At 55.9% G+C, this 56479-nt stretch carries 58 protein-coding genes, 1 tRNA gene and 1 pseudogene (2 of these 60 cut by a window edge); 34 read left to right on the forward strand and 26 right to left on the reverse strand.

Features of this window, described 5'->3' with window-relative positions; translation table 11 throughout:
- Together CU100_RS08690 and CU100_RS08695 are read left to right on the forward strand one after the other, a co-directional pair.
- Window positions 1–205 carry the end of an SDR family NAD(P)-dependent oxidoreductase gene (locus CU100_RS08690; protein ID WP_106716204.1) on the forward strand. It extends 563 nt beyond the left edge of the window, so 205 of the gene's 768 nt are visible here — the last part of the coding sequence; the start codon falls outside the window, past its left edge; the stop codon is at window positions 203–205.
- Between the two features lie 100 nt (window positions 206–305).
- A complete protein-coding gene (locus CU100_RS08695; RefSeq protein ID WP_106716205.1) occupies window positions 306–632 on the forward strand; it encodes a DUF1330 domain-containing protein in 327 nt (108 codons plus the stop codon).
- Window positions 633–738: 106 nt separating this feature from the next.
- Here the strand turns inward: CU100_RS08695 and CU100_RS08700 are convergent, their stop codons facing one another.
- Window positions 739–2154: an aminotransferase-like domain-containing protein gene (locus CU100_RS08700; RefSeq protein ID WP_106716206.1), complete on the reverse strand. Its 1416-nt coding sequence runs from the start codon at window positions 2152–2154 to the stop codon at window positions 739–741.
- A 94-nt stretch (window positions 2155–2248) separates the two neighbouring features.
- On the opposite strand from CU100_RS08700, the gene CU100_RS27065 reads away from it, so the two are divergent.
- A complete protein-coding gene (locus CU100_RS27065) occupies window positions 2249–2482 on the forward strand; it encodes a DUF1127 domain-containing protein (protein ID WP_210204082.1) in 234 nt (77 codons plus the stop codon).
- A 28-nt stretch (window positions 2483–2510) separates the two neighbouring features.
- Here the strand turns inward: CU100_RS27065 and CU100_RS08710 are convergent, their stop codons facing one another.
- The 4 genes from CU100_RS08710 to CU100_RS08725 form a co-directional block, all read right to left on the reverse strand.
- The gene (locus CU100_RS08710; RefSeq protein WP_106716207.1) at window positions 2511–2927 is read right to left on the reverse strand and encodes a hypothetical protein; all 417 of its coding nucleotides are present in this window, start codon (window positions 2925–2927) and stop codon (window positions 2511–2513) included.
- Between the two features lie 67 nt (window positions 2928–2994).
- Window positions 2995–3654, reverse strand: a complete 660-nt coding sequence (locus CU100_RS08715; RefSeq protein ID WP_106716208.1) for a glutathione S-transferase family protein — start codon at window positions 3652–3654, stop codon at window positions 2995–2997.
- Window positions 3655–3874: 220 nt separating this feature from the next.
- Window positions 3875–4423 carry an RBBP9/YdeN family alpha/beta hydrolase gene (locus tag CU100_RS08720; RefSeq protein WP_106716209.1) on the reverse strand — a complete coding sequence of 183 codons (549 nt, stop codon included), beginning with the start codon at window positions 4421–4423 and terminating at the stop codon, window positions 3875–3877.
- Between the two features lie 180 nt (window positions 4424–4603).
- Window positions 4604–4954 carry a CAP-Gly domain protein gene (locus CU100_RS08725; protein WP_106716210.1) on the reverse strand — a complete coding sequence of 117 codons (351 nt, stop codon included), beginning with the start codon at window positions 4952–4954 and terminating at the stop codon, window positions 4604–4606.
- Between the two features lie 307 nt (window positions 4955–5261).
- Between CU100_RS08725 and CU100_RS08730 the strand changes: the two genes are divergently transcribed.
- Window positions 5262–6152, forward strand: a complete 891-nt coding sequence (locus CU100_RS08730; protein ID WP_106717179.1) for a VOC family protein — start codon at window positions 5262–5264, stop codon at window positions 6150–6152.
- Between the two features lie 411 nt (window positions 6153–6563).
- Here the strand turns inward: CU100_RS08730 and purB are convergent, their stop codons facing one another.
- The 5 genes from purB to CU100_RS08755 form a co-directional block, all read right to left on the reverse strand.
- Window positions 6564–7880: an adenylosuccinate lyase gene (purB, locus tag CU100_RS08735; protein WP_106716211.1), complete on the reverse strand. Its 1317-nt coding sequence runs from the start codon at window positions 7878–7880 to the stop codon at window positions 6564–6566.
- Between the two features lie 94 nt (window positions 7881–7974).
- A complete protein-coding gene (locus CU100_RS08740) occupies window positions 7975–8706 on the reverse strand; it encodes a DUF2259 domain-containing protein (protein WP_245418972.1) in 732 nt (243 codons plus the stop codon).
- Entirely contained in the window at window positions 8703–9377 is a 675-nt protein-coding gene (gene rpe / locus CU100_RS08745) for a ribulose-phosphate 3-epimerase (protein WP_106716212.1), read from the reverse strand. Before rpe ends, CU100_RS08740 begins: the two co-directional genes overlap by 4 nt.
- 69 nt (window positions 9378–9446) lie before the next feature.
- On the reverse strand, window positions 9447–10451 hold the full coding sequence (locus CU100_RS08750) for a P1 family peptidase (protein ID WP_106716213.1): 1005 nt from the start codon (window positions 10449–10451) through the stop codon (window positions 9447–9449).
- Window positions 10451–11527 carry a branched-chain amino acid ABC transporter substrate-binding protein gene (locus tag CU100_RS08755; RefSeq protein ID WP_106717181.1) on the reverse strand — a complete coding sequence of 359 codons (1077 nt, stop codon included), beginning with the start codon at window positions 11525–11527 and terminating at the stop codon, window positions 10451–10453. The genes CU100_RS08750 and CU100_RS08755 overlap by 1 nt, the downstream gene beginning before the upstream one ends.
- Window positions 11528–11749: 222 nt before the next feature.
- Here CU100_RS08755 and CU100_RS08760 point away from each other — a divergent pair, with 222 nt between their 5' ends.
- The 7 genes from CU100_RS08760 to CU100_RS08790 are packed head-to-tail and all read left to right on the forward strand — an operon-like array spanning window position 11750 to window position 17935.
- Complete coding sequence (locus CU100_RS08760; protein WP_106717182.1) at window positions 11750–12205, forward strand: flavin reductase; 456 nt, start codon at window positions 11750–11752, stop codon at window positions 12203–12205.
- A 16-nt stretch (window positions 12206–12221) separates the two neighbouring features.
- Window positions 12222–13133 (forward strand): AAA family ATPase, encoded by a 912-nt coding sequence (locus CU100_RS08765; protein WP_106716214.1) that lies wholly within the window; start codon window positions 12222–12224, stop codon window positions 13131–13133.
- A 1-nt stretch (window position 13134) separates the two neighbouring features.
- Window positions 13135–14364, forward strand: a complete 1230-nt coding sequence (locus CU100_RS08770) for a vWA domain-containing protein (protein WP_106716215.1) — start codon at window positions 13135–13137, stop codon at window positions 14362–14364.
- Window positions 14365–14385: 21 nt separating this feature from the next.
- Window positions 14386–14718 (forward strand): XdhC family protein, encoded by a 333-nt coding sequence (locus tag CU100_RS08775; protein ID WP_106716216.1) that lies wholly within the window; start codon window positions 14386–14388, stop codon window positions 14716–14718.
- A gap of 2 nt (window positions 14719–14720) precedes the next feature.
- Entirely contained in the window at window positions 14721–15434 is a 714-nt protein-coding gene (locus tag CU100_RS08780; protein ID WP_106716217.1) for an XdhC family protein, read from the forward strand.
- On the forward strand, window positions 15431–17050 hold the full coding sequence (locus tag CU100_RS08785; protein WP_106716218.1) for an NTP transferase domain-containing protein: 1620 nt from the start codon (window positions 15431–15433) through the stop codon (window positions 17048–17050). Before CU100_RS08780 ends, CU100_RS08785 begins: the two co-directional genes overlap by 4 nt.
- A gap of 9 nt (window positions 17051–17059) precedes the next feature.
- Window positions 17060–17935 (forward strand): alpha/beta hydrolase family protein, encoded by an 876-nt coding sequence (locus tag CU100_RS08790; RefSeq protein ID WP_106716219.1) that lies wholly within the window; start codon window positions 17060–17062, stop codon window positions 17933–17935.
- Here CU100_RS08790 and CU100_RS27185 read toward each other — a convergent pair.
- On the reverse strand, window positions 17921–18217 hold the full coding sequence (locus CU100_RS27185; RefSeq protein WP_245418973.1) for a hypothetical protein: 297 nt from the start codon (window positions 18215–18217) through the stop codon (window positions 17921–17923). The two genes, CU100_RS08790 and CU100_RS27185, sit on opposite strands and share 15 nt — an antisense overlap.
- Here CU100_RS27185 and CU100_RS27190 point away from each other — a divergent pair.
- Window positions 18150–18482: a hypothetical protein gene (locus CU100_RS27190; protein WP_407070324.1), complete on the forward strand. Its 333-nt coding sequence runs from the start codon at window positions 18150–18152 to the stop codon at window positions 18480–18482. The genes CU100_RS27185 and CU100_RS27190 overlap by 68 nt on opposite strands.
- Before the next feature lie 49 nt (window positions 18483–18531).
- On the opposite strand, the gene CU100_RS08800 is transcribed toward CU100_RS27190, so the two are convergent.
- On the reverse strand, window positions 18532–19437 hold the full coding sequence (locus CU100_RS08800) for a diacylglycerol/lipid kinase family protein (RefSeq protein ID WP_106717183.1): 906 nt from the start codon (window positions 19435–19437) through the stop codon (window positions 18532–18534).
- A gap of 66 nt (window positions 19438–19503) precedes the next feature.
- Window positions 19504–20772, reverse strand: coding sequence for a glucoamylase family protein (locus CU100_RS08805; protein ID WP_245418975.1), 1269 nt, complete (start codon window positions 20770–20772; stop codon window positions 19504–19506).
- 548 nt (window positions 20773–21320) lie between these two features.
- Here CU100_RS08805 and CU100_RS08815 point away from each other — a divergent pair.
- From CU100_RS08815 to CU100_RS08850, 7 genes are all read left to right on the forward strand, one after another.
- Entirely contained in the window at window positions 21321–21800 is a 480-nt protein-coding gene (locus tag CU100_RS08815; RefSeq protein ID WP_106716223.1) for a hypothetical protein, read from the forward strand.
- 171 nt (window positions 21801–21971) lie between these two features.
- Window positions 21972–24593, forward strand: a complete 2622-nt coding sequence (mprF, locus tag CU100_RS08820) for a bifunctional lysylphosphatidylglycerol flippase/synthetase MprF (protein WP_106716224.1) — start codon at window positions 21972–21974, stop codon at window positions 24591–24593.
- Window positions 24590–25972, forward strand: a complete 1383-nt coding sequence (locus CU100_RS08825; protein ID WP_106716225.1) for a virulence factor family protein — start codon at window positions 24590–24592, stop codon at window positions 25970–25972. The genes mprF and CU100_RS08825 overlap by 4 nt, the downstream gene beginning before the upstream one ends.
- A 410-nt stretch (window positions 25973–26382) precedes the next feature.
- The gene (locus tag CU100_RS08835; protein ID WP_106716227.1) at window positions 26383–27402 is read left to right on the forward strand and encodes an iron ABC transporter substrate-binding protein; all 1020 of its coding nucleotides are present in this window, start codon (window positions 26383–26385) and stop codon (window positions 27400–27402) included.
- A gap of 193 nt (window positions 27403–27595) precedes the next feature.
- Window positions 27596–29125: an ABC transporter permease gene (locus CU100_RS08840; protein ID WP_245419010.1), complete on the forward strand. Its 1530-nt coding sequence runs from the start codon at window positions 27596–27598 to the stop codon at window positions 29123–29125.
- Window positions 29122–30192, forward strand: a complete 1071-nt coding sequence (locus CU100_RS08845; RefSeq protein WP_106716228.1) for an ABC transporter ATP-binding protein — start codon at window positions 29122–29124, stop codon at window positions 30190–30192. The genes CU100_RS08840 and CU100_RS08845 overlap by 4 nt, the downstream gene beginning before the upstream one ends.
- A gap of 15 nt (window positions 30193–30207) precedes the next feature.
- Window positions 30208–30780 (forward strand): DUF1349 domain-containing protein, encoded by a 573-nt coding sequence (locus CU100_RS08850; protein WP_106716229.1) that lies wholly within the window; start codon window positions 30208–30210, stop codon window positions 30778–30780.
- Here CU100_RS08850 and CU100_RS08855 read toward each other — a convergent pair.
- Window positions 30777–31481 (reverse strand): GntR family transcriptional regulator, encoded by a 705-nt coding sequence (locus CU100_RS08855; protein WP_170113780.1) that lies wholly within the window; start codon window positions 31479–31481, stop codon window positions 30777–30779. The two genes, CU100_RS08850 and CU100_RS08855, sit on opposite strands and share 4 nt — an antisense overlap.
- Window positions 31482–31563: 82 nt before the next feature.
- On the opposite strand from CU100_RS08855, the gene CU100_RS08860 reads away from it, so the two are divergent.
- The 4 genes from CU100_RS08860 (at window position 31564) to CU100_RS08875 (ending at window position 36050) form a co-directional block, all read left to right on the forward strand.
- Window positions 31564–33162 carry a sugar ABC transporter ATP-binding protein gene (locus tag CU100_RS08860; RefSeq protein WP_170113781.1) on the forward strand — a complete coding sequence of 533 codons (1599 nt, stop codon included), beginning with the start codon at window positions 31564–31566 and terminating at the stop codon, window positions 33160–33162.
- On the forward strand, window positions 33159–34481 hold the full coding sequence (locus CU100_RS08865; RefSeq protein WP_106716232.1) for an ABC transporter permease: 1323 nt from the start codon (window positions 33159–33161) through the stop codon (window positions 34479–34481). Before CU100_RS08860 ends, CU100_RS08865 begins: the two co-directional genes overlap by 4 nt.
- Before the next feature lie 76 nt (window positions 34482–34557).
- Complete coding sequence (locus CU100_RS08870; RefSeq protein ID WP_245419011.1) at window positions 34558–35478, forward strand: substrate-binding domain-containing protein; 921 nt, start codon at window positions 34558–34560, stop codon at window positions 35476–35478.
- A 182-nt stretch (window positions 35479–35660) separates the two neighbouring features.
- Window positions 35661–36050: a hypothetical protein gene (locus CU100_RS08875; protein WP_106716234.1), complete on the forward strand. Its 390-nt coding sequence runs from the start codon at window positions 35661–35663 to the stop codon at window positions 36048–36050.
- A 246-nt stretch (window positions 36051–36296) separates the two neighbouring features.
- Here the strand turns inward: CU100_RS08875 and CU100_RS08880 are convergent, their stop codons facing one another.
- On the reverse strand, window positions 36297–36476 hold the full coding sequence (locus tag CU100_RS08880; protein ID WP_106716235.1) for a hypothetical protein: 180 nt from the start codon (window positions 36474–36476) through the stop codon (window positions 36297–36299).
- A gap of 104 nt (window positions 36477–36580) precedes the next feature.
- The gene (locus CU100_RS08885; protein ID WP_106716236.1) at window positions 36581–36907 is read right to left on the reverse strand and encodes a hypothetical protein; all 327 of its coding nucleotides are present in this window, start codon (window positions 36905–36907) and stop codon (window positions 36581–36583) included.
- Between the two features lie 305 nt (window positions 36908–37212).
- On the opposite strand from CU100_RS08885, the gene CU100_RS27640 reads away from it, so the two are divergent.
- The 4 genes from CU100_RS27640 (at window position 37213) to modC (ending at window position 40188) form a co-directional block, all read left to right on the forward strand.
- On the forward strand, window positions 37213–37413 hold the full coding sequence (locus CU100_RS27640; protein WP_407070325.1) for a DUF982 domain-containing protein: 201 nt from the start codon (window positions 37213–37215) through the stop codon (window positions 37411–37413).
- Window positions 37414–37554: 141 nt separating this feature from the next.
- On the forward strand, window positions 37555–38346 hold the full coding sequence (gene modA / locus CU100_RS08895) for a molybdate ABC transporter substrate-binding protein (RefSeq protein ID WP_106716238.1): 792 nt from the start codon (window positions 37555–37557) through the stop codon (window positions 38344–38346).
- A gap of 67 nt (window positions 38347–38413) precedes the next feature.
- The gene (gene modB, locus CU100_RS08900) at window positions 38414–39115 is read left to right on the forward strand and encodes a molybdate ABC transporter permease subunit (RefSeq protein ID WP_106716239.1); all 702 of its coding nucleotides are present in this window, start codon (window positions 38414–38416) and stop codon (window positions 39113–39115) included.
- Window positions 39112–40188 carry a molybdenum ABC transporter ATP-binding protein gene (gene modC, locus CU100_RS08905; protein WP_106716240.1) on the forward strand — a complete coding sequence of 359 codons (1077 nt, stop codon included), beginning with the start codon at window positions 39112–39114 and terminating at the stop codon, window positions 40186–40188. The genes modB and modC overlap by 4 nt, the downstream gene beginning before the upstream one ends.
- 14 nt (window positions 40189–40202) lie before the next feature.
- Here the strand turns inward: modC and CU100_RS08910 are convergent, their stop codons facing one another.
- The gene (locus CU100_RS08910) at window positions 40203–40574 is read right to left on the reverse strand and encodes a winged helix-turn-helix domain-containing protein (RefSeq protein WP_106717185.1); all 372 of its coding nucleotides are present in this window, start codon (window positions 40572–40574) and stop codon (window positions 40203–40205) included.
- Window positions 40575–40711: 137 nt separating this feature from the next.
- Here CU100_RS08910 and CU100_RS08915 point away from each other — a divergent pair, with 137 nt between their 5' ends.
- Genes CU100_RS08915 through arsH form a run of 5 tightly spaced genes read left to right on the forward strand, consistent with a single transcriptional unit; the run spans window position 40712 to window position 43440 of the window.
- Window positions 40712–41146: a DUF1810 domain-containing protein gene (locus CU100_RS08915; protein WP_106716241.1), complete on the forward strand. Its 435-nt coding sequence runs from the start codon at window positions 40712–40714 to the stop codon at window positions 41144–41146.
- Between the two features lie 60 nt (window positions 41147–41206).
- Window positions 41207–41617, forward strand: coding sequence for an ArsR/SmtB family transcription factor (locus CU100_RS08920; RefSeq protein ID WP_106717186.1), 411 nt, complete (start codon window positions 41207–41209; stop codon window positions 41615–41617).
- Complete coding sequence (locus tag CU100_RS08925) at window positions 41614–42312, forward strand: aquaporin (protein ID WP_106716242.1); 699 nt, start codon at window positions 41614–41616, stop codon at window positions 42310–42312. Before CU100_RS08920 ends, CU100_RS08925 begins: the two co-directional genes overlap by 4 nt.
- 2 nt (window positions 42313–42314) lie before the next feature.
- On the forward strand, window positions 42315–42737 hold the full coding sequence (arsC, locus tag CU100_RS08930; protein ID WP_106717187.1) for an arsenate reductase (glutaredoxin): 423 nt from the start codon (window positions 42315–42317) through the stop codon (window positions 42735–42737).
- The gene (arsH, locus tag CU100_RS08935; RefSeq protein WP_106716243.1) at window positions 42712–43440 is read left to right on the forward strand and encodes an arsenical resistance protein ArsH; all 729 of its coding nucleotides are present in this window, start codon (window positions 42712–42714) and stop codon (window positions 43438–43440) included. The genes arsC and arsH overlap by 26 nt, the downstream gene beginning before the upstream one ends.
- 132 nt (window positions 43441–43572) lie before the next feature.
- Here the strand turns inward: arsH and CU100_RS08940 are convergent, their stop codons facing one another.
- The 6 genes from CU100_RS08940 to CU100_RS08965 all read right to left on the reverse strand — a co-directional run bounded on the left by CU100_RS08940 (window position 43573) and on the right by CU100_RS08965 (window position 51161).
- Window positions 43573–47370, reverse strand: coding sequence for a vitamin B12-dependent ribonucleotide reductase (locus CU100_RS08940; protein ID WP_106716244.1), 3798 nt, complete (start codon window positions 47368–47370; stop codon window positions 43573–43575).
- Between the two features lie 548 nt (window positions 47371–47918).
- On the reverse strand, window positions 47919–48353 hold the full coding sequence (locus CU100_RS08945; protein WP_106717188.1) for an NUDIX hydrolase: 435 nt from the start codon (window positions 48351–48353) through the stop codon (window positions 47919–47921).
- A 233-nt stretch (window positions 48354–48586) separates the two neighbouring features.
- Window positions 48587–49084 carry a xanthine phosphoribosyltransferase gene (gpt, locus tag CU100_RS08950; protein ID WP_106716245.1) on the reverse strand — a complete coding sequence of 166 codons (498 nt, stop codon included), beginning with the start codon at window positions 49082–49084 and terminating at the stop codon, window positions 48587–48589.
- Between the two features lie 144 nt (window positions 49085–49228).
- On the reverse strand, window positions 49229–50071 hold the full coding sequence (locus tag CU100_RS08955; protein ID WP_146141818.1) for a universal stress protein: 843 nt from the start codon (window positions 50069–50071) through the stop codon (window positions 49229–49231).
- A gap of 98 nt (window positions 50072–50169) precedes the next feature.
- Window positions 50170–50919: a competence/damage-inducible protein A gene (locus CU100_RS08960; protein ID WP_106716247.1), complete on the reverse strand. Its 750-nt coding sequence runs from the start codon at window positions 50917–50919 to the stop codon at window positions 50170–50172.
- Between the two features lie 156 nt (window positions 50920–51075).
- A tRNA-Leu gene (locus tag CU100_RS08965) sits at window positions 51076–51161 on the reverse strand.
- A 199-nt stretch (window positions 51162–51360) separates the two neighbouring features.
- Between CU100_RS08965 and CU100_RS08970 the strand changes: the two genes are divergently transcribed.
- A complete protein-coding gene (locus CU100_RS08970) occupies window positions 51361–52857 on the forward strand; it encodes an ArnT family glycosyltransferase (RefSeq protein WP_106716248.1) in 1497 nt (498 codons plus the stop codon).
- Between the two features lie 8 nt (window positions 52858–52865).
- On the opposite strand, the pseudogene CU100_RS08975 reads toward CU100_RS08970, so the two are convergent.
- From CU100_RS08975 to CU100_RS08985, 3 genes and pseudogenes are all read right to left on the reverse strand, one after another.
- Window positions 52866–54367 (reverse strand): annotated as a pseudogene (locus CU100_RS08975) (tripartite tricarboxylate transporter permease).
- A 10-nt stretch (window positions 54368–54377) separates the two neighbouring features.
- On the reverse strand, window positions 54378–54839 hold the full coding sequence (locus CU100_RS08980; protein ID WP_106716249.1) for a tripartite tricarboxylate transporter TctB family protein: 462 nt from the start codon (window positions 54837–54839) through the stop codon (window positions 54378–54380).
- A 63-nt stretch (window positions 54840–54902) separates the two neighbouring features.
- A complete protein-coding gene (locus CU100_RS08985; protein WP_106716250.1) occupies window positions 54903–55880 on the reverse strand; it encodes a tripartite tricarboxylate transporter substrate binding protein BugD in 978 nt (325 codons plus the stop codon).
- 245 nt (window positions 55881–56125) lie between these two features.
- Between CU100_RS08985 and ade the strand changes: the two genes are divergently transcribed.
- A protein-coding gene (ade, locus tag CU100_RS08990; protein WP_106717189.1) for an adenine deaminase crosses the window boundary here: on the forward strand, window positions 56126–56479 show its beginning. Its footprint extends 1461 nt past the window's final position; the window shows 354 of its 1815 coding nt (coding positions 1–354); its start codon is at window positions 56126–56128; its stop codon lies beyond the right edge, outside the window.

Genomic DNA, 56479 nt, shown 5'->3' on the forward strand with positions numbered 1-56479 from the left:
CATCCGCACGCCGCACGGCGTGCGTGAGGTGGATGAATTGCAAAAGCAAGGCGTGGATGTTTCGGATGAGGCGATAAGCGCGACGCAGGGGCGCATCGGCGAGCCGGAAGAGGTGGCGCGTGCCGCGCTTTTCCTTGCCAGCGACGAGGCGAGCTTCATCACCGGCACGCACCTGTTTGTCGATAATGGATTTACAGCGATCTAGGTTCAATAGAGTTCACTGGAACTTGCAATTTTCCCGTGCAAGACTGGTCTCGGGTCACCGGACGCTATGGGCTTTGAAAGCCCGGCATAGGAGGAATGCAATGACGGTTTTCCTGATCGCGGAAGTTAAAATCACCGATGACAAATGGGTGCCGGAATATGCAGCTGTCGTGCATGATATCGCGGCGAAACATGGCGGCAAATATCTTTCACGCAGCGGCAATATCCAGGTGATCGAAGGCCAGCCGCTGGAGACGACGCTCATCGCTCTTTTGCAGTTTCCCGATGAACGTGCGGCGATGGCTTTCGTGAACGATCCGGAATACGCCCCCTATGGCAAGTCGCGACAGGAGGGTAGCGAGAGCCGTTTTCAGCTCATCGACGATACCGATATCGCCGGAACGATCCCGTATTTGGGCAAGGGGTAAAGGATAGAACGCCGGCGTAGTTCGAGCCGTCAGCGCAAGCAATGTGACCACGCACATGACATTGACCTCAAGTGCGGGTTCAACCTCGTTTGCCAATTAACCTATCTCAAGAATAAGTGTCATAACTCGCGTTGTCGGTTTCCATCAGCCTGCGCAAGATGCTGAATCCCTGTATTACCTCGTCGCGCGTTTCCGGCACGGTCAAGCCGAATCGCACCCGGTGAAACACCTTTTCCGTGCGGCCGGGCTTGAACTCGTCCTCATCGTCCACCAGGACGCCTTCGTTCAGCGCAGCGCTCTTGAACGTGCCGGAGAGCCATGGATCAGGCAGTTTCATCCACAGGAAGGGCGAAAGCGGCTGTGAGGAGAATTCCATGCCGGTGAAAATCGAGCGGGCAATCGCCTCGCGCGCTTTTATTTCGGTGCGCACCCTGGCGCGAATGGCATCGGCCTCACCTGAGTTTACCAATCGCGCACCAAGCTCCGCCATGATGAATGGCATCCCGCCGGTGACCATCTTGTGCGCCGTGTGAACTCGCGCTGCGAGATGCTGGGGGCAGGCGACCCAGCCGCCGCGTACGCCCGCAGCCACGGATTTCGACAGGCCGCCAATATTGAAGGTCCGTTCCGGCGCGAGTTCGGCGATCTTGACGTGATCATGCCCCATCACGGAGCCGTAGATCTCGTCCTCGATGATCCAGACATTGTGCCGACGAGCAATCTCGACGATCGCCCGGCGATGTTCTTCCGGCATGGTCGTTGCGGTCGGGTTGTGCAGCGAGGGCATGAGAAATACCAGTTTTGGATGCTGCTGGGCGCAGAGCCGTTCGAAATCATCCGGCGTCGCACTGCCATTGTCCGTGTGAAGGATAATGCTGCGCCGCCCCATCAGATTGACGCTGCGGGCGGCAGAACAATAGGTCAGGTCTTCAAAGGCGACCCTGTCGCCGGGAACCGTGATGGCTGCAATGACAGCAAGGATGGCCGAATGGGCGCCGAGTGTCGGCACGACGCATGCGGGTTCGGGTGTCCAGCCTGCGCCGGACAACCATCTGCTGCCTGCTTGCTGCCAGGATGCGGGCAGGGTGCGCGAATAACTCGACATCTCTCGCGGAAATTGACTGGTGATCTCCGCCAGCAACTTTTCCATTGCCACCGATTGGCCGACCTCGACCGCCGCCGTGGAATCCATGCGGATGCGACCGGGCTGGACGACGGCGCTGCGCGTGCCGCCAAATGGCTCCGTATGCAGCGGCGCCTGAACCAGCGAAGCGTCCTTGTGATCGGTCACATATGTTCCACGTCCGACTTCGCCGCTGACCAGCCCGCGCTCGCGGATGAGATTGTAAGCGCGGCCGACCGTGCCAATTGTCACGCCGATATCGAAAGCCAGATTGCGCTGCGGCGGCAGTTTGGTGCCGGGCGTCAGTATGCCCTCGGCGATATCGTTCTCGATGCGCTCGGCCAGCCGCAGGTAAAGCGGACCCTTGCCCTGTTCAAGATTTGGCAACCAATTTGTCATGGTTACAATTATAGTATTGCGGTTTCAATTGAGTCAATACATGAACAATCCTATGCAAATTTGAGCCGATCAGAACTGCATGAGGACCAATTAAATGGGTACAATTGATACAATCGAAGTGGAATGCCCAGCTGACGGCCGGGAGCTTGGTGCAGGACAAGGCAGGTTGTTACGAAAAATTTCCGCTGCGTTCATGTGGTTTGGCAAGGCGATGTTGAAGCGCCGGACGCGCATGCATCTGAGCGAACTCAGCAATGATTTGCTGGACGATATCGGGGTTGACCCGTCCGCTGCGCGCCGTGAGGTCAAGCGCTTCTTCTGGGACTAGCCAAGAACGCGCTTTCTTCTGGCTGAATTTAACCGCTGGCGCCACAGGACGTTTGGCCGTCGGCCCACCTGCGCACGTCGCTGGCGATCCGGTTGCCGGACGAATTGCTCATAAGCGGGCCAAATGCCTCTACCTTCGCCGGGGTGCCTTCTGCGTGGACGACCAGAAGCGGGCGTCCGCCAGGATTGCTTGCCGGAACGACCAGGATGCGCGGGCGTCCCGAAAAGGAATTGAGCTCAGGCGCGAGACGATATGGCTTGAAGCTCTTGTCTCCCGATTTGAACCAGCAATTATTGGCGGCGATCGCCACGCGTTCCATTGTCGGCAGGGCTGCCTTCTCCGATGCGAAAGCCAGCGATCCGGGACCGGGTTTACTCTTCGTCTGACAACCGGCAAGGACGCCGAGCGAAATTATTACGGCGATTGCGATCGTCGACGTCTTCATGCGTATTTCTCCGGTTTGACAGCGGTGTCGATATCCACGCCGTGGCGTGAATATCGACCCTTGGGGTTCAGGCGGACTCTAGTTCACCCTGGAATATTTTGAGGCCGTCGGTCATTTCGTACCAGACCAGCGATAGCACCGGATCCTGAACAATAAGTTGCTGGAGGGCATCGAATTTCGGATATGCATCGAGCAGGTCTTCCCGGCCAGACACAATCCGGAAATTATTGAAGACAAAGCGTGTAGGCGTCAGCCATGCGTCAGCCAGCGTCATCTGCTCGCCCAACGCGTAGGGACCATTGCCGATGCGCTTTTCGATTTCGGTCAGGCCGATCTCCATCTGCTTGAACAACTTGCTGATACGCGCATCGTCCTTCGATTTGAGGTAAAACAACTCAAACAATTCCATCACCGGCGCCAGCACCTCCAGTTCGGCGGTGCGAGCCGTCATGCGCACGATGGCGCGGTCTCGGGAATCCGCCGGGAGCAGCGATGGTTCAGGGAAATGCTCTTCGAGATATTCAGCGATGACCGACGCTTCGATAATGGTGAGGCCCGAACCGGTGATCAGCACGGGAATGCGATTGAAAGGCGAAACAGCGCGAAATTCTTCAGGGATCGGAAAACCCGGCGGCGGCGCGACGATCTTGATGGGAGCCTGCTTGTAGTAGGCTATGCAGCGGATGATGGAGGAATAGGGGGAGAGCGGCCGCGAGTAGAGTTTCATATCTTCTTCCTCCATTAAGCGCAGTTTTCTGTCCGCAGACACTGCTTCGGTCGAGCCTATAGCAATGCCCGCAGAGATCAAGGAAGCATCTCTTCGGGTTCGATGCGGCAATCTTGACGCTGTTTAAATTCACGTTGCGACGAGCGAAGATGGCGCGTTTCGCGCAACGGAGCGAAACGTATCTCAAGCTGCTTGAGTACTGTGGTGGTCGGATAATTCGCTAGAGTCTCGACAGGAACTGCGCGAAGACCATCGAGCCTTCCGGCCATGGCCCATGACCGGATTCCGAATTCAGATGGCCGCTGTCCCCGGCGTCCACGATCATCGAGCCCCATGATGCGGCGAGTTCATCGGCGACGTCGTAGGAACAATAGTGATCGTTGCGGCTCGCGACGACGATGGACGGGAAGGTAAAGGGATCCAGCGGGTAGGGTCCAAAGGTCATCAGGTGCTTGGGCCGAATCTTCGGGTTGGAAACATCCGGCGGCGTCACCAGGAAGGCGCCTTTGACCTTGGCCCCAACCTCGGGGATCGCGTGAATGAACGTCGGCACCCCAAGCGAATGCGCCACCACGACAACAGGGCGCGTTGCCGCGTCGATGGATTTGACAACCTCGGCCACCCAGTCCTCGCGCACGGGTTTGGTCCATTCCGCCTGTTCCACGCGGCGGGCGGTGGAAAGCTTGCTTTCCCAACGGCTTTGCCAATGGTCGGGGCCGGAATTCGTATAGCCGGGGATGATGAGAATATCGGCGTCTTTGACTTTCATGGGCCGTACTTAGGAAAATTGGAGCCGGTTCGCAATATGGCGAAGCCCGGAAGCAACAGCGCCATCCAAAACGTCTCCAGTTTGGTCAAGGCTTCAATCCGTCGTTGACGCATCCGCTGAATTTTCGACCGGGCGCGAACAATGATCAAATTCGCAACGTGCCTCGACCGATCCGGGACCTCAGACGTTCTCCTTCTTTTTTACCGGAGTTTTCTTCGCCGGTTCGTCGCCATCGTCCGGTTTGGGTGTCAAAAGCTTTCGCAGTTCGCCGATCTTGTCTTTTACCAGTGGACGAAAGCGCGAGGCACGATATGGCATGTCGGCGGCGCCGTAACCCTCGGGTCCGTCATCATTGCCGCGATGAATCTCCTCGACTTTGATGCCGACGAATTCGCCATCGACATAGTGCTGGTACATGCCGACCCAGCGCACGGTATAGATTTGGCCTTTTCGGATGATTTGATCGATGCTGACATTCTTGAATTTGTCGTCGATACAAACGACCTTCTGACCGACATGGAAGTCGTTCATAGCATTATCCTCGCCGCATGAGACTGGCACACATTCAGGGCCCAAGTGAGCCCGCAATTGCCGGGGAGTCAACGACAATTGCCGATGCTACCATTCGATATCAGATCGTAAACCCACAAATCTGGGGAAAATGAGTCGAACTCTGGCGCGCACGTTCGCAACTCATCCAGCCGGAAGAAGTAAACAATTTCGCTCGGCGGGTTCACTTTTTGTGAACAAGCTGTTCGCTGCTACCGGACTTGCGCCGCGTGTGGATAAGGCCGACCTTATGCACCAACGAAGCTGATGTTTTGCGAGAGGTATGCGCATGAAACTTACACGCCGTGATGTGGTAGGTGGCGCAGCGGCCTTGGCTGTAACGGCGGGAGCGGCCCGCTCGGAGATCAAGATGGACAAGATATCTTTTGCTGCGACGGCGCCGACCCACGTTTCAAAGGTTGGGATCAAGGCCAGGGACGCCGACAGCTTGTCAAAATATTATGAAACTGTCGTCGGCCTCCGCGAGATTTCCCGCAAGGGCCAAACGATCGTCCTCGGTGCGGGTGAAACGCCGCTGCTCGAGATCGAACAGGCGCCGGCCGTCCGCGCGGACGATCCGCATAGTGCCGGTCTTTACCATACGGCTTTTCTGCTGCCGGCGCGTGCCGATCTTGCCCGATGGGCCAGACGCGCGATCGACAATCGCACGCCTATAGTTGGCGCTTCTGACCATCTGGTCAGCGAGGCGATCTATCTGACCGACCCGGAAGGCAATGGTGTCGAGATCTATGCCGACCGCCCGCACGAGAACTGGAAATGGAACGGCTCCTCCGTGCAGATGGGTACCGAGGCGCTGGATGTCGCCAGCCTTCTTTCCGAGGCCGGCAATGAGCTGCCTTTCGACATGGCGCCGGATGGCGCGATGGTAGGCCACCTCCACTTGCGTGTCGGTAGTGCCAAGGAAGCCGAGAGCTGGTGGCAGAACGAGCTTGGGTTGCAGACTGTTGCAGGCTTCGGCGGCAGCGCGGTGTTCATGTCAACCGGTGGTTACCACCATCACGTTGCTGCCAATTCCTGGCAGAGCCGTGGAGCGGGCCGCCGCGACAATGACCGGTCGGGACTAGCTTGGGCGGAGTTCAGTTCGGCAGACACGAAGCACGAGCGCGAGATCGTCGACCCGTGGGGCAATGTCATTCGTATCGTGCCCTTGAAGGGTTAGTACCCGCTTACCCAAGCCGGTTTACCATCCCTCCGCCACCCTCGGGCTTGACCCGAGGAGCCACGGCCGAGCATAGCTCGTTAGGCTGCCTCGCCACCTGGATAACGGGATCAAAGTTCCTCGGGTCAATCCCGACGATGACGGAGAGGTAGGTAAGCGGAGGAGAAAACGAGTGCTCCGTACCCGCTGTTACTTCATCGAAGCCAGGTGCAAAATCGCCCGAAAATTTATCGAACGTTCGCTCGATCTGGGGAACAGATTTACGCGAGCAGCCTGTTTGCCGTTTCACATGGGTTGATGGCTCCCGGGATCACGAACCACGCCGCTTTGGATGCCTCTCACGCAAGAATTTGTAGTTCTTGCGCGAGAATCCCGAAATTTGGCGGCGGAAAATCAACCCCAAGCTTCAATTCAGTTGTTGCCAGTTGAGCCGAACACGCGTTTGAAGATCGTATCGACATGTTTGGTGTGATAGCCAAGGTCGAACTTCTCACGGATCGTCGCTTCGGGCAGGGCGGCGCGCACATCGGCGTCGGCGAGCAGTTCTTCGAGGAAATCTGCCCCGTGTTCCCAAACCTTCATCGCATTGCGTTGGACCAGGCGGTAGGAGTCCTCTCGGGAGACGCCAGCTTGTGTCAGCGCCAAAAGGACGCGCTGCGAATGAATCAGCCCGCGAAACTTGTTCATGTTTTTCAACATGTTATCCGGGTATACCAACAACTTTTCGATGACGCCGACCATGCGAGCCAAGGCAAAATCGAGCGTAATCGTTGCGTCAGGACCGATCATGCGCTCGACTGACGAGTGTGAAATATCGCGTTCATGCCACAGTGCGACGTTTTCCATCGCCGGCAGCGCGAAGGCGCGAACCATGCGTGCGAGGCCAGTCATGTTCTCCGTCAGCACCGGGTTGCGCTTGTGCGGCATGGCGGACGAGCCTTTCTGGCCCGGCGAAAAATACTCTTCCACCTCCAGAACCTCGGTGCGCTGCAAGTGACGGATCTCGACAGAGAGCCGCTCCACTGACGAAGCAATAACGCCCAAGGTTGCAAAATACATGGCGTGACGATCGCGCGGGATCACCTGCGTCGACACTGGTTCTGCCTGCATTCCCAATGCTTTGGCGACATGTTCTTCCACGCGTGGATCGATATTGGCGAAGGTGCCAACGGCGCCGGATATGGCGCACGTTGCAATCTCCGCGCGTGCTGCGACGAGGCGATTGCGGCAGCGTTCGAACTCCGCATAGGCTTGGGCCAGCTTGACGCCGAACGTGGTCGGCTCGGCGTGAATGCCATGGCTGCGGCCGATCGTGACCGTCTCCTTGTGCTCGAAAGCCCGCTTCTTCAGGGCTTTCAGGAGCCTTTCGAGATCGGCGAGAAGGATATCGCTCGCCCTCATCAATTGCACATTGAAGCAGGTGTCTAGCACGTCCGACGAGGTCATCCCCTGATGGACAAAACGTGCATCCGGACCGACGATTTCGGCTAAATGTGTAAGAAAAGCAATGACATCGTGCTTTGTCTCGCGCTCGATCTCATCGATGCGATCAATATCGAAAGTGGCGGCGGCGCCCTTTTCCCATATGGTTTTGGCCGCTTCCTTCGGAATGACACCGAGTTCCGCCAAGGCGTCGCAGGCATGCGCCTCGATTTCGAACCAAATGCGGAATTTCGTCTCCGGAGACCAGATAGCGACCATTTCTGGGCGCGAATAGCGCGGGATCATGTGTTTTCCTGTCCTTTTAGGCTTCAGTGGCGGTCTATCAGAGCAAAGCCATTCACTCAACGCACCTTTTGGCTCTCTTTCTCCGCGGGTATGGCTATCTTTGCTTTGTAACCGCCAGCCAGCGATAGTCGGGGCCTTCAAAACCTTGGCCGCGTACAGCAATCAACACTGCTATTACTGGCTTTCCTGCCTCCGGATAAAGGGTCTGGACAGCACCGATACTATAGCCCAAAGGACAGCCGCGACTTGTCGGGACGGTCGTGTCTTCATGGAGAAGTACAGGCTGGGCGTCCGGCTTTGCTTCGACGAGGGTCAGCCGGAAGCCTTTGATTTCACCGATGTTTTTGCAGCTTTCGCTTGGCGGGACCGCAATCTCTTCAAGCTGAAGGTTCACTGGCGGATCAATCGCGGGAAAGACGAATCGCGGGTTGACCGTCACCTTGAACGGGTCGGCGGATTGTTCCGTGACCGGGTTTGACGCGACCATATCGCCGGCATTTGCCCGCAGCTCCTCGTCTGCGAGTGATGTCACGCCTTGAGCATCGCGCCCCGCTTTGTCGCGGGCGTCTTCCACTGAAGCGTTTTCATCATCGAGCCTGATCCTGACAGGAGTTTTGGCCAGATATTTGTCGGTTGCCGTGTCGATATAAAACCGGTTGGCATATGGGAAGCCGGAGCCGTCCTGGACTCCATACTCCTCGAACGCGAACACGCTGCCATCCTTGGAAAAGCCAATGATATCAAGTCTGGCGGCGTCTCCAGCGGACGCAACCGCCGGAAAAAACGCGATGAACGTGGCAAGAAGGGTGCGGCGTATTTTCATCATGATCCCTTCTGGATTGAACTGCGGATCAAGTCGATATTGGCTTTGTAGGCAGCTTCCGTCCCGCCCTTGTAAACGGCCGAACCGGCTACCAGGGCATTCGCCCCGGCGGCTACGGCCAATGGCGCCGTTTCTGCCGTGATACCTCCATCGACCTCGAGATCGATCGGTCTGTCGCCGATCATGGCCTTGATATTCTTTATCTTTTTCAAGCTTTCTTCGATGAATTTCTGTCCGCCGAAACCAGGGTTAACGGTCATGACGAGCACGAGGTCAACGTCGTTCAACACATATTCGATAGCCGATTCCGGCGTGGCGGGATTGATGGCGACGCCGGACTTCTTGCCGAGTGTCCGAATGGCCTGGAGCGAGCGGTGCAGGTGCGGTCCGGCTTCTGCGTGGATCGTAATGATGTCCGCACCTGCCTTGGCGAAAGCCTCAAGATAGGGATCGCACGGCGAAATCATCAAATGCGTGTCGAAAACCGCGTCCGTCAGCGGCCGGATGGATCTTACAACTTCCGGACCAAACGTGATGTTGGGGACAAAATGCCCGTCCATCACATCGATGTGGATCCAGTCTGCTCCTGCCTGCAACACCGCGTTTACTTCCGAGCCAAGCTTTGAGAAGTCGGAGGCCAGGATGGAAGGGGAAATGACGAGCGGTCTGCTCATATACTGTCTCCGGTAGAAAGTTGTAGGCGCCGGTTATCATGCGCGCCAGTATCGCACAATGGAAACTGTTCAGCGGAGCGAACTCCAGACCGGGACAGCATCATTGTCAGCGGGCGCGGCGGCATGGACACCTCGTGCAACGGCGCGCGCCATCGTGGAGGCAGCCGTGGCGCAAAGGTCAATAAATTCAGTCAGTTCAGGGACTTTGCCGCTAGAGCCAGTCGCGATAGCGAAAACGAGGTCGCCGTCAAAGGGCGTGTGCGCGGGCCAGATCGCCCGGGCGTAACCATCGTGAGCGGCGATCGCGAGGCGCTTCGTCTGAGCCTTGGTGAGTATCAGGTCAGTCGCGATAACCCCGATGGTCGTGTTGGCGTCACGCTCTGGATCGCTGAATTTCGTCTTCACCTTAACGGCATCGTGGGGGAGAGGCTGCGGTAGACCAAGCCCGCCGAACTCATCGCCGATTTCAAAGGGTGCAGCCCAGAAATGCCGGCTTTGTCCAACCGTTACCATGCCGAGAGCATTAACTGCGACGAGTGCGCCGATGATCGCTCCACTTTGCAGCAAGGCCGAAGCGGAGCCGAGCCCTCCCTTCAGTCCATTGACAGTCGCGCCTGTACCAGCACCCGCCGTTCCAAGGCTGAAATCGCTCGATGCCGAATGCGCGGCTTCATAGCCAAGCTCACGATAGGGCGGATAGCGGCCCCAATTCTTGTCGCCGCCGTTCAGCATGTCGAAGAGAACGGCCCCTGGAACGATCGGTATCCGCTGTGTTCCAACCGCAAAACCGACGCCCATTTCCCGAAGTGCGGCCTGGACGCCAGACCCTGAATCCAGGCCGAACGCCGATCCACCCGACAATACCAGCGCGTTGATCGCTTCGACCGTGTTGTGGGGCTCAAGAAGGTCCGTTTCGCGCGTACCTGGCGCGCCGCCCAGAACCTGGACTGCTGCGGTTGCCGGATTTTCGCATAAAATGACGGTACAGCCGGACTTGAGTTTGCTGTCGGAAGCGTTTCCTATGCTGACTCCCGGGACATCGGTTATGAGATTGCGCGGGCCCGCCTTCACCATCAGTTGGTCTCCAGAACGAACTGCTTTCCGTCAAATTTCTGCAAGCGATAGGTATCGGCGATGCGCTGGCCTCTAGCATCGAACTGGATCGTGCCGAGTGCGCTTTCGAAGACATTCTTGCGAAGAACATCTTCCAGGGTTCCGGCTTGCGATTGCGCGCTTGCCAGCGCTTGCATGGCTACTTCGATCGCAGCATAAGCCGGTATCGTATAGCCTTCAGGAACCTTTCCGGCCAATTCGATTGCATTACGGGCATTGCGTGCGCTTTCTAGCGTCTGCGGCTCGCGTGGCGCTATCATCAATGTGCCCACGACAAGCTCGTCTCCTGCGGCGGCAAGAGCCTCGCCGCTGGCAATGACAAGGGGATAGTTTAGCGCGATGGCGCTGCGGCCGATGGCTGCAACATCGTCCCGCTCGCCGCCGACAAAGACCTGTGTGGCGCCTGCACGCCTCAGACGACCGACCAAAGCATTTTGATTGTCGAGCCCGGGACGATAAGTGTCGGCGAAGACCGGCTTCAGGCCTTTTTCCTCGAGACGTGCCCGCACGCCTGCCGCAAGCTCACGTCCGAAAATTGTGCCATCATCGATGATGGCGAAAGGCTGCGTACGCCAGAGCCCCGCGAGGATATCGCCGGTTTCATTGGCTTCGTTGCGATCAGACGGCGCGATCCTGAAGACAGCATAAGCTTGATCGGCGCGCAGTTCTGCCAGTGTTTGCGACCGTATCGCAGGCGTGATGACCGGGATGCCCTTCTGGTTGAGGATGGGCAGAGCTGCCTCAAGGGATTCAGCACAGAGAAAGCCAACGACAAGCAGGACGTTCGCCTGGACCAACTGCTTGGCCGCCGCCTCGCCGCCTGCAGCATTGCATTGATCATCAGCTGATGTGATCGACACCTGGCCATTGGCGTTGTTCGTAGCAGCCGCGATCGTGGCGCCGTCGACCACCTGGTTTCCCAGGCGCGCAAAGGGACCTGAAAGCGGCGCGATAACACCGATGCCGTCGTTGGCATGTGCGACACTTGCAACAGCGATGCAAAGGACAGATGTGGCGGCGTGGAGGATGGGGTTCATTGCGATGCTGCCGTTTCCTTCTAATCGTGCGAGTTGCACGTTTTCGGTAGCCGTTTCCTTCATTCTGCGCAATCTCGCGCTATATAAAGGAAGTTACCGGAAATTGTCATCTGCCCCTATGGTTGAGACTAATGTTGCGATAGTGATGGTTCGGACAATGGAAATAGAATTGTGCTAATTGCCAAAGATCAGAAGATAGAGCCGCTCGCATTTCGCAATGCCATGAGTCATTTTGCAGAGGCGGTTCATATCCTTACCACCGATGGTCCCGCAGGCCGCCGCGGCGTCACAATTTCGGCAGTATGTTCAGTTTCGGACAACCCGGCCACCATGCTCGTGTGCCTCAATCGCAACCATGAGTTCAATCATCTGTTCATCGAAAACGGGGTTTTTGCTCTCAATACGCTATCTTTCCAGCAGCAGGCGCTTTCGGAGGCCTTTTCCGGCAAGGGAGAACTGGCACAGGAGGACAGGTTTGCGCTTGGCGACTGGCATACACTACAAACCGGCGCCCCTGTGCTCACCAACGCGCTGGCCAGCTTCGATTGTCGCATCATCGCATCACACGAGGTGGCTACGCACTACGTAATTTATGGCAAAGTGAGCGCTATAAACTTCGGTGATCGGGGCCGCTCATTGATCTACCTCAACCGCTCCTATCATGGTGCAGGGGATTAGCCCAACGGGAGACAGCATGGCCGAAGTGCCGCAATCGATCGAAGAAACCCTGGCCTTGCTCGAAGCGGGGGATTACGTCGCGGATCGGGCGCTGGCGACGGTCCTTTTTCTCAGTTTGCGAATGAAGAAACCGCTGTTTCTGGAAGGCGAGGCGGGTGTCGGCAAGACCGAAATCGCAAAAGTCCTTGCGGCAACGCTGGATCGGCCGATGATACGCTTGCAATGCTACGAGGGGCTCGACGTTTCCTCGGCCGTCTACGAATGGAACTATGCAGCGCAGATGATCGAGATACGTCTGGACGAGGCGAGCGGCAAGGTTGATAAAAAAGCCATCGAACGCAATGTTTTTTCGGAGAAATTTCTTATTCGCAGGCCTGTCTTGCAAGCGTTGTCGGGCACGCAAGGCAAAGCACCGGTATTTCTGATCGATGAACTCGACCGGACCGATGAAGCCTTCGAGGCGTTCCTGCTTGAAGTTCTGTCAGATTATCAGGTGACGATCCCGGAACTTGGCACTATTCGAGCGGCCGAACCGCCCGTTGTTATCATAACGGCTAATCGTACGCGTGAGATTCACGACGCTTTGAAGCGCCGGTGTCTCTACCACTGGGTGGACTACCCCTCTGCTGAGCGGGAGCTTGAGATCGTCCGCCGCAAAGTTCCGGCAGCCAATGAAAGGCTATCGGACGAAATCGTCCGATATGTGCAGAAATTGCGGGATATGGATCTGTTCAAGCTGCCGGGAGTGGCTGAAACGATAGATTGGGCCGCAGCTTTGACCGAGATGGACAAGCTGGCGCTCGATCCGGAGACGGTTTCCGATACGATCGGCGTTCTGCTCAAATATCAGGACGACATCGCCAGGATTTCCAGCGGGGAAGGGCGGCGTATACTTGATGAAGTCAAGTCGGAACTGAATATGGCGTGAGATGGAAACGTTTGCCTCATCACACGAAATCGCCCGAACGGAAAGCCGCCTCGCCGACAATATCGTCTACTTTGCCCGGACTTTGCGCAAGGCGGGTTTGCGGGTTGGCCCCTCTTCTGTCCGCGACGCGATCGAGGCGGTTTTGGCAGGCGGTATCGGCTCCCGCGACGACTTCTATTGGACCCTGCACAGCGTTCTGGTCAACCGCCACGAGGACCATGCGACGTTCGACGAGGCATTTCGGCTTTACTGGCGCTCGCGCGAATTGATCGAGAGAATGCTCGCGATGTTTTCACCCGTTGCGATGGCTCGCGAACGATCGAAGCCGAAAGCTGCCGAAGCTCGCGTTGCCGAAGCTTTTTTGAAGAGTGGTTCCCAGAGTCGGCCAGGAGAACCACCGCCCGAGATCGACGTGGACGCACGTTTCACATTCTCCGGGCAGGAGGTTTTGCGAACGAAGGACTTCGCCCAGATGTCGGCCGAAGAATTGTTTCAGGCGCGCCGCGCGATGGATGGTCTGACCCTGCCCGTCGATGAGGTCCACACGAGGCGGTTTCGAAGCGATCCCAAGGGTGCTCGCATTGATCCAAGAGCGATGATGCGCGCAAGCTTGAGGACAGGAGGCGATCTCATCTTGCCGAAATTCCGCTTGCGGCGCGATGTTCACCCGCCACTGGTCGTGCTTGCTGATATTTCCGGATCCATGAGTCAATATACCCGGATTTTCCTGCACTTCATGCATTCGATGTCGAGACGCCACCGGGTCCATTGTTTCGTCTTTGGAACCCGCCTGAGTAATATCACCAGGTCGCTTCGTTATCGCGATCCAGACGATGCGATTGCCCGTTGCGCCGGTGCTGTCCGAGACTGGTCAGGTGGCACACGTATTGGCGAAACATTGCGAGAATTCAACCGAAACTGGTCTCGCCGTGTGCTTGGACAAGGAGCGGTGGTGCTGCTCATCACTGACGGACTCGAACGCGAGGACACGACGGGCCTTGAAGCGGAGATGGAGCGACTTTCAAAATCCTGCCGCCGGCTGATCTGGCTCAATCCTCTGCTCCGGTTCGAAGGATTTGAGCCGCGTGCTCGCGGCGTAAAGGCTATGCTACCCTACGTCGACGACTTCCGTCCGGTGCACAATATGGATGCTCTGGAGGATCTATGCCTGGCGCTCGGCCGACCGCGAGTCAATGGCGACGATCCTAAGCGTTGGTTGCACCGATATTGATGTTTCTGGTATTGTTACACGATGCAAAATCCAATTGAACGAATACAGGATCCGCTACTCGTTGCCGAAAGCTGGATGGCCGAAGGTCGCGATGTGGCGATTGCCACCGTCGTGGAAACCTGGGGCTCCGCCCCGCGCCCGGTTGGTAGCCACCTTGTGATCGACGAGGCAGGTAATTTCGAGGGCTCGGTTTCGGGCGGATGCGTCGAAGGCTCTGTTATTGCCGAAGCCCTGGATGTGATCAGCCACGGCTCGCCTCGCATGCTTGAGTTTGGTGTGGCCGACGAAACGGCCTGGCAGGTAGGTCTGTCCTGTGGCGGGCGTATCAAAGTCTATGTCGAACGGCTGGGCTGAATATGGATCCCTACAGTCTGAAGAAACTCAATAAGGAGCGGCAAGCGCGTCGGGCAGCCGTGCTCTTGACCGATATCGGAGACGGGCGGGATCGGGTCATCAAAGAGGGCGATCCCGTCGCCGGCGCCCTCGGCGAAGCGGTAAAACGGGCATTCTTGTCGGGAAAATCGACGATCATCGAAGTTGATGGCCGCTCGTTCTTTCTGAATGTGCACGTCCCGCCGCCGCGACTGGTGGTGATTGGCGCTGTGCACATCAGCCAGGCTCTTGCTCCGATGGCAAGGCTATCTGGATACGATGTGGAGATTATCGATCCGCGAACGGCGTTTGCCACACCGGGCCGATTCCCGGACGTCAAGCTCTTTGCGGAATGGCCGCAGGATGCACTCGAAAAGCGGCCGCTCGACCCCTATACGGCGGTTGCCGTCGTCACGCATGACCCGAAAATCGATGACCAGGCGCTCGAGCGCGCCCTGAAGGCTGGATGCTTCTATATCGGTGCGTTGGGTAGTCGCAAGACCCACGCAAAGCGCGTCGAGCGCCTTGCAGCGATGGGATTTGGTACCGATGAGATCGCGCTGATCCATTCTCCAATCGGGCTCGATATCGGTGCAGCAAGTCCCGCCGAAATTGCCGTTGCGGTTATGGCTGACGTGATCAAGACATTCCGCACAAGAGGTCTGCAAGCTACCCGGCACTTGGAAAAAACAGCATGATTTTCGGTGAGGTCCCGCTTGAAGATGCGCTCGGGGCAATCCTTGCCCATTCAACTCACGCGGGTGACCTGAAGCTGAAAAAGGGCCACGTGCTTACTGAAAACGATATCGAGCGATTGGGTGCAGCCGACGTAACGCACGTCATTGCGGCGCGCTTGCAAGAGTCCGATGTTGAAGAAAACGAAGCGGCTGCGCGATTAACTGCAGCATTGCGATGGTTCGGCGTGCGGGCAGGGCCGGCAATGACCGGCCGGGTCAACTGCTATGCCGAGACCGCTGGTCTTTTCACAGTCGACGCTGACTTGATCAATGCCATCAATGCGGTCGACCCCTCGGTGACGATCGCAACACTGAAAGCCTTCGACAGGGTTGCGCATCGGCAGATGGTTGCTACCATCAAGATCATCCCTTTCGCCGTTGCGTCGTCAGTAATTGACAGGATCACGGAATTGGCGGCTGGTCGCACAGCATTCGAGGTTCACGGTTTTGCTGGCTCGCGCATCGGGTTGATCCAGACGACATTGCCGTCGGTCAAGACAAGTGTCCTCGACAAGACGCGGCGCGTCATCGAAACGCGCATCGCGGCCAACCATGGTGTCATGACATCCGAACTGCGGCCGCCGCACGCCAGGAAGCCGCTTGCCGAAGCCATACGCGAATTGCAAAAGTCGAACGACTTCGTGGTCGTGTTCGGAGCCTCCGCGGTAGTTGATCAGGACGATATCGTACCCGCGGCAATCAAGGAGGCAGGCGGAGCGATCCATCACATCGGCATGCCTGTGGACCCAGGTAATCTGCTGATTCTTGGCGAACTTGACGGAAAACCGGTAGTTGGTGCTCCGGGATGCGCGAGGAGCCCCAAGGAGAACGGCTTCGATTGGGTGCTCGACCGGCTGATGACGAACTTGCCCGTAACGAGGGCAGACATAGTCGGCATGGGCGTCGGAGGTCTGTTGATGGAAATACCATCCCGTCCGCAGCCACGCGACCCACGCCCGGCCACTGCGCGTGCCAATGTTGCCATTGCGCTGCTCGCCGCCGGTCAATCGACGCGTATGATGGGAGCGAACAAATTGCTTGCCACCTTCGATAATGTCCCGCTGATAAGGCGCTCGGCATTGACAGCAATCGAGGCGGGTGGGCGTCCCGTTATTGCCGTGCTCGGTCATATGGCCGAGCAATGCAGCGCGTCCCTGGACGGGCTCAATGTCGTGATCGCGCTAAACAAGCATTATGCCAGCGGGCTCGCATCCTCGCTGCAGACAGCAATCAGCAACGTACCGGCGTCGGCTGCTGGTGTGATGATGCTCCTGGCCGACATGCCAGCACTCTCCGCCATTGACTTGCAGATGATGATCAGGCGTTTTCAGGATTCCGGCGGTCAATCGGTTGTGAGGGCGACTTTCGAGGGCAAGCGTGGCAATCCCGTGATCCTGCCGAGAGTCATATTCGACGAAGTGTTCACGCTGTCAGGCGATGTCGGTGCACGCCATTTGATCGAGAGCGGCGATATCCCGGTGATCGACGTGGAGCTTGGCGATGCGGCCGCGCTTGACGTCGATACGCCTGACATGCTGCATCGAGCCGGTGGCACAATCGCAGAGCCCATCCAATAGGAACGTCGCTTGATCAGATCGTTTATCTTCGCAGTGCTGGCTCTCGCATTTCTCGGCGCACCCGCGTCAGCATTGCAGCTGGAACCTTACAAGGACGATCTCTTTGCTTATCCAGGGATCCTGAAGACTAGCGACGGAGGTGATTACGTCGTCCTCGACTACAATGAGATGCGGGATATCAATGGTCGCGACCAAGTACCGGAACGGCGCGTCAAACAGAATTACATTTCGCTGCAGCCAAAACGTTCCCAGAAGGACCTTGTCGTCAGGACGGATGGAGGTTCGACAAAGCTGATTGCGGCTGGCAAACTATCGGGCGCCTCTGTGATCACAATCTATCTGCACGGGCAAGGTGGCAATCGTCAGCAAGGCATGAACGATTTCACCTTCGGAGGTAACTTCAACCGCTTGAAAAATCTCATGGTTCGCAGTGGAGGGCTCTATATCACGCCAGAGTTCACTGACTTCGGCGACAAGGGTGAGAACGAAGTTGCGGGTGTGATAGATTATTTCAAGGCGCAGTCGCCGCAAGCCAAGCTGTTTGTTGCCTGTGGCTCGATGGGAGGAGCGCTGTGTTGGAAGCTGGCACAGGATGCCGAAACGTCGCGTAAAATCTCTGGCCTGATAATTCTCGGGTCCCTGTGGGACGAACACTTCATTGGATCTCCGACGTTCAAGCGCCGTGTACCGGTCTTTTTCGGCCATGGCAGCCGTGATCCGGTTTTTTCCGTCGACAAACAGCATGCATTCTATGAAAATATCCGCACTTCAGCGCCGGGTTATCCGGTGCGGTTTCACCGCTTCGAGGGCGGCAATCATGGTACTCCGATCCGAATGACCGACTGGCGGGAAGTGCTGAACTGGATGCTGTCAGTCGCGCCCTGACAGCTTGCTCGCACTTGTGGCAATAAAGTCCCATTGTGGCAGTTGTGCCACTAGACAAATGGTGAAAACCGAATAGTTTCCGGCCCATATCCCTTCATGCGATGAGAACTTTTCGGAGAGAACGATGCGCTTGCCAATTCTAATGAGTCGGATTGCTCCCTTGGTAGTCCTTGTTCCGCTAGCCGCATGTTCTACGACCGGCGCGCCAAGCCTGATGCCGACCATGCCGACATTTGCGCCCATACGGCCTCCCGTGAACGCTGCCTTGGCGGAACCCTGCATTGCGGCCGCTTCCTCCAAATATTTCATGGGTGAAAGTAACATCAAGGCTGTGGATTCTGAGGCTGTTGGCGGCGGAATCAATCACGTTCGCCTCAAGGTCGACATCCGCGACGCTATGTGCACGGTCACCGACAAAGGAAAAGTCCGTTCGGTCGTCGATACGATGCCGAAAAGTGCGGACCAGCTTGCTGCCGAAGAGGCCGCGGCCAAAAAAGCCGCTGGCCAAACGGCACCCGCACCCAAGAAAGCCAAGAAAAGCAGCTGATTGCACGACAGAGTTCATCCGAACGGCGCGATGAACATTGCGCCGTTTTTTATGGCTGATCTGGTGGAACGAGTACTTTCAGTTCGCCGGCATGTATCGCAATCTTCACGTCCTTGGGCAAAGGCACCAATTCGCCATCGATGGTCGCTTTTGCGCTTCGCCGGAGGTGCGGAAAATGCAGCTCGACTTCTTTTGCAAGAAATTCCTCGACGTCGGGATTGCGCCGCCATGATCCAGTCAGAACATTGAAGGCCAGCTTTATAAGCCCGATCGGTGTCAGGCGGCCGGCGATATAAATGCCCAATTCACCATGATCGACAGAGTCCGGTATCGGCAGCATACCCTGCCCATACGGATTATTCGCAACCGAGACAGCCGAGACCGTTCGCTCGGTTGCCGTCCCGTCGACTACCATGCGTACGGCAAAACGCGGCGGGTTGCTCACCGCTTTCGCAAATGCACGCAGGCTCGCAAGCTGCTTGCCCCAACGCGAGCTGTACTCCAGAGTATTGCGGAATTTAATCATCTGCGGCTGAAAGCCGATCGAAAACTGGTGAACGAAGCTCTCGGCATTTGCGGTGGAAATGTCTACGGATTTTATTTCCCCAGCCGCGAGGCTCTCCAGTGCTAAGTTCAAATCCAGAGGGATTTTCAAAGCGCGTGCGAACAGGTTCATCGTTCCGGCAGGCAAGATAGCTAGCGGCACGTTGGCTTTCCACGCCACGTCAGCGGCGGCGGAGATGGTGCCATCTCCACCCCCCGCCATCAGAACGTGTTCTCCGGTCTCGCCCGCAACCTTCTGAAGCGCCTTGACGATACTCTTCCCGGCTACGATCTCGCTTTCAAAAGTATGGCCATGCTTTTCGAAAATCTCTTTGGCGGTCTCCGCGAACAATTTCATGTCCATGGTTCGAAACGTACCGCCATCGCGATTGAAAACGGCATGGACTTTCATATCAGATCCTTGGTTGGAGGCTTCAGTAGACCAGACATGATTCATCGCCCCGTGAGGCGCAATGCCTCAGGTGCAATTTTGTTCCTGTAGTACCCGGATGTGAGGACTGGTGAAACCAAGGATTCGCAGCGCATGCTGTAGTTCAGGCGCGCTCATGAATAGCTGCCACAACAAGCCGCTTCGATAGTTTTCAATCATGGCGACGACCGGGCCCTGATTGATGGCGAGATAGGTCCTCGCGAACCAGTTACGCGCCGATGAAAAGGCATCGATGAAGCCAAACCTGCCATACATCTTGCTTTGTGGAAGCGTCGCGAAGTAGCGCAAGGCGCGCAATGTCTCCTCAGGCAGATAGGGAAGGCTGCTGAGCGCGGCTGTGGGCGCAATGAGACCAAAATCTGAAATGGGCGAACTTACCTTGTAGCCTCCAGGGCCGTGACTGGAAGTCAGGCCCCAGCAATGTTCATTGTAGCCGACCTGGTCATGGGGATTGTGGACGCTGTGCAGGTAGTTGATTCGGGCATGGCTGCAGTTTTGCAGCCAGTAGTCGGCATACTGATCCTTGAGGCCGCGTGGATCCAAACCACAGAATGAATAGTGGGCGAAGAACAAGGGACCGCCGTAGTCCGGACCGAGAGGCAGCGTTACGCCGTAATATGTCCGACCATTAAGAAAAGCACCATTCCCCGCAAAGCCTTGATGATAAATCTCGGCATCGATAGCGTGGTCGGGGGATGCGGCAGCCAATATGTAGGTTATCAACGCCTCATTCCAGCCCCGAATGGGTACATTGCGCAGCCAGTCATGTTTCGGACTGCGGTGCCAGTAGAGAACTTTTTCACTGGCTTTCACATGGGAATTCCACTGGACAGAACGCCAGATCTGATCGATCCGCGTCCGAAGGGCAGCTTCGACAGTACTCGAGGGCAAAAGATACTGCCGGACGCAAATCAGTCCCTGAACAAGGAGTGACGTTTCTACCAGATCTCCGCCATCGTCGACACGGTTGAACGGCACGGTCCTGCCATCTACTCCATTTATGAAGTGCGGGAAGACGCCGCGGTAGCGTGTCGTACGTTCAAGCGTCGACAGCATCCTGTCAAAGCGATCCAAGGCATCATTGCGTGTGATCCAGCCGCGCTCGATCGCCACGAGGATCGCCATGAATCCGAAACCGGACCCTCCAATGGCGACAAGATCGTTACTTGGATCAGAGGTTCGGCCAGACCGGTCGCGCGAGAGCCCACTTGGCGGATGCGCGCCATCCCAGAAGTAGCGAAAGCTGGCCTTTTGCACATGATCCAGGAGCAACTCGTCGCTGTCACAGACGGTCAATGAGCTTTGCCAGGCAAGCCTCTGGTGCATGGTTGGGCGGGATTCTCTCTATGGCTTTGTGCCGCTACAAATATAAGCCGCATCGGCAGAGCGACTGATCCTTAAAACTATCTAACCTGTAAGACGCAGATTGAGAAGATGGACATTGAATTTACCAGGGCGAATCTAAAAACGCATAGGGGATGAGCCTGTTTCAAGCCTTCATTGCGGGGTGCGGGATCGCTGAAATACGTGATGGGCTTATCAATACAGGTGCTTCGCCGACGAACTAGGACCAGGACACCCGCTATTTTCATGATCTCGAAAATAAATATTGAGCGTGCTTCCGACGTGATCAGGCGGTCGTATTTGCCATTGATGAAACAAATGAACCAAGCGCCCGCTTTTTCGGGCGATATTATTAGTGCATCGAACCTCTTCGACCGGCTAACGCCGGCTAAATATAATTTCCCGGCATTATTGATGTGAATCCGGCTGTTGCCTTTGACAATAAATGTTTTATCTAGGACAGCAGATAGTCATAATCTTGTCATCCAAGTTAGCGTCTCATGAGACATCGCATCCTTTTCGGCTCTTACCCGATCCCGCGTTTCGCGGGTATTGCCAGTCACAACTTTGTCGTCTGGACCGACGAAAAAGGTCGGCCTCTATATGAGATCAATGGTGGTGCGGCGAATGCCGACGGCAGTTTCAATTATTGTGCGATCCTGGGACCGCTGACCGCGGTGGTTACCGACTATGCCGATCGCGACCTGATTTATCGGCCCGAGTTCTATACCCGCCCAACTTCGCGTACGACCCTGCTGCTCGAAGGCAATTATGCCTCCATTGCCGATCGCTGGCGCGCTGCGGTCGACGTTGCCGAACAGATCCGGCATTCAGGGCTGCGTTATTCGTTTCTCGTCCAGAATAGCAATTCGGTGGCAACGGCAATCGCGAACAGCATCGGCGTAGCACCGCCGCGCACCGCGATAGGGCGCGTCAGAGCGCCGGGCAGCTATCGCCGATTGGCGCTCGATCGGCCCTGACAGGAAACGTTTTCCACCGAACCATGTCAGGAAACGGATTTTCGTTTCCTTATCTTGATTTTGCCATTGCGCTTGGCGCAATCCCGCCACTATCACAGGGCTAGTGACGCGATCCCGATTCCATGGTGAAGTCGGGATTGTTTCTATCCGTCTCTGGATCCGGAATACCTCATGGCGTCTTCCCCTGGCAATGACAAACAGGTCCAAAGGATCGAAGCTCGCGCGCGATCGAGATTGCCTTGGGGCAAGAAGACACGATCGGCCTTGTTTGCAGCTTTTGGTATTGCCGTCGCGATCCTCGGTCTACTGGTTCTTGACCACCTTTCCAGCGGCATTTCGATCCACGATGTAAAGCGATCGATTCATGCGATCCCAAGCAGTGTTCTGCTGATCGCATTGTTCTTTACATTCGTAAGCTTCGCGGCCGTTGCGCTCTATGATGTGGTTGCCGTGGAAACAATCGCCCCCGGACGGGTTCCGTATCATATCTCCGCCATGGCGGGCGGCGCCGGGTACGCGATTTCCAATGCGCTGGGGTTCTCCCTTTTGACCGGTGGCGCGCTGCGATACCGCGTCTACGCTGCCGAAGGCATCGATATTGCCGATATTGGCCGTATCATCGGCACATCCTGGATGGCGATCTGGTTTGCGTTCACCATCCTGATCGCGATCGCGCTCGTCATCGATCCCTCGAGAATCCCCTGGGTGGTGTCATTCGGACCGGTTGTAGACCAGGTGATCGGGATAATGGTTCTGGTTGCTGTGGCCGGACTCCTGTTGTGGCTTTCCCGGCGCGAACGGACACTCCGGATCGGCAAACTGTCTGTTCGCTTGCCTTCTTCCCAAGGTGCATTTCTGCAAATCCTGGCTGGACTGGTCGACGTAGCGGCCGCTGCTGCAACACTCTACGTCCTGCTTCCAGCTGGATCTGTGAATAGTATTCCAGCGTTTGCCCTCGTTTACGTCGTCGCGGTCGCTCTTGGTATCATCAGCCACGCGCCCGGCGGGATTGGTGCTTTCGAAGCAACCATTGTCGCGGGTCTGGGGCTTGGGCAAAATCCGGACGCCATAGCGGCGCTTGTTGCATACCGCGTCATCTACACCCTCATCCCATTCTTGATGGCGATAGCAGGTTTCGTGATATCCGAAGTCCTTCGACGCCGCCATCTCATCGCTGGTCCAACCATATCTGCGGTGCGCATGTTCGAGCCGCTTATTCCGCCGCTCGCGGCCGGCATTGCCTTCCTTGGCGGTATCGTTCTGCTGATTTCCGCAGTTGTCCCGGATCTGCACCATCGACTGGAGTTGCTTGCCGATATTCTGCCGATGCCTTTTCTGGAGATGTCCCATCTTGGCGCTAGCTTCGTCGGATTAGCCTTGCTGATCGTCGCGCGGGGCCTGGCGCGCCGTCTCTGGCGTGCTTGGTTCGTTGCCCTGATCCTCTTCAGCCTTGGCGCCATCTTCGCGTTGACCAAAGCCTTTGCCTGGGAAGAGGCACTGATGCTCGCCTTGATGGCCGGCACGCTTTTGCTGTTCCGCGACTCGTTTTATCGTAAACCGCTGGGCGAACATTTCAGTCTGTCCTGGGGCTGGCTGGCGAGCGTCGGTACAACCGCATTCGCAATCCTATGGCTCGGTCTTTTTGCCTACCGCCACGTCGAGTACGCGAATGAACTGTGGTGGGAATTCGCTTGGGACGCACAGGCGTCGCGCTTCCTGCGCGTATCCGTACTTATCCTGACGTTTCTCGCCGCGATAACGATCAATACGATCATCAATGGAGTTGGCCGAGGCAGACTGCGTGCACAACCCATTCCTGAATTGGTACCGGACATCGTTGCCGCATCCCCGAGAGCCTCAGACGCACTTGCTCTATTGGGAGACAAGCGCTTTCTGCTGGATCCCAAGGGAACGGGCTTTGTCATGTATGCCCGTTCGGGTGGAAGCCTGGTTTCAATGGGGGAACCGGTCGGTAGCGATGACGTGATCGCTGATTTGGCCTGGGCCTTTCGCGGCCTTGCAGACCGTACCGGGACAAGAACGGTTTTTTATGGAGTCGGACCAGAAAGACTGCCGCTTTTCCTCGACATGGGGCTGACCGCGTTGAAGCTCGGAGAAGTCGCGCGAGTCGATCTAAGCGACTTCTCGCTCGAGGGCTCCAAACGGCAACCTTTGCGCTATGCTGCGAGGCGCCTGGAAAAAGAGGGGATCAGTTTTGAAATCATCTCCAGGGGTGAAACTCCCGAGATTATGGAGGAGCTTCGTGCCGTCTCCGATGCCTGGCTGGAAATGAAATCCGGTTCCGAAAAGCGCTTCTCGCTTGGCTCCTTCGAAAATGCGTACCTTTCGCACTTCGATATTGCGGTGTTGCGAAAGGAAGGCGTGATCGTAGCCTTTGCGAATGTGTGGCGCGGAGCGGACAAGCACGAGATTGCGGTCGATCTGATGCGGTATGTGCCTGATGCGTCCAGCGTTGTCATGGATGGACTATTCGCCAATCTCCTGATGGCTGCAAAGAATGAAGGCTATCACTGGTTCAATTTGGGCGCTGCCCCGCTTTCTGGCCTCTCCGATAGTCATCTTGCCTCTCGATGGAACCGGATCGGTTCATTCATCTATCGCCGGGGCGCTGAGTTTTACCGGTTTGACGGACTGCGCGCATTCAAGGATAAGTTCGGCCCGAATTGGACGCCCTACTATCTGATTTGCCCCCCGGGGCTCGCTACGCCCCGTTCGCTGATCGATGCAACGAACCTGGTGAGCGGTAGCCCCTTCGAGGTTTTCAAACGATGAAATTTTTACGCCAGCCCTACGTTATCGCGATCCTTGCACTTGTCGTCGTCAGCGCCGGGCTCACCATTGCGCTTAACTATTTCCCACAGCTTGGTTTTGGGTCGTCTGGCGGCCGAGTACTAATCTCGTCCGAGCGCCTGAGCGACATCCCGTTGTTGCAGCCGGATGGTAAGCCTGCGGGTATTGCTATAGTCGTGTCGCAAAAAGGTGGTCTCGCGACTGACGACGTAGCCTTGACCAAGTTGCTGGTCGACCGCAAGTTTCTGGTACTCACGGTTGATCTGGAGAAGTGGCGCAAGGAACTCGATCAGGATACGGGCGATTGCACATATTTCGTTTCCGATCTTGAAGGCATAGCGAAGGAAGCGCAGCGCCGGGTCGCCGTTGAAACGTACATGCATCCGGTGGTTGTCGGCATCGGCGAGGGTGGTGTCATGGCTTACGCGTCGATGGCAGATGCTCCCGCCGCCACGCTAGCCGGTGCGGTCGTTGTCGATCCATCGGTTGCTCTCAAGACAAAGCTGCCGTCGTGCGAGGGTGCAGATTACGAAGCCGTGCCGGGCGAGGGGTTCAGCTATTCCTATGACGCTGATCTGCCTAATCCGGCGACCATCGTTCGGGATAAACCGGATGCTGACCCGAAAGGTCCACCGAGCGCCGGCTTCTTTCTGGCGCAGGAGAAAATAGGCGCGAGCAAGAACGAACGGCTGGTGATGGCAGCGGATGCTGCAACCGATATCGCCAAAGAAGACGCTTCTGCGGAAGCGCTGCCGATCATCGATATTCCCGCGGTCAATGGGCCAGCGAAATACCTTGCCATTTTCTTTTCGGGAGACGGCGGCTGGCGCGATATCGACAAATCGGTCGGCGATATAATCTCGAAAGAGAGCGTTCACGTCGTCGGCGTGGATTCGCTGCGCTATTTCTGGTCTCTGCGCAAACCCGAGGATATCGCCAAGGACATAACAAGGATCGTCGCCAAGGCCGACCCTTCCGGCAACCTGCCGGTCGTGCTGCTTGGCTACTCGTTCGGTGCCAATACGATACCTTTTTCCTGGCCGTTTCTGTCGAAGCAGTTGCAGGATAAGATCAGTCTTGTCGGCTTGATTGGTACGGAGGAAACCACGCCATTCCAAGTCTCTGTCGGCGCCTGGCTGGGACTCGGCGGCGATAATGAGGTGGCGCCTGCCGTGGCCAAACTCCCGAAGGAAAAGGTAGTGTGCGTTTACGGCTCGGACGAGGACGACACGGCCTGCACGGCTGCGGTGCTATCGGGGGTTCAGAAAATCGAACTTCCGGGCGATCATCACTACGACGAGAAGTACGATATACTTGCCGGCAAGCTGATGGACGCAGTTTCGACAAGGCAATCGAAGTGACGTTCATCACATGAACATGTGCAGGCTGCATACGGGCTTGAACGCTAGATCTTTGGCGTCAAGCCTCGCCAGCACACGGCTCCAGCCGGTCTGACGCCGCCCCGTTTACCAGAACAGCAGTGTTGCCAGGCTGCCGCAATAAGGTGCGCTTGCGTTATGGCGCATTTCAGGTGAGGGGCTCGTCGGGTTGTCGCTGACCGCATATCTGACAAGGGGCCGTTTGGCGGGGTGATATGTGAAAGCTCCGTGACAGCGGTTGGCACTGAGGCCGCGCGGCAACCGGAAGTAGAGCGCAAGCATGCACAATGTTCCAATTTGTTTGTCAGCGAGTATGAAGTTGACAGTTTTCATCATAAATGGTTATCGGATGTGAGTGCCGCTGTTCAAGCCGCATGTCAACGGAGGTCGCCATGAAGTTCTCTATATCATCCCTGGCTGGAGTTGTGGCTTTTGCCGCCGGTCTTGCGGGCTCAACAATGCTGGCAACAGCACAGAGTGAGTCAGAAGGTATTGTTGTCTACAACGCACAGCACGAAAGCCTGACCGAGGCCTGGGCAGCGGGCTTCACCAAGGAAACGGGAATCAAGGTGACCCTGCGCCATGGCGGTGACATGGAGTTCGCCAACCAGATTGTCCAGGAAGGGGCGGCTTCTCCTGCGGATGTCTACTTGACCGAGAATTCACCGGGCATGGCGCTCGTTGACACCGCTAACCTGTTCGAGCCTTTGAACGCGGATATTCTTGCACAGGTGCCAGAGAAATATCGTCCTGCCAACGGTCATTGGGTAGGTATCGCAGCCCGCTCCACCGTTTTTGTCTACGACAAGACCAAGCTGACAGAGGACAAGCTCCCGAAGTCTTTACTGGATCTCGCAGATCCCAGCTGGAAGGGCCGCTGGGCGGCGTCACCGTCCGGTGCTGACTTCCAGGCAATCGTCGGTGCCCTTCTCCAGCTAAAGGGCGAAGAGGCTACGGCTGCATGGCTGAAGGCAATGAAGGAAAACTTCACCGCCTATAAAGGCAACAGTACCGCAATGAAAGCCGTTAATGCCGGTCAGGTCGAAGGCGCTGTTATCTATCATTATTATTACTTTGGTGATCAGGCCAAGACGGGTGAAAACAGCAAGAACATCGCTACGCACTACTTCAAGAACGAAGATCCTGGTGCCTTCGTCAGTGTCTCCGGCGGCGGCGTCCTGGCTTCCAGCAAGCACAAGGAGCAGGCCCAGGCATTCCTGAAGTGGGTTACGGGCAAGGGCGGCCAGGAGGTCCTACGCGATGGTACATCCTTCGAATATGCAGTAGGTGAGGGTGCAGAGTCGAATCCGAAGCTGGTGCCACTTGCTGATCTGCAGGCCCCCAAGGTGGACCCGTCGAAACTCGACAGCAAAAAGGTCACCGACCTGATGACCAAAGCTGGTTTGCTCTAGCCGCAACACGCGGTCGGACCAACAAGTTCGCCAGCAACGTCCCCGGTGTTTCATCGGGGACGTTGCTCAATTCGAGGCAGCAACGCGTGCAGTCCTTGACTAACGCTGGCTGCAGTAATGAGAGCAATTTACATTGCCGCCAAGCCAGTCAGTTTACGAGCCCGGCGAACACCTTCAAGCACCCGCCGCACTCTTGCGACGACGCAGGATTTCGAACGCACCTGCGATCCTCGCGGCAGGGATCGTTTCGCTCTTCTCGCTCCTGCCTGTTGGGTTCGTCATCTGGATCGGCATTCAGACGGGCTGGGAAACCGCATCGGCACTCATTTTTCGACCACGCGTCGGCGAGCTTCTGATCAACACCGCGATGTTGCTTGCAGTCGCGATTCCAATTTCCATCATCCTTGCCGTGACCCTTGCGTGGCTAACGGAGCGCACCGATCTCCCAGGTGCACGCATCTGGTCCTGGTTTGCAGTAGCGCCACTCGCGGTACCCGCCTTCGTACACAGCTATGCCTGGGTTAGCCTGATCCCTGGCCTGCACGGTCTTCTTGGCGGCGTGCTCGTTTCGGTGCTGGCTTATTTCCCATTTTTGTACCTGCCGGTCTCGGCTCAGCTCCGCCGGCTGGATCCGGCGATGGAGGACGCCGCAGCTTCCCTCGGCAATGGCCCTTGGCGTGTTTTCTTTTTTGCAGTCCTACCGCAACTCCGCCTCGCAATCTGCGGAGGATCGCTCCTCGTCGGCCTGCACCTGCTCGCTGAGTACGGCCTCTACGTGATGATAAGGTTCGATACTTTCACCACGGCTATCGTAGATCAGTTTCAGTCCGCATTTAACGGGCCTGCTGCGAATATGCTGGGAGGCGTGCTGGTTGTGTGTTGTTTCGGTTTGCTGGGTATCGAGGCGCTCCTGCGCGGCAATGAACGATATGCGAGGGTCGGCTCGGGTGCCGCACGTGATCCCTTCAAACAGAAATTGGGAGTGCTGACATTGCCGGCGTTTCTGATCGTCTTCGCCACGGCCGGTTTATCTCTCGGGGTCCCGTTTATCACTCTCGCCCGGTGGTTGATTATCGGCGGCTTCGACAGTTGGCGTCTGGATTCAATCGGCACAGCTCTCGGTCAAACGATTATATTTGCTCTATCAGGCGCTCTCCTTACCACCATCATTTCCGTGCCGATGGCGTGGCTGTCCGTGCGGGCTCCAGGTCGCTTTCAACGGATTATGGAGGCGTGCCATTACTACGTCGGATCCTTGCCGGGAGTAGTGGTTGCACTGGCGCTGGTGACTGTGACCGTTCGCGTCGCACTTCCTCTTTATCAGACGATATTCACATTGTTGTTCGCGTATGCCCTGCTATTTCTTCCGAGATCGCTCGTTGGTTTGCGCGCGAGTATCGCGCAAGTTCCGATCGAGCTTGAGCAAGCGGCCGTGGCACTTGGGCGATCACCTGCGCAAGCAGTCATGCATATTACCATGCGCCTCGCCGCCCCGGGCGTTGCGGTCAGTATGGCGCTGGTTGGTCTCGGAATAACCAACGAACTGACGGCAACACTGATGCTGGCACCAAACGGTACGCGAACGCTTGCCATGCAGTTCTGGTCGCTCACCAGTGAGATTGACTATGTTGGTGCTGCACCATATGCCCTCATGATGGTGTTGCTCTCACTGCCCATGACGCTTCTGCTTTATGCGCAATCCAGAAGACTGAGTGGACGATGACCTTTCTGACCGTCACTGGCATCAACAAGCGTTACGGCAAAGTGGTTGCTCTCGAGGACGTGACTATCGATGTGCCCTCAGGGTGCCGTACCGCTATCGTGGGGCACTCCGGCTCAGGCAAGACCACTCTGCTGCGCTTGATTGCGGGATTCGAAGTTCCCGACTCTGGTACAGTCGTGCTGGATGGGAAGTTCCTTGCGGACGGAGCTGCGGTCGTGCCTGCCCACCGCCGCGGCATAGGCATTGTGGCGCAGCATGGCGCCTTGTTTCCGCACCTGACTGTTGGAGACAATATCGGCTTCGGATTGGACCGGAACATTCCGCAACGCACTGAGCGAATATCAGCCCTTATGGATCTGGTTGAATTGGCAAGATCAATGCGGGACCGACGCCCGCACGAATTGTCGGGAGGGCAGCAGCAGCGAGTGGCACTTGCCCGCGCGCTGGCGAGACAGCCAAAACTGATGTTGTTGGACGAGCCGTTTTCCGCCCTCGACGCAGGCCTACGCGAAGGCATCCGCACCTCCGTAGCCGAGGTTCTCAACGCCCAGAAAATTACGACGTTGCTGGTAACACACGACCAGGCCGAAGCGCTCTCCTTTGCCGACCAGGTCGCGGTATTGCGCGATGGGAAGCTTCTGCAAATTGGCTCGCCGCGCACCCTCTACCTGAGTCCAAACGATCCATACACTGCGCGTTTCCTGGGAGACGCGATAATATTGGATGCCGAGTTCAGCGAAGGTTTGGCAAGTTGTGCGTTGGGACGCGTCAAGATTGACTCTGCGCGTATCGGTACCGCGAAGATCATGCTGCGGCCGGAACAGGTCGTACTTTCACCGGTTTCGCCCAACGCTCCCGATGATCCTGATCGCCGCTCGGGTTACATCACCCGGATAGAATTTGGCGGCGCGTCATGCTCCATCACGATCAGACTGACCGGTGATATTCACGATGGCTCAACCAAGCCTGCACTGGTAATCAGGACGGCAAGTGTTAACCTACCGCCGATTGGAAGCCACGTTCAAATATGTGTACTCGGCGAGGCGCATGTCTTCGAAGGAACTTAGAGGATCGGAGTGCTCATGGGCAACATATTCAAGTGGTTGAACGAACCTGCAGCGTTCAGCGGAACTGCCACCCAACTCAGCCTCGTAACCAGGGAAAACACCGACTTCTGGCAGCAAACGTTCTATGGGTTTCAGCGCGATAGCGGCCACGCCTATCTGACCCCGGTCAGTGGAGATTTCACCGCAAGTGTTATTGTCCGCGGAGAGTACCAACAGCTTTATGATCAAGCCGGCCTGATGCTGCGCATCGACCAAAGGCATTGGATCAAGACTGGCGTCGAATATACAGATGGGCTGATGCATTTCAGCGTTGTCGTGACAAATGGCACGTCGGACTGGTCTGTGATCCCACTCCATGGTTCGAGTACGGCCGATGCGATTGGCGTTCGATTGACGCGCCACGGCGATGCAGTTCGGGTTCAGTTCTCGATAAATGGTGCAGCATGGCAACTCGCCCGTCTCGCGCCGTTTTTGTCAGACCAAGCCTCGGTGGGTATCATGGCGTGCTCGCCTGAACGAGGCGGTTTCGAAGCGACTTTCAAAAATCTGATGGTCGGGCCCGCGATCTCGCGCAATCTGCACGGCTAGCTTCCAAACAGTTCCGGACGTTTGATCTTAAGATGCAAAAGCATTTTGCCCATTTGGGCGATATGCGCTTCCATGGTTGCCGCCGCCCTGTCGGCGTCCTTATCGGCGATGGCGGATATGATTGCCTCGTGTTCCGCCAAAGTCTCGACCATACGCGCTTCATAATGGAGGAGGAGCCTTCTGACCCGATCAATCTGGCTGCGCTCCTTCGAAGCGATTTCACGCAGACCGACCAAACCTGCGGCGTCACAAATAAGATCATGCAGTGCTTCATCCAGTTCGTAGAACTGCTCGAAGTCTCGGCTGTTCGCGGCCTTGCGCTGGTCCTCGAGATTCTGGCGAAAACGACCAAGCGCTTCGGGATTCGCCCGCTCGGCGGTCCGCCGGATCGCAGCCGTTTCGAGTGCAACGCGCACGAACTGCGCCGTTTCTATCTTGTCGAGCCATAACCGCGCGACGAATGTACCAGTCTGCGGATATATTTCGACGAGACCTTCGTCTGCGAGCCTGTTGATTGCGTCACTTACAGGAGTGCGGGACACGCCCAATTGTGCAGCGACGAGTTCTTTTCGGATCGCTTCTCCCGGAGCGAGTTGCGAGGATATGATTGCCTGCCGCAGGATAGAATAAACCTGATCTTTCCGCGTGACCGAGACGACCTTTTGTTCCTTGAAATCCCTATTCGGCAAACGAAGCTGCAACTCGTAACTCCCACTATCGCTGCGTCGCGACGTCTGAAGATCATAAAGTAAAATATTTGACTCTGCTCCAATAACATCTAACATGTTACATACCGACTTGAAAGAATGTTTTGGGAGGAGCATTTTGGAGAGCCCATCCCCAATTGTTACGTTGCGCGGGATCAGTAAGTCCTTCGCTCATGTCATTGCCTTGCGTAGCATCGACCTTGACATCTATACCGGCGAGATTCACGCGATTATGGGCGAGAATGGCGCTGGTAAGTCGACCTTGGTGAAGGTCTTGAGCGGCGTTCATCGCCGAAGCGGCGGGCACATGACAGTCCGCGGACGCGAGGTCGATTTCGCTACTCCAAAAGAAGCGGAACGCAATGGCATCGCCATCATTCACCAAGAGCTCAATCTCATCCCGAGTCTGAGCGTTTCGGAAAACATTTTTTTAGGACGGGAACCGCTCAAGGCTGGCGTGTTCATCAATTATGCGGAAATACAGGCACGAAGCGCAGAAATTCTCGCCAGGTTCGGGATCGACATCGATCCACGCGCGGATGTCGAAAATCTGCGGGTTGGAGAGCAGCAACTCGTCGAGATAGCGCGCGCGCTTTCGCTTGACGCGGATGTGCTGGTGCTCGACGAACCTACGTCTGCCTTGTCGGAAGCAGAGGCACAGCGCCTCGCGAGCTTCGTGCGTGCGTTGGCACGCAATGGAGTGGCGATCGTCTACATTTCTCATCGCATGAGCGAAGTATTTTCTCTGGCGGACAAAATCACGGTCCTGCGCGACGGAAAATTCATCGCAACGCAGCGTGCGAAGGACATCAGTGAGCGGGACGTCATCCGGATGATGGTTGGTCGTGAACTGAAAAACCAGGAAAAAAATGCATCGGTTTCCGGCAATCCAGTTGTTTTGTCCGTCAGGAATCTTGCCCTTCAACGGCCGAATTCGCGTGGCCGCCTTCACAACGTCGTCGATAGCGTGAGCTTTGATCTCCACGCAGGTGAGATACTGGGTATCGGCGGACTTCTCGGTTCTGGCCGAACCGAAGTTCTGGAGCTCATATTCGGAGCTGCGATTGGCAAGCGGAGAGGTTGGGTCCAGCGGGCTGGAGTGAGTTATGACGCTCAATCGCTTACACCGCGCGCGTCGGTGGCAAGGGGGATCGCGTTCCTCACCGAGGATCGCAAGGGTACAGGTCTTTTGATGAACGCGGATATACGGGCAAACGCTGTACTGCCTTCACTGCCCTGGATTGCTCCGTTGGGATGGTTAACACGACGACGCGAAAATGCAGTTGCCAGCCGGACGATCAAAGCCATGCGCGTTCGGTGCCAAGGTCCGGAACAGCCTATAGACGAACTCAGTGGCGGAAATCAGCAAAAGATTGTTCTCGGTAAATGGCTCGAGACGAAGCCCAACGTGGTTCTGCTTGATGAGCCGACACGCGGTATCGACGTCGGCGCGAAGGATGAGATCTACGACCTTCTGCGCAAGCTTGTTCGGTCAGGGGTCGCTATTGTCATGGTCAGTTCTGAGCTGCCAGAACTGCTGGCGCTGTCGAATCGCATATTGGTGATGTGCGAGGGCAGGGCCGCAGGAATCATCGAAAGCGAGGAGTTCTCGGAAGAACGGGTAATGGAGCTTGCGACACCGTTGGGAACCGCCCTCACCGGGGAGGCTGCATGACGGGCACAGGCGAGCACATCGTACGATCATCAAACACAACGGAACGATTGAAAAGCGTCCTCAAGTCCACAAAGCTCTACTGGGGCTTGGCACTGCTCTTTTTGGTGGGCGTGATTTCCTCTCCCGTCTCATCAAAAGGCAACAACATCTTCTTGTCGTTCGGAAATCTTTCAGATGTGTTCAGACAAATCTCGGTTACGGGCATCACGGCCGTGGGAATGACGCTGGTCATTCTCATTGCCGGGATCGATCTCTCGGTCGGCTCGGTGCTGGCATTGGGGTCGGTTGTCTGTGCCATGCTCTTGACCAATGAAGGTTGGTCTTCCGCCTATCTGCTCGGCGTCCCCGCTATTTTCCTCCTGGGTTTTCTAGTGATGTTTGGCGTACTTACCCTTGGCGTGAAGCTGCAGCGAAGAGTTACAGTGGGTGCTGCAATAAACTCGCCTTCGGCGCAAAGACTGATGCTGACCATTGCCGCCCTCACTGCTCTTGTCCTGGGGCTGGGCGTTTCGCTGTCCTCTGACGGAAAAGCCGGTGTGCTTCTGGTGCTTCTTGTGGTGCCTGCGGTCGGGTTCATGCTTGGCACCATCAATGGCTTGATTATCGTCGGCGGCCGGTTGCAGCCTTTCATCGTCACTTTGGCAATGATGGTTGCTGGCTTGGGTATCGCACGGCTGACCGCAGGCCAGAACACAGCCGTCTGGCCCGTTTACACCGGGAGCAATGCCACGGCAGACTTCGAGGCTCTGCGCTCGCTGATCTTCGGTATAATTCCAGTGCCCGGTGTCATCTTCGCCGGCATCATCCTCCTGTTCTGGGTAATCCTGAAATTCACCAAATTCGGACGCTATATCTATGCTATCGGCGGCAATGAGGAAGCCGCTCGATTGGCTGGTGTACCGGTCTGGCGTGTAAAAATAACAGTATATGCAATCTCAGGCTATCTGGCGGCTCTCGCCGGCATCCTTTATGTCGCGCAATACCGGCAGGGAAAGCCGGATGCAGGGATGGGACTCGAACTCGATGCTATCGCCGCCGTTGTAATCGGCGGAACGAGCCTCATGGGCGGGCGAGGGTCAATGATCGGCACCCTCGTCGGCGTTCTTATTTTTGGGTTTCTCAGTAATATCCTCCAACTGAACAACATAGACAGCAACACCCAGCTGGTTTTGAAGGGTGTGATCATCATCATTGCAGTTCTTTTGCAAGAACGCCGCTCAAGCGGATGGCTGTTCTTTTTGTCACAGCTCAAAGCTCGCGACACACCGGACAAACAGGTGTCCGCGTCGATCAATATTTCGCGGAGACCAGACGATTAACTGAAATCAATAAAACAAAGGGAGAGAGACAATGACAATAACTCGCAGGCAATTCGGCAAATGGGCAATGGCGACAATGTTGATAGCGCCGCTTGCGTTCAACATTTCCGTTGCAGATGCCAAGGATAAATACGTTATCGGGTTTAGTCAGACAACTACCGTCGAGCCTTGGCGGGTTCAGTTCAACAAGGATCTTGAGGCCGAGGCCAAAAAACATGCCAATGTCGAGCTCCTCGTGGCGGATGGTCAGGACAAGACGGAGAAGCAAGTAGCGGATGTGGAGAATTTTATTCGCCAGGAAGTCGATGCAATCCTTATTTCGCCAAAAGAGTCGGCTGGTCTCACAGGAGTTGTCGAGAAAGCCATGGATGCAGGGATCCCGGTTATAGTACTTGATCGCAACGTCGATACCGAGAAGTATACGCAGTGGATCGGCGGCGACAATGTTGTCATCGGTGAAGCCGCCGGAAAATATGCGGTCGAGTTGCTTGGCGGAAAAGGAAAGGCCACGGGTACCGTGGTCGAAATCTGGGGCGGCCTGGGCACCCAGGCCAGCCACGATCGCAGCAACGGATTTCACAAGTACACCGACGCTGAGCCTGGCATCAAATACCTGCTCGACAAGCAATCGGGAGACTGGAAGCAGGATCAGGCATATAACATTATGGCGACTGCCCTGAGAAATCATGAGGATATAACGCTCGTCTACGGCCACAATGACCCCATGGCATATGGCGCCTATCTTGCTGCGAAAGATGCTGGTCGCGAGAAGAATATTCTGTTCATCGGCGTCGACGGCCTTCCGAACGAGGGAGTGCAGTGGGTAAACAAAGGGGAACTGGCCGCGACTTTCCTTTATCCAACGCCCGGGGCTGAGGGCCTGCGCCAGGCCCTCAAGGTTCTCGCCGGCGAGAAAGTGGAAAAGAAGATCGTGCTTGGGACTGAGACGATCACCAAAGAGAATGCTCCAGCCATCCTGAAAGCCAACGGTTTGTAAGGCTCGGAGCACATGGCAGGCCGCGCTCATTGTGCGGTTTGCCAGCCTTTACCTTATCTTCTTTTTTTCCCGAATTTCTGTTTGATTGCAGCAATATAGTGATAAAATACTTATGGCGGTCAAGATGATGTTGATGCCGTGAGTCATTCTGCTTTGTGGCATCGGAGGGTAGGAGTAACGAAATGAACGTGTTCAAACCTCTCATGATCACAGGCGCACTTGTGATCTGCCTGTCCGCAACATCCAATGCGGAACCATTGAAGACGATGGACGACGTTGGACGGGCGATTGACACATGCTGGAAAGCACCCTCGGACTCAAAGGGATCGGTGACGCTTAGCTTCAGCTTCAAGCGTGACGGAACTCTGCTCGGCAAACCCCGGCCAACCAGCATCGCGATTGAGGGCGACGATAAGGTGCGGCAACAATTTATCGCTTCGGCGATCGATGCGCTGAGCAACTGCACTCCGCTGACCTTCTCGACGGGACTGGCAGAAGGAATCGCAGGTCAGGTATTTACGATGCCGTTCACCGCACCAAAGGAAACAAATCCGATGGTAACGACGCAATGATCTTACTTTGATGGCGTGACCCACAAGTTTGTATCCCGACGTCATCGGCTACGGGCGCGTCCGAGGCTTCGGTCGGGCGAGGGGCCCGTGCCCTCGACCCTTGAGGTCTACACACAGAACGTCAAATCCTATAGCGGGACCGTCCGAGGTGACGAGTTTCTCTGTATTTTCCGGGCGCTCAAAGGTCATTTGAATGCGGAGCCGATCTCCTCGATGGAGGGATCGGAGCGGCATTTCCTTAAGCAGTTATGGCGTTGCTTCCGCCGCGTCCTCGGCGAGCGACACGGCCTCTCCCGTGCGCTCGGCCTTGGCCGCATCCATAAGGCGTGCGCCCACAACCCAGCACGCCACAAGCACGCATACAAATAAAATCGCCAGGATCAGGAAGTCTCGCGGCTCAAGTTGCCGGTGATGAGTTCCACGCATTTAATCGCCATCATGTTGACCATGTTCGCTGAACGTAAATAAAGCGACTTAAATTCGTGTTAAAGTTGTATGATTGTGAATACCGTAACTTCGGGTATTTCGCGCTAGTGTCTTGATAAATCATCCCGTCCGGCATTGTCGCCTGAGGAATGTTGCAAACCGCTTACCCTTTCCGCTGCAGCTTCCGACAAATGCCTCCAAATCTTCGAAAGGCTTTCTGCGGCCCTGCGATAGGAATCATCCAGCTCAAGGCCATCCATGAGTTCAGTCACCTCGTCTAAATCCTTCGTGCCCTTTTGAATGATCGCGTGCAGACGAGATGCCTGATCAAGCGTAAGGTTAGGTTTTTCAAGAGCCTTGGGAATCTCTTTGACCAAGCGCTGGACGAGATTGGCATGACCCTTCAAGCGTGCGAGCCAGTCGTTTGTCATGTTCTCCCTCTCCACCAGTAGCTGTCAGCACCACCTTAGCGCAAAAGCAGCTTGTCATCACTCCACACCCCCTACGGTAATACGTTGCCCGCAATGAACCTTTGCTTGCTCAGGCTAGCTGGAACGAGACCTGCCGTAGAAGGTTCCAGCCGCCAACTCTCTACCAAGAGGCGAGATGGGAATTAGGTACTATCACATTCGTTGGCGAAGCGTGTGTAGCTGGAACACAAGTCAAGCGACCGCGTTGATGTGCCATGACAAGGATGGCTTTTGAACATGTCACTATCACCGATCGCATGCACCTTATGAGGCGTATCTCGTGTGTTGAATCGGCGGACGAAGTTCTCGCAAAATATTGGCCAAGAAACTGCGGCGAAAAATACATCACCGCCCGCCAAGCGTGTGTGGATGCTCGCGCGGGCCGGCTGAACGCTGATGCTGTCCGCGACGCTTTCGTTGAAGCGGCGAAGGAAGCATCGATTTTTGTCAATGAGCGGTCGCGCTAGCAGGTTTGAAACCTTTTCTGTCGCTCCGCCTTAGATCGCGTTCTTCGATCGATATATTCGTGAGAATATAACAGTAGCAATCCACAACCCGCCGGTATATTCAGGATATCATGTCTGGCGCCTGGATTTAGGGAATTGAAGATGCGGTCTGTTCTCTCACGGGTTAAGTTGCTCATCGCAGTCCTTGCGGCACTATGGATAAGTGCAACAGTGCCGGCGGGAAGAGCTCAAGCCTCTGAAAAAGTGACGGTCTTCGCGGCTGCCAGTCTCAAGAATGCCCTCGACAAGGTGACTGCAGTCTGGGAAAAAGAAACGGGCCATGAGAGTGTCACCTCTTACGCGGCCAGTTCGGCCTTGGCCAAGCAGATAGAGGCAGGTGCACCAGCCGACATCTTCATTTCAGCAGATATGGATTGGATGGATTATCTTGCTGGGAAGAACTTGATCAAGCCAGACTCGCGTAAGAACTTGCTCGGAAACCGGATTGTTCTGATTGCGTCGCGAGACAGAAGCGATCCGGTCAAGATCGAGAAAGGCTTTGACCTCGTCACGCTCCTGGGGGGTGGTCGCCTCGCCATGGGCTCGGTGGATTCGGTCCCAGCTGGAAAATATGGCAAAGCGGCTCTGGAATTTCTCGGAGTGTGGCGCTTTGTGGCGGATAGGGTTGCTGGTGCAGAAAGCGTTCGCGCCGCGCTGTTACTCGTGTCCCGCGGTGAGGCTCCCTATGGTATCGTCTACCAGACGGACGCTGCCGCTGATAAGGGCGTGACAGTTGTCGGCACCTTTCCCGAGGACAGCCATCCCGCGATCATCTATCCCATCGCTCTTCTCGATGAGAGCAAAAATGCTGACGCAGCTTCTCTGGTCGACTTCATCAGATCGGACAGGGCTGCGCCTTTCTTTGAAATGCAGGGATTTACGGTGCTAAGATGAGAATGTCGCTCCTCGAGAATTGCGTCGCGAATGTCTTGTGGAGAATGCCGGGGCGGGGTCTGACGTTTTGAGCTGGTTCTCACTGACCAACGATGAATGGACAGCAGTCCATCTGAGCCTCCGGATTGCTTCAGTAGCAATGCTTGCCAGTTTGCCCCTAGGCATCCTCGTAGCTCTGCTGCTGGCACGCGGGAGATTTTGGGGCAAGTCGCTACTCAATGGCCTCGTCCACCTGCCGCTGATACTTCCTCCTGTGGTCACCGGATTTATGCTCTTGCTCCTTTTCGGCAGGCGGGGGCCGATCGGTACATTACTGGCCGATCAATTCGGTATCATCCTGTCGTTCCGATGGACAGGAGCTGCTTTAGCTTGCGGCGTAATGGGCTTCCCGCTGATGGTCCGCAGTATTCGACTGTCAATCGAAGCCGTCGACCGCGGCCTTGAAGATGCCGCTGGCACCCTCGGGGCAAGCCCCATGTGGGTGTTCGCAACGGTGACGCTCCCGCTGATCCTTCCGGGCATTATCGCCGGCATGATACTCTCCTTTGCAAAAGCGATGGGCGAATTCGGCGCTACAATAACTTTCGTGTCCAATATCCCTGGCGAAACGCAAACGTTGTCCTCGGCGATCTACAGTTTCTTGCAGGTACCAGGAGGCGACGCGGCGGCATTTCGCCTGACCATCGTTTCGGTGATTATCTCGATGGCAGCGCTGCTGGCTTCCGAGTTCATGGCTTACTACGTCGGCCGCAGGGTAGATGTCGAATGACGCTGAATTTCGAGGCAAATCTAACGCTTGGAAAATTCGCTCTCGATGTAACCTTCACGTCCGGACGAGGCGTCACAGCTTTGTTTGGGCGTTCCGGATCGGGCAAAACGTCTATCATCCGCGTTATTGCGGGCCTCGCGCGGCCGGAAAAGGGCATGCTCGTCTTCGACGGCGATACGCTTGTCGACACAAACAGAGGGATTTTCGTCCCCAAGCACATGCGTCGTTTCGGCTACATCTTCCAGGAAGGCCGCCTCTTTCCGCATTTGACCGTTCAGCAAAATCTAAACTACGGCCGTTGGTTCAACCGAAAACCCAAAGAGTCGGACGAACTAGCGAAAATAGTCGAGCTGTTGGGAATTGGCCCTCTCCTTGAGAGGCGCCCGGGGAAGCTTTCGGGCGGAGAAAAGCAACGTGTTGCCATTGGCAGGGCACTGTTGTCATCACCGCGTCTGTTACTGATGGACGAGCCACTTGCAGCGCTCGACGAAGCGAGGAAGGCGGAAGTTCTCCCCTATCTGGAAGTTTTGCGAGACGAGATGAAGCTACCGATCATCTACGTCAGCCATTCCGTATCTGAGGTGGCCCGTCTTGCCGACCGTGTCATCGTGATCGATGATGGAAGAGTAGCGATGGCGGGTGCGGCGAGCGAAGTTCTCAGTCAGCCACTGATTTCGGTCGCGGCGGACCGGCGCGAAGCTGGTACTCTGGTGGAGGGTAAAGTCCTCAACTACGATGCAAAGCACAAGCTCGTGACTGTCGGCCTTAAGAAATCAAGCATTCAGATTGCGGGTACCGAAGTGGCAATTGGCAAGGATGTGCGTGTTCATATTCTTGCGCGGGACGTCATCCTTTCGACGGTCCGTCCCGAGCAATTAAGCGCGCTCAATATCCTCGCGGGTTCAATCACCGCGGTACGAGGCGATGATGCGGGCACAGTTGACATTCACGTCGATTGCGGGGGAACGCCGATCCTGGCACGCATAACGGAACTGTCCTACGAAAGACTTGCCCTGCAACAGGGGATGCCAGTCTTCGCAATCATCAAGACTGTTGCATTGGAATCGCTTTAGGATTGGTCCTGTGTTTACCGCGACTTGGTGACACTGCGGTTCGCGTCAAGCCACGCGAGATCCGAAGCCAGCGCCGTCTCGATTTTCTTTTCCATGTCGCGAAAGCGCTGCAGAAGTGTCTCACCAAAGTCCGTCACGACTGCGCCACCCCCCTGTTTTCCACCGCGTTGCGAGTCTACAACCGGCTGGGCAAACATCGCGTTCATCTCGCTTACCAGAAGCCAAGCCCGGCGATAGGACATGTCCATGGCGCGACCGGCGGCAGATATGGACCCGGTTTCGCGGATGTGTTCAAGTAATCGCATCTTGCCCCGGCCAATCTTTTCCTCGTTCGGGAAATCGATACGCAGGACCGGTTGCAGATCGCATTTCGAACGTGGACTCATTGTTGTGACCGCTCCATTGGAACCGCTACTATCTATAACGATGGAATTGCGATGTACACGGATATGGAACCGGATGTCTGTGTCCTGCTTTGGCATGAGTCTCAACAATTTGAACAGTATCGAGCGGTGAGGTGTAAATGAGCGATCCAGCGGGGTTTGACCTGCAACGTTTCGTCAGGGCGCAGGAGCCGGTCTTCGTTCAAGTCCTTGATGAGCTTACGAAGGGCCGAAAGTGCAGTCACTGGATGTGGTTTATCTTTCCGCAATTGAGGGGACTTGGTCGCTCACCAGCAGCGCAGCGCTTTGGAATCGCCTCGAAAGTGGAAGCTCGAGCCTTTCTGGATCATCACCTGCTTGGCCCAAGACTGATCCTCTGCACGGAAATGCTGATGACCCATACTGATAAGTCGCTGATTGAGATCTTGGGCTCCCCCGACGATCTGAAATTTCGCTCTTCCATGACCCTTTTTGCGAAAGTAGACCCCAACCCCATGCCCTTTTTACAAGCGCTCGACCGCTATTGCGGGGGGCGCATGGATCCCCAAACATTGGCGCTTCTGGAAGGTCACTGAACGAACCGCCAAATGAAAATAGGGATTGACGCTGCGCTGTGTATCGATATATCTCGATATATGGAAAAGTTAGATGCAATCGAAGCCTTTGCGGCACTGGCTCAAACCACACGGATGGACGCGTTCAGAACCATAGTGATGCATGAGCCGGATGGCATTGCGGCGGGCGAAGTGTCCCGTATCCTGAATGTTCCGCAGAATACAATGTCGACCCATCTTGCAATTTTGTCGCGCGCTGGATTGATTTCGTCTGAAAGGCAGGGTCGCCTGATTATTTATAGGGTTAGCTTTGACAAGCTTCGGGAAGCCGTCAGCTTTCTTCTGCAGGATTGCTGCGTCGGACACCCGGATATCTGCACACCGCTCATTGGGGACATTATCCCCTGTTGCACTCCACGAGACGAGTTCCAGAATTGCAAAAGCGGAGATTCCACTGACATTCGCCACGATGTGCCGGATGCGGTCCGATGAGTGACATCCCAAACCTGCCGCGCCGGCTTGCTGCGGAGGCACTTGGCACCGCAATGCTCGTCGCGACTGTCGTCGGCTCCGGTATCATGGCTGACGGTCTGTCGAACGACGGAGCCCTCTCGCTACTTGGCAATACGATCCCGACCGGGGCCATTCTGGTGGTGCTCATCACCATCCTGGGCCCGATTTCCGGCGCGCACTTCAATCCCGTTGTCACGATGGCTTTCGCGATGCGTCGGGAGATCGATGCGACTGCCGGTTTTCTCTACGTTCTTGCACAAATCACGGGCGGATTTGCGGGAACGCTGATCGCACACGCGATGTTCGTGCTTCCAATCGTGCAGATATCAACGACAGTTCGTACTGGTACGGGCCAGTGGGTAGCTGAAGCAGTGGCCGCCTTCGGCCTTGTATTCACGATCGTTGCTGGCATTCGCTTTCGACAGGATGGTGTTCCCTGGCTGGTCGGCCTCTACATAACTGCTGCCTATTGGTTCACAGCGTCGACCTCCTTCGCCAATCCCGCTGTGGCGATCGCGCGTGCACTATCGAACACTTTCGCAGGTATCCGGCCTGTCGATCTGCCAGGTTTCATCTTAGCTGAGGTCGTCGGCACCATGCTGGCTATGGCTCTCGCGAGTTGGATTCTAGCGGATAGCCCTAAACCGCTCGACACACTGAAAGGCGCTGAATAGCCATGACCGTCACCATTTACCATAATCCATCATGCGGCACTTCGCGCAACACGCTCGCTCTCATCCGCAACGCTGGGATAGATCCGATAATCATAGAATATCTGAAAACTCCTCCCACCAGGCAGGTACTAAAGGACCTGATCCAAAGGGCGGGTCTTACTGTAAGGGATGCCTTGCGCGAAAAGGGTACGCCCTATGCCGAACTCGGTCTCAATAATGCATCGCTGACCGACGAGCAGTTACTTGACGCCATGGAGGCACACCCAATCCTTATCAATCGTCCTTTCGTCGTGACCGAGCGAGGGGTATGCCTGAGCCGTCCTTCAGAAAAAGTTTTGGACATACTGCCGAACCCGCAAAAAGCGCCCTTCGCCAAAGAAGACGGCGAGGTTGTAATCGATGCTGAAGGAAAACGCATTGTCTGACCTGCCGAACGTGCAAGCCGAGGTTCTGCATGTGCCGGAGGCTGCAAAGCTTGCGGGTCAATCTTCAACACATCGTCCGCGAATCCTCCTGCTCCATGGTTCTCTGCGCAAAGTATCGTATAGCCGTCTGCTGACCCAAGAGGCGGCGCGGCTTCTGGAGCACTTTGGCGCCGATACCCGTATCTATGATCCAGCCGGATTGCCGCTTCCTGATGATGCGCCGATCGACCATCCGAAGGTGCAGGAGCTGCGCGAGCTTTCGTTGTGGTCGGAAGGTCAAGTCTGGACCAGTCCCGAACGGCACGGTGCCATGACGGGCGTTATGAAGTCGCAGATCGACTGGATACCGCTGGCGATGGGTTCAATACGTCCCACGCAGGGGCGGACGCTTGCTGTTATGCAGGTGTCAGGTGGGTCACAGTCGTTCAATGCGGTCAATCAGATGCGCGTTCTCGGACGGTGGATGCGCATGATTACTATTCCCAATCAGTCCTCCGTTGCGAAAGCCTATCAGGAATTTGACGAGAGCGGCCGCATGAGGCCCTCCGCATACTATGATCGAGTGGTTGATGTGATGGAAGAACTTGTCAAGTTCACGCTGATGACGCGTGACGTCTCGGGATATCTCACGGATCGCTATAGCGAACGCAAAGAGAATGCTGCACAACTCGAAAAGCGGGTGAACTTCAAGTCCGCCGTTTGAACGCACCGGGCTTTGGCCCGGCGCGCATCGCAAACTTCGAAACTGGGCAGCCGGGAATTATATACTTCACCCAGCTCACCGCGTCCTGCTTGGGTAACTCGGCAGGCTCGCTGCCGAGTTTGCGGTGTGAAATCAGCTGCACCCGCTCGTGTTTCCGCATGTATCGCACTTCAGGCAAGTTCCGTTGCGGACCATGGTGAAGTTTGAGCACTCGGAGCAGCTGTCGCCCGTATAACCTTGCATCATTGATTTGATCCGGCGATCCGCCATCACCTTCTTAGCCTCAGCCTTGGCTTCTTCAGCTGCCGCTTCCGCGTCAGTGTCGTCGAACAGGGCTGCAGCCGGAGTTGCTTCGGTCTGGTCCTTTGCGCGCTCCTCATAATCGCGCTTGAAGGCTATCGATTCCTGATTGACCGTAGCAATGGCCGGCTTTGCAGCTACTGCGGTAACCGTGCGGCTTGCGAGGCTCGTGACATTTGATGACGCAGTTGCCTTGGGCGCGTTGGCAGCGCCTGTTCCCCCTGCGTTGCTAAAACCCTTCGGATCAGCCTTGTTGGGCGAAACTACAGTCAGTGACGCACCGCGTGTCAGGCCTTTCGAAACAGGCTGGGTCTTGCCTTCCGAGATACCGCGGCCAAGCGAGGTGTTGGAGAAGTCCGACTGATCGACATGAGCAAGATCATGGCGGTCGAGATACGAGACCGCGAGCTCCCGGAACAGGTAGTCTAGGATCGATGTCGCGTTCTTGATGGCATCATTGCCCTGAACCATGCCTGCCGGTTCAAATTTGGTGAAGGTGAAGGCCTCCACATATTCTTCTAGTGGAACGCCGTATTGCAGCCCCAGCGAGATGGCTATGGCGAAGTTGTTCATCATCGCCCGGAAAGCAGCACCTTCCTTGTGCATATCAATGAAGATCTCGCCAAGACGGCCATCGTCGAATTCGCCCGTCCGGAGATAAACCTTGTGGCCACCCACGACTGCCTTCTGGGTATAACCCTTGCGACGGTTCGGCAATTTCTCGCGGTCGTGCACATAGCGTTCGACGATGCGCTCCACGATCTTTTCTGTGAGCTGAACGGCCCTAGCCGCTGCCGGAGCCTCGATCAACGCTTCGATTGCATCATCTTCATCCTCGTCGTCATCGGCGAGCAAGGAAGAATTCAGCGGTTGCGACAGCTTGGAACCATCGCGGTAAAGTGCATTCGCCTTCAACGCCAGCTTCCAAGAAAGCATATACGCCGACTTGCAATCCTCAACAGTCGCTTCATTTGCCATGTTGATCGTTTTGGAGATCGCGCCGGAGATAAAGGGCTGCGCGGCCGCCATCATGCGAATGTGACTGTCTACCGAAAGGTAACGCTTGCCGATCTTACCGCAAGGATTGGCGCAATCGAAGACAGGATAATGTTCCTCCTTGAGGAAAGGCGCGCCTTCAAGTGTCATCGCGCCACAAATATGAATATTGGCAGCCTCAATTTCCCTTTTGGAAAAGCCGAGGGCAGGCAGGATCTCAAACGAGGGATCGTTCAGTTGTTCATCGGTGAAGCCAAGCGCGCTCTTGGCGAAGTCTTCCCCGATGGTCCACTTGTTGACAGCAAACTTGATGTCGAAAGCTGATTTCAGCGCTGTGTTGAGCGTGGCGATGACTTCGTCGGTGAAGCCCTTGCCTTTCAGCGATCCGGGATTGATCCCCGGCGCCTGGTTGAGATTGCCGTGGCCAACGGCATAGGCTTCGATCTCGGCTATCTGGCTTTCAGTGTAACCCAAGGTCCGCAGAGCTTCGGGCACGGCACGGTTGATGATCTTGAAATAGCCGCCGCCTGCGAGTTTCTTGAACTTGACGAGTGCGAAGTCCGGCTCGATACCAGTTGTATCGCAATCCATGACGAGGCCGATTGTACCTGTAGGTGCAATAACTGTAGCCTGAGCATTGCGATAACCGTGCTGTTCGCCGAGTTGTAGCGCCTTGTCCCATGCTGCCTTCGCATGGGTTATGAGGTCCTGATCCGGGCAGTCTGTAGCAATCAGCGCGACAGGATTTACCGCAAGACGCTCGTAACCCTGGTTTTCACCATAGGCCGCGCGACGGTGATTGCGGATCACACGCAACATATTATCAGCGTTCGGTGCATATCCATTGAATGCACCCAGTTCCTTGGCCATCTCGGCGGACGTGGCATAGGCTGTGCCAGTCATGATCGCAGTGAGTGCGCCGCCAATTGCACGGCCTTCGGGGCTGTCATAGGGGATGCCCGAGGTCATCAGCAAGCCGCCGATATTGGCATAACCCAGACCGAGTGTGCGATATTCATAGGAGAGCCTGGCAATTTCCTTGGAAGGAAACTGCGCCATCATTACGGAAATCTCAAGTACGATTGTCCACAGTCGAGCGGAGTGTTCAAAGCCCGCTACATCGATCTTGCCGTCCTTGCCACGATAAGGCAGCAGATTGATCGAGGCGAGGTTGCAAGCCGTATCGTCCAGGAACATATATTCCGAACATGGGTTGGACGCGCGGATAGGGCCGGCGGCAGGGCAGGTATGCCAATCATTCATCGTAGTGTTGAAGTGCAGGCCCGGATCAGCTGATGCCCAGGCGGCATAGCCAATCTTCTCCCATAGATCGCGCGCCTTTAGCGTCTTCATCACCCTGCCATCCTTGCGGGCAGTCAGGTTCCAGTTGCCATCATTTTCTACGGCGCGAAGGAATTCGTCCTTGAGTGAAACGGAATTATTAGAGTTCTGGCCGGCGACTGTCAGGTAGGCTTCTGAATCCCAGTCAGTATCATAGGTCTTGAAGTCGATATCCGTATAGCCTTGTCTGGCGAACTGGATAACGCGCTGAATGTAGTTTTCAGGGACCTGATTTTTCTTGGCAGCCTTGATCTCGCGCTTGAGCGCTGGATTTCTGGTTGGATCATAGCAATCGCCATTGTCGGCTTCGCAATTAACACAAGCCTTCATTATGGCGGCAAGGTGCTGTTTGACGATCTTGGAGCCGGTGACGAGAGCCGCTACCTTCTGCTCTTCCTTGACCTTCCAGTCGATGTATTCCTCGATGTCAGGGTGATCGACGTCAACGACAACCATCTTGGCCGCGCGGCGAGTCGTTCCGCCCGACTTTATGGCACCGGCAGCGCGATCGCCGATCTTCAGGAAAGACATCAAACCGGAGGAGCGGCCACCGCCGGACAGCTTCTCACCTTCTCCGCGAAGGTAGGAGAAGTTCGAACCCGTGCCGGAGCCGTATTTGAACAAACGCGCTTCACGCACCCAAAGGTCCATGATTCCGCCTTCATTCACCAGATCGTCCGCAACCGACTGGATGAAGCATGCATGCGGCTGAGGATGCTCATAGGAGGATTTGGACTTGGTCAGCTTGCCGGTCTCCGGGTCGACATAATAGTGACCCTGACCTGGACCATCGATCCCGTAGGCCCAATGAAGTCCGGTGTTGAACCATTGCGGAGAATTAGGCGCGACGCGCTGGGTCGCGAGCATGTAGGCAAGCTCATCGCGGAAGGCGAGGGCGTCTGCTTCGCTATCGAAATACTTGCCCTTCCAGCCCCAATAGGTCCACGTTCCGGCAAGACGATCGAATACCTGGCGGGCGTCCATTTCGGAGCCATAACGTTCCTCAACCGGCAATGCAGCAAGCGCATCTTCGTCGGGAACCGAGCGCCACAGCCAGGAAGGAACGGAGTTTTCCTCAACCTTCTTGAGCCTTGCAGGTACACCAGCCTTGCGAAAATATTTCTGCGCAAGAATATCGGCAGCTACCTGGCTGAATTGGGCCGGAACATCGATTTTCTCGAGACGGAACACGATCGATCCGTCGGGGTTCTTGATCTCGCTCGTCGCTACGCGAAATTCGATCTCCGCATAGGCTGACTGGTTCTCTTTGGTAAAACGCCGTTCGATCCGCATCTGTCTCGTCCTTGTATCTATATATAGTGTCCGTCAGGCGCCATGTGAAGTCCGGTGCGCGACCAGGGTGGAATTCACCGGGACCGATTTCGGCATTGAAACCGGCCGTTTGCACTCCGACCTCAACGTCGCATTTTCAACGCGGCGGCGCTGAACTCGTGGTCCCGTGTCCGACACCTGTTGTGTGATTCTGCTTCCTCAAGAGGCTGTCACACTATCTGGTATCAATAGTGCCTGTAAACGCTAAATATAGTGTTAACAGACCATATTCCCACGAAATTTTTTTGGCTGTGCGCATTTGTTTTTCCCATCGGGACATACGCCATTGCTCGCGTGCCCCATGGGAAGCAAGCTCTGACAAACACTACTTAAACTGGGAAAGGCCGGCTACGAACGCTCCGGTCACGCCACAAACGCAACGCCGTTGACCATAAAAAGTGACTCGGCACGGAGCGTCAAGAAATAGTTTGCTGCAAAATTATGACCGCAACATCTTGTGTGTCACATATGTGGATAACGGGGACAACCCAACGGGCATTTTGGATGAACTAGCCGATGGTAATCTTATCCGGATTAAAACCGGCGATCAGAACTTTCAACCCCGGCTCTTCGACCCGGAGTATACATTCTTCCAACGCTACCCATTCGAGCCGGCGTTCGCCGCGCTCGGGCCAGTTCTTTTCCTGGTGCGAGAACCGCAGGGGGTAAACATCGACGACGAAATCACCGCATTCCCCTTCGCACATATCATGCTTCTCATAAGTGTATGTGCCGATTGAAAAAGGCGCCACATCGCCACGCACCCCGGCTTCCTCGTAGGCCTCGCGCTGGGCAGATTGAGCAAACGTTCTACCGATCTGCGGCCAGCCCTTAGGCAGCACCCACCGGCCGGTGCCGCGGCTGGTAATCAGCAGGATCTCGGGCCGCTTCTTCTTCAACCGATAAGCGAGCGCAGCAACCTGGCAGACCCTGCCGTCCGGCATTTCGATCCGCTTGTCTGTGACGATCTCGTTTCGATACGTTATGTTCAATGTTTCGCCTGGTCCCGCATTCCGTTTAGAAGTGTGAACCGATTCGCATATTCCGCAATCGTCCACGCGCCATGGTTTGCTGCTTATACGCGACTTATGACATTTTTTTGAACAGCAGTGCAATAAATCTGGCGACTGCGTCCAGCCGCCTGAATCATCGTTTGGTTGACAGCTTGACGAGCAAGCTAGCCGCCGTGCCCCTTGGTGATGGGTTCCTGATACGTCAGCCCCATATCCCACGGAAAGTATATCCAGGTGTCCTGTGACACCTCGGTCACAAACGTATCAATAAGCGGGCGGCCTTTGGGCTTTGCATAAACTGTCGCAAAATGGGCTTTCGGCATCATCGTGCGGACGATAGCAGCAGTCTTGCCAGTATCTGTAAGGTCGTCGACAACCAATATGCCTTCGCCGCCATTCTCCAATAGTCGGGCGTCGACATCTTTGAGAACCTTCAGTTCACCTTGCTCGTCGTAATCGTGGTACGAGGCGATGCAAACCGTCTCGATCATCCGGATCCCAAGTTCGCGGCAGATGATGGCTGCGGGAACCAGTCCACCCCGTGTGATGGCTACCATCGCGCGCCACTCGCGCTGCATTCCCGCGACACGCCAGGCGAGAGCACGCGCATCCCTGTGAAACTGATCCCAGGAAACTGGAAAAGCTTTATCGGGTAGAGACATGGCGTCAGCACTCCAAAAGAAAGTAGCGGTGGCAATTGTTCCACCAGGAATGCGTTTCGCAATAGCGGGAAAAGCACCGCAATGGCAAGAAGCTTGGGCTATCGGAAGACTTTTCCAAAGAAAACGAGGAACTAGCGAGAGTGTTCATCGCGACATCAACGTCAGACACGGCATATCGGCCATGATCGAACTGGTAACACCGCCGAACACCCATTCCTTCAGACGAGACTGGCTATAGGCGCCCATTACGAATAGTGACGCGTTGTTTTCGGCGATACGGCGGCGCAACACCTTGTCGGCAGATTCGCCGTTGGAATTGATCGCGTGGGGATGAACGTTAACGCCATGACGGCGAAGCGCATCGGAAAGCGGCGTGCCAGGGATATCCACATTGGGGTCGTTGGACTGCCTCGGATCAACCCAGACGATATCGACGCTTTTGGCCTTGAGCAGCAGAGGAAGCGAGTCGAACGCGGCGCGTGACGCTTCGCGCTTGCCATTGAAAGCGACTACGACGCGATCGATGCTTTCCGGCAGCGGCGTCTTGTACGGAACGAAGAGGACCGGACGTCCGCTCTCCATGACCAAGGGATCTGTGACGTCATTGACACTGTCGGGATCGTTGGGATCGGGTTGACCGGCGATGATTATGTCGGCGCGAAGGGCGCTTTGAGTTACGCCCGCAGAAGGGCTGCTGCTCTCGGAACGTACGATCCGGAACTCGTGGGAAATCGTTCCCGTCGACATCTCCGCCCTGAAAAGCCTGGAAATTGCTTCAGAGTTTTCCTTGTGCCGCTGCTCGTGGGCTTCGAAAAGCGTTGTATCTGCGAATCCTGTTGGATCGGCATAAACAATCGGCGAGGGAATGGTGTAGATCCCAATGATATGCGTGCGTTCGCTGGACGAAGCGATCAACCTTGCGGCGCCTATAACTCGTTTTGCCTCGCGCTCACTTCGAATGAATGCGATGATCGTGCGAAATGCCATTCTGGCCTCCATCGGTTGTTGCATCATCGAATGCATCAGGCACTATTATACGCTTCCCGCGCAAGAATTCCTTTGCAATTTGGATGGCTTGCATAGATTCAGCGCATGTCATCGAGAGCGATATCGGTCACCATCTGCCTCACGGCAGCCTCGGCCGCAGCGAGCCTTTGTTCATCGCGTGCTCTGATAACCAGTTCCGTGGCGAATTTTCCATTCTCGTATTTGGGATAGGAGCCGATGATCGTATCAGGATAGGCCGTCTGGATCTCCCGAAGAGGCACCGCGATAGCGCCTTCGCCATAAGGGCAGTTCACCGAACGGGAGAGAAGCTTCTTACCTGTACGCAAGGTGGGAATAACATTGTCGACCATAGCCTGGAAAACCGAGGGAACGCCTGCCATGACGTAGACATTGCCGATGTGGAACCCGGGCGCGGTCGAAACAGGATTGTCGATATGGGAGGAACCCCTTGGCATGCGCGCCATACGCTGGCGGCTCTCGGTAAATTCAATACTGCGCGACGCGTAGTTGTCCGCCATAAGTTTCATCGCTGCTGCGTCATGCTCGCATGGCACGCCGAACGCTTTTGCGATCGCGTCAGCCGTTATGTCGTCATGCGTTGGCCCTATCCCGCCGGATGTGAATACATACTCATAGCGAACCCGAAGGGCGTTCACCGCTTCAACGATACGATCCTCTTCGTCGGGTACTATGCGGACCTCTTCAAGATCGATGCCGACAGCGGTGAGAATATCCGCGAGGTGGCCAATGTTCTTGTCCTTTGTGCGGCCCGACAGCAACTCATCGCCGATCGCCAGCATGGCTGCGGTTACAACATCATCCGTCATCAGAATTCTCCTAGAGGGGAACGCGACCGTAATTCTCCAGTCGGATCGCCGCAAGCCATTTTCAACTACGGAAAAGGCGAAGGACGTGAGCGGAGCAAGGCGCGTGAAAAACTGGAGGCAAATCGTTGCCAACCTGACAAATTATTGTTCAGCAACTGGTGCGGACGGCGGGACTTGAACCCGCATGACCTATGGCCGACAGATTTTAAGTCTGTTGTGTCTACCGATTTCACCACGTCCGCGCGCCCATGCTTTTCAATGGTTCGGGTGGTTCCGTCAACGCTCTTTTGCAGCGGATGCTTTATTCGTGCTGAAAATGCCGGTTTTGGGGCCGCTTCATCATCAGCTCAAACTAACGTTCTACGACTAAAGTAGCATCTTCGGTGGATTTGGCGCGCAACCTGGACTAGAACGCGAATTCTTCAAAACAAAGAAGTCGCTATGCCCGCTGTTCCATATCAATCCCCGCTGACGAGTCTGACGAAAGTGGCGTCCCGCAATCCGGCACTCTTGTTCGTCCTTGTCTATTTTGTGTTTCAGATATTCTTCCTGACGGCGATCTCAAACGGGGCGGGCGTAGATGACGCGGAGCAACTGGCCTATGTTGGCGATCTTCAGTGGGGATATGGCGGGTCGCAAGCGCCACTCTATACCTGGATAAACAGCATTGCCGGGGATCTCCTGGGGATCAGCCTGTTTACCATTTATCTCGTCAAGTTCGGTCTCTTGGCCAGTTCGTTCATCAGCGTCTATTTCGGCGCGCGGCTGCTTGGCCTGTCAAAGCCGGTTGCTGCAGCAGGCATGCTCGGTATTTTTCTGCTGCCCCAGATTGCTTGGGAATCCCAACGGACCCTGACCCATTCTGTTGGTGGCACTGCCGGCTGTGCATGGGCTTTTCTCGCGTTCGCCTGGCACATGAAGTCCCGCTCCTGGCGTTCGGCCGCACTGCTTGGGCTTGGCATCGCTTCGGGGTTGCTCGGAAAGTTCAACGCCAGTTTCTTTCTCATCGGTCTCATTTCAGCAGGCTTGTCTGTTCCTGAATATCGTGCCGTTCTTCTGACACGGAAGAGTATTGTCGTGGCGCTTGTTTTCATTGCGGCCATAGCACCCACTGGGTTGTGGACGCTTTCGCATACAGAGAACCTGCTGGCGAGGTCACATAAATTCGAGATAGGCGAAGGCGGCAACTTCATTGTCAGTCGTCTTCACGGTGAATGGAAGCTGTTGCTTAACGGCGTTCTCTTCTCGGGAGTAGCGCTGGCTTTCTTTGGGATCGCCTGGTGGAGAAGCCGGGCAGACCAAATGTCGCCGTCTCGTCCGTGGAGCGCCGGCGAAAAATTCCTGGTCCGAATCCTGCTATTCGCGCTAGCGGCTGTTTTTGTTGGTGTTCTCATCAGCGGTGCTGCCGAAGTAAAAGATCGCTGGCTCCAGCCGGTTCTCTTTCTAAGCCCGCTTTGTCTCGCAATTCTCTTGGGACGCTATATACGAACTGACCTGCCGTTGAAGCGATTTGCAGTTGTCGGCGCAGTCTGCGCGCTGATGGTTATTCCAGGATTGGCCGTGAATCTGCTATATGCTAGGGATGGAAAGGCGCCGTCTATCGGCCAACTGGACTACGCGAAGCTTTTCACCGTGACGCGCGCCGAGGGAACTTATCTGACAGTCGTATCAAACGGCCCACAACTGCCGGGAAACCTGCGTCTCCTCGACGGTTCTATCAATCCGGTGCATCTGGAAATGCCGAATGCCGCTTCGCGCATTCGCTTCCCGGCACTTTTTGTCTGGTTTGGCCAGGGGATGAATCCGGCCGTGCTAAATTTGCTTAACGGAGCGGGGATCGCCGCTCCCCCGTCAAACATCAAGCACGTCGATCTCAGCTATAAATACTATCCTGAGCAGACAGCGCGGGTGAGCTACTTTTTCGTTCCAGCCAAATGAAAATCACCCTATTCCTCGACAAAAACCTCATCACGTTTCTTGCGGATACTCGGCAGCAGGACGACCACGAGAACAGCCGCTGCGAGTAACAGTAGCACAAGACTGATTGGGCGGTTGAGGAAGGTCATAGGATCCCCGCGCGACATGATCATGGCGCGACGAAGATGCTCCTCCAAAAGCGGCCCCAGCACAAAGCCAAGCAGCAGGGGTGCCGGTTCGCAGCGGAGCTTTGCCAGCCCGTAGCCGATAAGGCCGAAGAAGGCTACTGCATACAGATCGAATACATTCGAATTTACACTGTAAACACCAATCGAACAGAAGGCGATAATGGCGGGAAACAACATGTAATAGGGGATCGTCAGCAGCTTGACCCATAGGCCGATCAGCGGCAGATTGAGCAGAATAAGCATCAAATTGCCGATCCACATGGAGGCAATGATTCCCCAAAACAGAGCTGGCTGCTCGGTGGCGACATTTGGCCCGGGCACGATGCCTTGAACGATCATGGCGCCAATCATCAAGGCCATCACCGGATTGGCCGGGATACCGAGCGTCAGCATAGGTATGAAAGACGTCTGTGCGCCGGCATTATTGGCAGATTCTGGTCCTGCCACTCCGGCAACAGCACCCTTTCCGAATTCACCAGGCGTATTCGATATCCGTTTCTCCACGGTATAGGACGCAAATGACGCAAGAATCGCACCACCACCAGGCAAGATTCCGAGTGCAGAGCCGATTGCAGTGCCCCGTAGGATTGGCGCCGTCATTTCCTTCCAGTCCTGCCGGGTTGGCAAAAGGTTGCTCACCTTCTTGATCGTCACGTCACGATCATGCTCGTTCTCGAGATTGCGCAGGATTTCGGCAATGCCGAATACGCCGACAGCCAGCGCGACGAAATTCAAGCCATCTGAGAGTTCAAGTATTCCGAGATTGAAACGCGGCGTCCCAGTGTAAATATCGGTACCCACAAGTCCGAGAAGAAGTCCGAGAACAACCATTCCAAGAGCCTTGACGACCGATCCGTGAGCAAGAGCGATGGAGGAAATCAAACCAACGATCATCAGGGAAAAATACTCGGCGGAGCCAAACTGAAGCGCGATGGCTGTCAGCGGCGGCGCGAAGACTGCGACAAGAATCGTCGATACAGTTCCGGCAAAAAAAGAACCTATAGCTGCAATGGCCAGTGCTGCCCCGGCGCGCCCTTTGCGCGCCATCTGATATCCGTCGATAGCCGTGACTGCAGGGAAGACTCGCCCGGCATGTTAATCAGGATCGCAGTGGTCGATCCGCCATATTGGGCACCGTAGTAAATGCCGGCGAGCATGATCAGCGACGATACCGGCTCGAGTTGAAAGGTGATCGGCAGAAGCATGGCGATCGTTGCAGTCGCACCGATACCGGGAAGCACGCCGATAAGGGTACCCAGAATGACACCGGTAAAGCAGAAAAGGAGATTGTAAGGCGAGGCCGCGGTCGCAAATCCAAGGACGAGATTGTTAAGTAGATCCATTTGGCGGCCCTCACTGCCCAAGCCAGGGGCCAAAACGCCGGAACGGCAGGCCCAGGGCATAACTGAAGACTATCACCGAAAATAGAGTAAGTCCGCCAACGAGCCACAGCGCCGTTCCCGGGCGCATCCTGGTACTGGCAAAGGCGGCTACCATGCCCGTCAGAAAGAGCGATGGGACGAAGCCCAATCCCCGGACGGTAAGTCCAAACAAAATGGGGGCGGGTAGAATGAACAGCAGTCCTCGCCATGCAATTGGCCCCATAGGCTCATGCTCGATCTGTGTTCCCTGAATTATGACGATGATGCCAAGAAGAATGAGGATTCCAGCCAATACAAGCGGGAAATAGCCGGGTCCCATGCGCAGTGCTGTTCCTAGCTCCAGGCCATATGCTTGGATGGCAAAGAAAAGGCCTATGAATATAAACAGCGCCCCGCATATCAGGTCGCGCGAGCTGAAACTCAGAGATTTCATTGTTCACTCACTGTCACTCGAGAGAAAAAGGGTCAGGTGCTCGATGCTCCTGACCCTCTCCAACTAATCCGCGTATTGTCCGGCCGCTTCGATGACAGGTTTCCAGCGCGTTACTTCGCTTTCCAGCTTGGCCTTTAGTCCTGCGGGTGTCGCTTCCGCGTCGGTGACCGGTACCGTCCCGAGTTCAGCAAAGCGCGACACGATGTTGGGGTCCTTGAGAGCTTTCTGTAGCGATGCCGACAGTTTCTGCGTTACCTCTGCAGGCGTTCCCTTGGGTGCATAGATGCCGTGCCATATGCCCACTTGCATGCCCGGCAGGCCGGCTTCCGCGACAGTTGGAACATCGGGAAGGGCATCAAGCCTCTTCGCCGATGTCACGGCATAAGCCTTGATCGTGGCGCCTTTGATCTGTTTGGTTGTATTGGTTGTCTGATCACACATCAGATCTACCTGACCACCCAGGAGATCCGTCATGGCGGGTCCGGTACCTTTGTAGGGTACTGTTGTCAGCGGTGTCTTGATCTCACTCATGAACAACATGCCGCAAAGATGAGAGGCTGCGCCTATGCCGGCATTGGCGAGCGTGATCTTGTCGGCGTTGGCCTTGACGTATTCGAGAAGACCTTTGAGATCAGTAGGTTCGAAGTCCTTCTTCGCGACGATTGTCATCGGAACATCTGTGACGAGCCCTACATATTCGAATGCGTTGAGCGTGTCATAGGGCAGCTTCCGGTAAAGGGTTGCACTGGTTGCCATGCCGATGTGGTGGAGCAAGAGCGTGTAGCCATCCGGATCTGCCTTGGCTACCTGAGACGCGCCGAGCGTACCTCCTGCTCCGCCGACGTTCTCCACGATAATCTGCTGACCGAGGTCCTTTGACATCGTTTCGGCAACGAGCCTCGTAACGGTATCGGTTGGGCCGCCCGCCGCAAACGGCACGACCATGGTTATACTGCGTTCGGGATAGGCTTGCGCAAATGCGTTACCCGATATGAGAGTAATGGCGGCTGTTGCGGCCAATGACGTTAAAAGCTTGAGCATAAATTTTCCTCCCAGAACAACGCTTTTGAAATTGCCGCGATTATGAACGTGCCAACGCTTTCTCCACCATGTTGGCCGCTTCGTTTAACGCGGCGCGTAGGCCTATCGGACGCAACGATCGCGGTTGTGTCAAGCAAATCATGGATTTCCCGGATTTTTTTGACAATTGTGCTGTGAACAGGGCCGTCAGGTTGCTTTTTGGTATATGCATATTCGAAAGAAAACAGTCGGTCGGAGTGTTGACGATGAGCAAACAGGCAGGAGCGGCGAGCAAGCCGGCGACGTGGACGGAATCAGCTCCGTTACTTGTGGATGTTGCTATGGGCCGCAAGCATGCGGACTTGGTCGTCCGCAACGGGCGCCTGGTCAGCGTCTATTCCGGAGAGATCATAGCCGGCATCGATATCGCCGTTGTCGCCGGGCGGTTTGCGTTTGTCGGGCAGGGGGCGGAGCACTGCATAGGGCCGAAAACGAAAGTCGTCGACGCTGGTGGGCGTTATCTCGTACCTGGTCTGTGCGATGCGCACATGCATGTCGAAAGTGGAATGGTCACTGTGACGGAATTTACGCGCGCAGTCATACCCCATGGTACGACTTCG

This window comes from Phyllobacterium endophyticum (genome assembly GCF_003010935.1).
GTDB classification, from domain to species: Bacteria; Pseudomonadota; Alphaproteobacteria; order Rhizobiales; family Rhizobiaceae; genus Phyllobacterium; species Phyllobacterium endophyticum.

Coding starts and splice junctions, on each gene's coding strand:
- CU100_RS08785 (WP_106716218.1), top strand. CDS start 15,431: ATGATTTTCGGTGAGGTCCCGCTTGAAGATGCGCTCGGGGCAATCCTT.
- CU100_RS08945 (WP_106717188.1), bottom strand. CDS start 48,353: ATGCCGGACGGCAGGGTCTGCCAGGTTGCTGCGCTCGCTTATCGGTTG.
- CU100_RS08955 (WP_146141818.1), bottom strand. CDS start 50,071: ATGGCATTTCGCACGATCATCGCATTCATTCGAAGTGAGCGCGAGGCA.
- rpe (WP_106716212.1), bottom strand. CDS start 9,377: ATGAGCAGACCGCTCGTCATTTCCCCTTCCATCCTGGCCTCCGACTTC.
- CU100_RS08760 (WP_106717182.1), top strand. CDS start 11,750: ATGAGTCATTTTGCAGAGGCGGTTCATATCCTTACCACCGATGGTCCC.
- CU100_RS08815 (WP_106716223.1), top strand. CDS start 21,321: ATGAGACATCGCATCCTTTTCGGCTCTTACCCGATCCCGCGTTTCGCG.
- CU100_RS08940 (WP_106716244.1), bottom strand. CDS start 47,370: ATGCGGATCGAACGGCGTTTTACCAAAGAGAACCAGTCAGCCTATGCG.
- CU100_RS08720 (WP_106716209.1), bottom strand. CDS start 4,423: ATGAAAGTCAAAGACGCCGATATTCTCATCATCCCCGGCTATACGAAT.
- CU100_RS08710 (WP_106716207.1), bottom strand. CDS start 2,927: ATGAAGACGTCGACGATCGCAATCGCCGTAATAATTTCGCTCGGCGTC.
- arsH (WP_106716243.1), top strand. CDS start 42,712: ATGCTGAAGGAAAACGCATTGTCTGACCTGCCGAACGTGCAAGCCGAG.
- gpt (WP_106716245.1), bottom strand. CDS start 49,084: ATGTCTCTACCCGATAAAGCTTTTCCAGTTTCCTGGGATCAGTTTCAC.
- CU100_RS08910 (WP_106717185.1), bottom strand. CDS start 40,574: ATGAGTCCACGTTCGAAATGCGATCTGCAACCGGTCCTGCGTATCGAT.
- CU100_RS27185 (WP_245418973.1), bottom strand. CDS start 18,217: ATGCAGGGTTCCGCCAAGGCAGCGTTCACGGGAGGCCGTATGGGCGCA.
- CU100_RS08885 (WP_106716236.1), bottom strand. CDS start 36,907: ATGACAAACGACTGGCTCGCACGCTTGAAGGGTCATGCCAATCTCGTC.
- CU100_RS08960 (WP_106716247.1), bottom strand. CDS start 50,919: ATGACGGATGATGTTGTAACCGCAGCCATGCTGGCGATCGGCGATGAG.
- CU100_RS08915 (WP_106716241.1), top strand. CDS start 40,712: ATGAGCGATCCAGCGGGGTTTGACCTGCAACGTTTCGTCAGGGCGCAG.
- purB (WP_106716211.1), bottom strand. CDS start 7,880: ATGATCCCGCGCTATTCGCGCCCAGAAATGGTCGCTATCTGGTCTCCG.
- CU100_RS08750 (WP_106716213.1), bottom strand. CDS start 10,451: ATGGTGAAGGCGGGCCCGCGCAATCTCATAACCGATGTCCCGGGAGTC.
- CU100_RS08880 (WP_106716235.1), bottom strand. CDS start 36,476: ATGCGTGGAACTCATCACCGGCAACTTGAGCCGCGAGACTTCCTGATC.
- CU100_RS08775 (WP_106716216.1), top strand. CDS start 14,386: ATGCAAAATCCAATTGAACGAATACAGGATCCGCTACTCGTTGCCGAA.
- CU100_RS08865 (WP_106716232.1), top strand. CDS start 33,159: ATGACGGGCACAGGCGAGCACATCGTACGATCATCAAACACAACGGAA.
- CU100_RS08780 (WP_106716217.1), top strand. CDS start 14,721: ATGGATCCCTACAGTCTGAAGAAACTCAATAAGGAGCGGCAAGCGCGT.
- mprF (WP_106716224.1), top strand. CDS start 21,972: ATGGCGTCTTCCCCTGGCAATGACAAACAGGTCCAAAGGATCGAAGCT.
- CU100_RS08970 (WP_106716248.1), top strand. CDS start 51,361: ATGCCCGCTGTTCCATATCAATCCCCGCTGACGAGTCTGACGAAAGTG.
- CU100_RS27190 (WP_407070324.1), top strand. CDS start 18,150: ATGCCGACCATGCCGACATTTGCGCCCATACGGCCTCCCGTGAACGCT.
- CU100_RS08740 (WP_245418972.1), bottom strand. CDS start 8,706: ATGATGAAAATACGCCGCACCCTTCTTGCCACGTTCATCGCGTTTTTT.
- CU100_RS08825 (WP_106716225.1), top strand. CDS start 24,590: ATGAAATTTTTACGCCAGCCCTACGTTATCGCGATCCTTGCACTTGTC.
- CU100_RS08875 (WP_106716234.1), top strand. CDS start 35,661: ATGAACGTGTTCAAACCTCTCATGATCACAGGCGCACTTGTGATCTGC.
- CU100_RS08715 (WP_106716208.1), bottom strand. CDS start 3,654: ATGAAACTCTACTCGCGGCCGCTCTCCCCCTATTCCTCCATCATCCGC.
- arsC (WP_106717187.1), top strand. CDS start 42,315: ATGACCGTCACCATTTACCATAATCCATCATGCGGCACTTCGCGCAAC.
- CU100_RS27640 (WP_407070325.1), top strand. CDS start 37,213: ATGAGGCGTATCTCGTGTGTTGAATCGGCGGACGAAGTTCTCGCAAAA.
- CU100_RS08725 (WP_106716210.1), bottom strand. CDS start 4,954: ATGAACGACTTCCATGTCGGTCAGAAGGTCGTTTGTATCGACGACAAA.
- CU100_RS08695 (WP_106716205.1), top strand. CDS start 306: ATGACGGTTTTCCTGATCGCGGAAGTTAAAATCACCGATGACAAATGG.
- CU100_RS08755 (WP_106717181.1), bottom strand. CDS start 11,527: ATGAACCCCATCCTCCACGCCGCCACATCTGTCCTTTGCATCGCTGTT.
- CU100_RS08770 (WP_106716215.1), top strand. CDS start 13,135: ATGGAAACGTTTGCCTCATCACACGAAATCGCCCGAACGGAAAGCCGC.
- CU100_RS08870 (WP_245419011.1), top strand. CDS start 34,558: ATGTTGATAGCGCCGCTTGCGTTCAACATTTCCGTTGCAGATGCCAAG.
- CU100_RS08920 (WP_106717186.1), top strand. CDS start 41,207: ATGGAAAAGTTAGATGCAATCGAAGCCTTTGCGGCACTGGCTCAAACC.
- CU100_RS08985 (WP_106716250.1), bottom strand. CDS start 55,880: ATGCTCAAGCTTTTAACGTCATTGGCCGCAACAGCCGCCATTACTCTC.
- modA (WP_106716238.1), top strand. CDS start 37,555: ATGCGGTCTGTTCTCTCACGGGTTAAGTTGCTCATCGCAGTCCTTGCG.
- CU100_RS08980 (WP_106716249.1), bottom strand. CDS start 54,839: ATGAAATCTCTGAGTTTCAGCTCGCGCGACCTGATATGCGGGGCGCTG.
- CU100_RS08765 (WP_106716214.1), top strand. CDS start 12,222: ATGGCCGAAGTGCCGCAATCGATCGAAGAAACCCTGGCCTTGCTCGAA.
- CU100_RS08850 (WP_106716229.1), top strand. CDS start 30,208: ATGGGCAACATATTCAAGTGGTTGAACGAACCTGCAGCGTTCAGCGGA.
- CU100_RS08925 (WP_106716242.1), top strand. CDS start 41,614: ATGAGTGACATCCCAAACCTGCCGCGCCGGCTTGCTGCGGAGGCACTT.
- CU100_RS27065 (WP_210204082.1), top strand. CDS start 2,249: ATGGGTACAATTGATACAATCGAAGTGGAATGCCCAGCTGACGGCCGG.
- CU100_RS08700 (WP_106716206.1), bottom strand. CDS start 2,154: ATGACAAATTGGTTGCCAAATCTTGAACAGGGCAAGGGTCCGCTTTAC.
- CU100_RS08800 (WP_106717183.1), bottom strand. CDS start 19,437: ATGAAAGTCCATGCCGTTTTCAATCGCGATGGCGGTACGTTTCGAACC.
- CU100_RS08730 (WP_106717179.1), top strand. CDS start 5,262: ATGAAACTTACACGCCGTGATGTGGTAGGTGGCGCAGCGGCCTTGGCT.
- CU100_RS08860 (WP_170113781.1), top strand. CDS start 31,564: ATGTTACATACCGACTTGAAAGAATGTTTTGGGAGGAGCATTTTGGAG.
- modC (WP_106716240.1), top strand. CDS start 39,112: ATGACGCTGAATTTCGAGGCAAATCTAACGCTTGGAAAATTCGCTCTC.
- CU100_RS08845 (WP_106716228.1), top strand. CDS start 29,122: ATGACCTTTCTGACCGTCACTGGCATCAACAAGCGTTACGGCAAAGTG.
- CU100_RS08835 (WP_106716227.1), top strand. CDS start 26,383: ATGAAGTTCTCTATATCATCCCTGGCTGGAGTTGTGGCTTTTGCCGCC.